Raw genomic sequence first — 57,671 nt, 5'->3', positions numbered from 1 at the left:
TCTTTCTACTTCAAACCCCACTTCTTGCATGGCTCTTCTTACACTGCCTTTAGCTGCATAAGTTACCAACACCCCATTAGCCTTTAAAGCATTGTACATTTTCTGAAAGATAGAAACTTCCCAGAGTTCTGGTTGGACTCTAGCCCCAAAAGCATCAAAATAAATCAGATTAAAAGTGTTTATATTTTCAATCTCATCAAAAAACTGTTTTCTTTTTTTAAGCTGAAAATTTTCAGAAATAAATTGATAAGTCTCCCACTCAGATTCATGCATCTTCAAGAAAATACTTTGCTTATCTAAAACTTTTAACTCTTCTACATAATTTAGCAACTTTACCTCTTCCATAGAAACAGGATAGGCTTCTACACCATCATACTTAACTTTCACCTCCAAATTCTCTGCTTCAATAAAGGTTATAAAAGCATTCAAACCAGTTCCAAATCCAATTTCCAAAATAGAAAGCTCCTCTATTTTATTATTTTTCAGAAAAGGAAAAAAACCACTCTTAAGAAACACATGGTAGGCCTCTTGAATAGCTCCATGTTTAGAATGGTAATGCTCATCTAAATCTTTAATATAAATTGTAGAAGAACCATCTGAAGTTTGTATTATTTCTCTCTTCAAAACTATTTTTTTAGCAATACCCCATTAGCTTCAAAAGAATACGTTTTAGAAGGAGTGGTTATTTTTTCTATTTCACTTTCGGTAGCTCCTCCATCTTCTGCATAGTGTTTTTGATCTTCTACAGACATCATATCTACATATGCCTTACCGCTCAAAACCACTTCTTTTCCAGTAATATCTTTAGGAACAAAAAAACTATAATCCTTAAATTTTACCATTGCTTCTTCTCCATTTTCTAAATCTAGTTTCATCCAACATCCTTTGGCTTTACATACATCAGTAACTTTAGCCTTAAATGTTATTACAGATGTATCTCCTACTTTTAAGTTCTGATATTCGGCTTGAGTTTTCTCAGCAGAAATTATTTTTTCTACGGAAATTGTATCTCCATATATATTATAATTAGCTGCTATTTCTTTTTTCTGATGCTCACTTTTTGCATTACAAGAACACAGTATGAGTCCAATTCCTATGGCTAAAAATTTAATTTTCATATCTTATAGTATTTAATACACTCTCTTGGAGTAAGATTAAATTGTCTCAAAAAAAGAAAAATTATAACATTCCTACTAAGTATAGAAACATTAATTCTAGATTATTGAGCAAAAACTGTCTACAAAATAACTTATTTTTGTATTAAATAATCTGATTTTTGCTAGAATATTTTCTAATTTAGCAAAACGCAATAACCTGTAAGGTTTTTAGAACAATAAAATTAATCTTAAGAAGCAAAAATCTTAAGGGTTTCACCCAAAAAGGGGATTAAAGTTGAGTTATGAGCAAGGAAACTATTACGAATATCAAAATTGAAAAAGCTAGTACTTCAAAAATAAACGAAGTAGATTTTAGCAACTTAGCGTTTGGAAATGTTTTTACAGATCATATGTTTGTCTGTGATTATGAAAATGGAGCATGGCAAGAGCCACAAATTACTCCATATCAAAAAATATCTCTAGATCCTTCTGCACGTGTATTTCATTACGGGCAAGCAGTTTTTGAAGGGATGAAAGCATATAAAGATGAGCAAGATGATATTTGGTTGTTTAGACCAAAAGAAAATTTTGAGCGTATCAATAAATCTGCGGCTAGATTAGCAATGCCAGAGTTTCCTGAAGATTTTTTCTTTGAAGGACTTAATACCTTATTAAAACTTGAAAAAGATTGGATTAAAAAAGGGTTTGGCAATAGCTTATATATCCGCCCTTTTGTAATTGCTACAGAATCTGGAGTTTCAGCATCTCCTGCCAATAAATATAAATTCATGATTATTTGTTCGCCTGCACAATCGTATTATGGTGGAGAAGTTCGTGTTAAAATAGCAGACCATTATAGTAGAGCAGCTAGCGGAGGTTTTGGATTTGCAAAAGCTGCTGGGAATTATGCTGGTCAGTTTTACCCAACAAGTATTGCAAATAAAGAAGGTTTTCAGCAAATTATATGGACCGATGCTAATACACATGAGTATTTAGAGGAAGCTGGAACCATGAACATCTTTTTTAGAATTGGAGACAAATTAATTACTTGCCCAATTAGCGACCGAATTTTGGATGGAGTGACTAGAAAAAGTGTGATAGCAATGGCTAAAGACTTGGATATAGATGTAGATATAAGACCTATAAAAGTTACCGAAGTAATTGAAGCAGCAAACAATGGTTCTTTAAAAGAAATTTTTGGAAGTGGAACTGCTGCTGTTATAAACCCTATTGCTGGTTTTGGATTTAAAGGAGACACTTGGGAACTTCCAAAAATAGAAAATTCCTTTGCTTCTAAAATCAAACAAGCTATCATGGATATTCAATATAATATTTCTGAAGATAAGTTTGGTTGGCGAGTAAAAGTATAAGCATAAAATTATCATACTTAGTTGGAGGCTGTTTAAAAATTAATTTTTAAACAGCCTCCTTTTTTATAGTACATCAGCCCAAAACAAGCTCTCGAAAGAAATAAAAAAGAAATTTATTTTACAAAACCTGCTATAAACTTAGAACAGCCAATAGAATAATCAAATCTCGATTATGAAGTAGCCCTTATTTATTTATTATTTTTTTAATATCTGGTTTAAAATAATTAGGGCCTTTTAATACCTTTCCATCTTCTCTATAAATTGGTTTTCCATCTGCTCCTAATTTACTCATATTACTCAACTGTATTTCATTAAAAACATCTTCAATAATGTGTTGCATCCCATGTTCCAGAATAGTTCCACATAGTATATAAAGCATATCTCCTAGTGCATCTGCAACCTCCACTATATCATTATTTGTTGCGGCTTCTAAGTATTCATCATTTTCCTCAGCCATTAAATTGTGTCTTAAAACAATTTTAGAGGCTTCTAATTTTGCTATTGGAAAGTTAGCCACTCCCAATCCAAATGCGTTATGAAATTCTTCAACGGATTTTAATTTATTTTTCATCTAAAATATTTTGTTTTTTATATTATGAAAGTAATTTATAGATAGCTTTTGATATAGAACCCATCTTAACTTTTTTTATCTGCTACGAAATAGTCTTTTTATCCTCTAATTTTATAATTTTTGTTCAAACACAAAAAGTCATGATGAGTTAATAGCTAATTTGACTAATTTTGCTAAAAATAAAAAATAATATGTTCAGTAACGGTCAATTAGTTTTTGCAGGCTTATTTGCAATTGCTTTTATAATAATAATGATTATTAGCTATAAAAAAGATAATAAAACTCATAAAAAACAATATAAAGGTACAATTTGGGTTCTTATTGGCTTTATCATTTTCTTAACTAGCCTAATAATTATTAAGTTTTTAACAAAAAACTAACCTTAAATAGACAATAACCTCATATTTGACTACATTACGTTAATTTTTCAACACAATATGAGAATTTATCTTATATTTTTCTTAAATTTGCTCTAAAGCAATCAACTTAAGCAATGATGATTTTCTTTACAATCTTATTTAGTCTGTTAATAATTAATGTGGTGTTATTATTATTCAGCGTTAACAAACTTCCAAAAGCAACTACAAAAACAACTGCTATTTACAATCAGCAGTATAAAGATGTAACTGCTAAAAAAGAAGTTGCTAACAAAGAATATGACGTAGTTTTGAAAGAAGCCATATAAACCATTTTCTATTATTTACATTCATTGTGTTTAAATATTCTTAATACGAATGTACATTTTTTGTATCTTAGGTTTATTTTACATAAAGCATTCCTATGAGAATTTTAAAATACCTTATATTCTTATTTTTAATTGTAGCAATTGGTTTATCTATCTATGTAGCCATCCAACCCGATGATTACAAAATAGTTAAAACCCGAATAATTAATGCTCCAAAACCAGTAATTTACGAGTATGTAAATAACTTGAAGGAATGGAATAAATGGTCTGTTTGGTTTGACCATGATCCGCAGATGGTAATTGATTATGGCGCTACAACGGAAGGAAAAAATGCTTCTTTTAAATGGAATAGCAATATTTTAGGTAAAGGCACCATTACTACAACCTATATTTCTAAAGATTCCATCCGTCAACGTTTAGATTTTATCAAACCAAAAGAGACTATTGCGCATCGTTTTTGGTCGTTTGTTGAGACCTCTAGTAAAAATGGAGTATTAGTAACTTCTGGAATTGAAGGAAAACTCAGCTTCACTGATAAGTTTATGATTTTGTTTCAGAATAGTATGGAGCACAAATTTGAAACAGACTTTGCCAACGGTCTTATTAAACTAGACAGTGCTATTACAGCCGATATGAAAAAATACACCATTTCTACTATTGGTAAAACCGAATATGGAGGAGGTTATTATTTATATCAAACCACAAGTGCAAGAATAAATGAAACGAATATAGCCTCTGAAAAGATGTTTCAAGAAATTGAAGCCTTTATGGAACAAAACTATTTACACCCTTCTGGAGATGAGTTTACTCTATATCAACAAACGGACACTTTAAACAATTCTGTTATTTTTTCTGCAGGTGTTCCTATTAAAGAAAAAGTAATTACTCCAGTTGGCAGTACAATTCTTTGCGGTTTTATTCCCTCTGGAAGTTATTTTAAAACTGTAATGAAAGGGGATTATATTAATATGAATGAAGCTTGGAGTAAAACAAGAGAAGCTATTAAAAATAATAATTTCGAAGTAGATCCTCAAAGGGATTCTTTTGAGAGTTACGTTGTTACAGAAGACGAAACAGCAAACCCAGCAGCGTTAATTTCTGAAATATACATCCCAATTAAAGAAAAAGTAGAAATTTATCCTGATACTATTGAGAACTAAAAAATAGTTTGAAATGAAACAGTTGATTTTAGTTTTTATTGGTGGTGGCTTAGGGAGTTCCCTCCGCTATTTAATTAGTAAATTTCTAAATTCGTCTGAAACAGGAATTCCGTATGATACCTTTGCAGCAAACATTATAGGTAGCCTATTTATAGGAGTTATTTTAGGATTTGCAGTAAAACATGAATCGCTTAACAACAATCAACTTTTATTTATTACTACTGGATTTTGCGGAGGTCTTACCACTTTCTCCACATTTGCATATGAAAATCATGTGTTCTTAAAATCTGGAGATTTTCTTAATTTTCTTTTATATACTACAATTACATTTGTTACAGGAATAATAGCTGTGTTTATAGGTATTTTCTTAGTCAAATTCATATAAGTTAACTCCTACAGAGATTTTCTTTATAATTTATAGTTCATACACAAAAGTGTAGCACTTTTCTATTACTTAATTCTTCCTTATAAAACATTTTAGGCAGCTTTTGCTTTTAAAAGGATTTCTCAACCTATACACATCAGCTTAAAACTTTAAATAAAAAACTATTCAATTTGAATTAACCTGTCATGATATTCTTATATAAAAAATCTCTTCCTACATTATAATTTTCATCCTTTGATATTTAAAAAATATACATTTTAAATACTTACCCCTAATTTTAAAGGGGTATATTTTAATAATTTAATAAAAATTACCAACTACCCCCCTATTTTTTTTCTGGTAACAATTATTTAACATAGTTTTAAGCAAACAAATCATTTAAATATGAAGAAAATTGAAGCCATTATTCGTAAATCAAAATTTGATGACGTACGAGATGCGTTACATCAAGTAGAAGTAAACTTTTTTAGTTACTGGGATGTTACGGGAGTAGGTAACGAGAAAAAAGGCCATGTGTATCGTGGTGTAAGTTACAGTACTGCCGATATCCAAAGACGGTATTTGTCAATCATTGTTTCAGATGAATTTGCTGAACGTACGATTGAAGCCATCCTTAAATCAGCATATTCAGGAAATGTTGGTGACGGTAAAATAATAGTATCTCCTGTAGAAGAAGCCTACCGAATTAGAACGAGGGAAAAAGGCAAAGAATCATTAAAGTAAACCAACTAAACTAATTTAAAAAAACTTTTTATGGAAACAAACGTTATAGAAGTGAACGCAGTTCTAGATATAATGTGGATAATGATCGCGGGGATTCTCGTGTTTTTTATGCAAGCAGGTTTTACACTTGTAGAATCTGGTTTCACAAGATCTAAAAATGTAATCAATATAGTAATGAAAAACTTTGTGGATCTCGCTGTAGGTTCTTTAGCTTTTTGGTTTATTGGTTACACATTAATGTATGGAGAATCTATCAGTAGTTTTATTGGTACTCCTTCATTATTTTACAATGTGCGAGAAGACATGCACAACTTATTCTTTCAAACAGTATTTTGCGCAACAGCAGCTACCATAGTTTCTGGAGCCGTAGCAGAAAGAACAAAGTTTACTACCTATGTTATTTTTTCGCTAATTATGACAACATTAATCTATCCAATATCTGGCCACTGGGTATGGCAAGGTGACGGATGGTTAACAAAACTTGGATTTATAGACTTTGCAGGTTCTACAGTAGTACACTCCGTTGGAGGATGGGCTGCATTAGTTGGAGCAATTTTAGTAGGTCCAAGAATAGGGAAATACACAGAAGGAAAATCGAATGCTATCCCAGGACACAACATGATGTTTGGAGCATTAGGAGTATTTATCCTTTGGTTAGGATGGTTCGGTTTTAATGCTGGATCTGAGCTAGCAATTAGCGGAGAAAGCTCTTTCAACGCTGCTGGTATTATTATTACTACAAACCTTGCCGCAGCTGCTGGTGCAGTAACTGCTTTAGCGCTTACATGGATACGCTACGGAAAACCAGAAGTATCTATGACTCTTAACGGTGCTTTGGCTGGTTTAGTTGGAATTACTGCTGGATGTGCTGCTGTAAGCCCTGGAGGTGCAGCCATTATAGGAATCCTTTCTGGATTAACAGTGGTATTCTCTATTGAATTTATCGACAAAACTCTAAAAATTGATGATCCTGTTGGAGCAATTTCTGTACATGGAGTTTGTGGAGCTTTAGGAACTTTATTAGTTGGTGTTTTTGCTACTGATGGAGGACTTCTTTACGGAGGAGGATTTAGTCAACTTGGAATTCAAGCTATTGGAGTTGTAGGAATCGGTGTATGGGCATTAGTTACATCGTTCATTGTATTATTTATCCTGAAAAAAACATTGGGATTAAGAGTTACAAAAGAAGAAGAAATAGAAGGATTGGATATGCACGAACATGATGGTGCAGCTTATCCAGACTTCACTATAGATCGTTAGTTAGTTAGTTTTTATTTTAAAGGGTAAAAAAGAACGGAGCGGTATTTGGCGGTACGCTCCGTTCGGTAACCCACTTTTGTAAAAATTAATATTCTAATTATCTGACCAATTCATTAATAAACCAAACAACAAATTAACTTTTAATATTATGAAAGCGATTACACTTACAAATGTCGTAAAAAATATATTTTTCCTAGCGGTTTCATTAGCTAGTTTAAGCACTTTTGCTCAAGAAGATAAAAAATTTAATTTTAGTGGATCTGCAGACGTTTACTGGAAAACAAATTTAACCGGAACTAATGAGGCAGATGGAGACGGAATGTTTAACACCCCTCCTACTTCTTTTGCTAATAGAAGTGGATTTGCACTAGGTATGGCAAACCTTATAGCTTCTTATGAAGGGGAAAAAGTAGGTTTTGTAGCCGATTTAGTTTTCGGACCTCGTGGAGAAGATGCTGTTTTCTTATCTACTGGTTCTGCAAATATTGTAAATCAATTATATGTATACTGGAATGTAAGCGAAAAAGTAAGATTGACAATGGGGAACTTCAACACCTTTTTAGGATATGAAGTTATTTCTCCTGTAGGTAACTTTAATTACTCTACTTCTTATATGTTCTCTTACGGACCATTCTCTCACACTGGAATAAAAGCAGATTTTACACTTTCTGATGATTTTTCTTTAATGTTGGCTGTTATGAACAGTACAGACTTTACAGAAATAAATCTTGACGGAAGCTATACAGCTGGAGCTCAATTAGGATATAAAGGTCAGTATTTAAACTTTATTTACGGGGCTCAAACAGGTTTACCAGGAGAAACTTTTCAAGTAGATTATACAGGTGGATTTGATTTATCTGACGCTTTTTACTTAGGAATAAACACTACTTACAACACTACCGATGGTTCTGGATTCTATGGTTTTGCACTATACCCTCAATATGCAACATCAGAAAAATTCTCTGTCGGACTTCGTGGAGAATATTTTAAAGAATTTGATGGTGGTGTTGGAGTATTTGGCTTAGCACCAGATAGTGATGCTGATGTATTTGAATTTACATTAACAGGAAACTATAAAATTAGTGATTTAACTATAAAACCAGAATTAAGATTTGATAGCGCTTCTGAGGACATCTTTTTAGACGGAGATGACAATCCTACAGGAAGCCTAGCATCCTTTTTAGTAGCGGCGGTATATGCTTTTTAATTAACCAACAAACCATTCTTTGAATTCTATATAAAATGAACCCTAAACAATGTCATTACATACACAGAAAACAAAGAATAATACCTCAAAAATGAGGATAAAAGAAATTTAAAAGTAGCCGTTTACTCGTTCTAAGTTGTAACCCTAGGGTTACGAAGCCTGGTGGTGGCTCCGCCAGGCTTTTTTTTAATTAACTAATCAACTGCCTCGAGGCAAGCCTACGAGGTATTCAAAGGAAAAATATTTTAATCCATTTCGACGCAGAGCGTTGGGGAATTAGACCCTCAATGAGGGATTAAATAACCCCATAAAAATTTAGTTTAGCTCCCGTGCAATAATCTTTTCATACTTACATCTTCATAATTTCTTCTAACAAATTCCAAAGCCACTCTCACAACTTGCCCCATAGAACGACAGCGTTTAAACTTCACATCCAGGGTATAATTATAAAGTTCTTCTTTTAGCTCTTCTAAATTTTCAGGAGTTGTAATATGGTCGTTTATCATACATCTCAATAAGGCTTTTAAGCGCTTTTTTGAAGTTAGAATTCGCTTAGCCAACAGGGAGCGTTCTTCTTTTTTATATTGCTCAATAGACGCTGGCTTTAACCTCTCCTGAACCATTTGCACCATTTTATTATTTTCTTTGAAAAACTGAGGTTTGTAAACCTTAAAATTCCCCTCATAAGATTGTTGGTCAAAATCAATAGCTCGAATTTTAAAAATTACATTGTCAAAATCGTGTACAGGAATAATTACGTAGTTATAAGAACGCATATCTCCTAATAAACGAATCATACAGCGCTCATTAAACTTAACAAACTCTTTTGCAATCTGACTTTTCTGAATATCGGTACAACTAGGCAAAGCACTTTTTATAAACTCATCTCCAGGAATTCCAGAAATATGTTCTTCAATTAAAGTATCGTGATACACCGCAAAATTCATCCGATTAGGAGACAATATATGCTCTAATTCTAAGCCATAAATACGCGAAGCATCTGCTTTTTTAACATAAATGTATGTATAGTTATCATTTAAAACATTCCTCACTTTTATACGAAAAGGCTGCGAATTTCCAAACGTACAAAAATCAATTGCGTCTATATTTAAATACTGAAAAGTATCTTCATTTCCATCAGAAAAAATAAGAGTGTACACTTGCTTTAAATGATAATCTATTTCTGGTCGTTCAAATTCAGAATAATATACACGAATCCATAGGGTGTCGTTATCATCTTCATCATAAACCACTACCGAACCCGAAAAACGTAATAAATCATCATAAGATATTGGAATTTTGGTAGTTCTATTATACCTTTCCAAATACATTAAAAAACGCTCGTTTACGGGATACGACGGTTTTTTTTTCGACATTAATTTCTCGCTCATATACTTTTTCTTATTATTTAATCAAATTTAATCTATATTATTGTAACAATTCTATATAGAATTCGTCAAGTTAATAGAATCAACTCGAAAAAAGAAAAATTTGGAAACTATTCTCACCGTAAAAAATCTCACTAAAAAGTTTAATTTTTTAACTGCAGTAAACGACCTTTCTTTTACTATTGAAAAAGGAAATGTATACGGAATTTTAGGCCCTAATGGGAGCGGAAAGTCTACTACACTTGGGATTGTGCTCAATGTAGTTAACAAAACAAATGGAGATTTCTTTTGGTTTGATGGTAATACCTCAACCCACCAAGCATTGAAAAAAGTAGGCGCCATTATAGAGCGACCAAACTTTTATCCATATATGACGGCTGTCCAAAATTTAAAATTAGTCTGCAAAATAAAAGATGTTCCAGATTCTAAAATTGAAGAAAAGTTGGAATTGGTTGGTCTTTTGGATCGAAAGGACAGTAACTTTAGAACCTATTCTTTAGGGATGAAACAACGTCTTGCTATTGCTTCTGCCTTGTTAAACGATCCTGAAATTTTAATTCTCGACGAACCAACAAACGGACTTGACCCGCAAGGGATTCACCAAATTAGAGAAATTATAAAGAAAATTGCTTCTACAGGAACTACCATCCTTTTAGCTTCGCATTTGTTAGATGAAGTAGAAAAAGTATGTTCCCATGTAATCATTCTTAGAAAAGGGGTTAAACTTTATAGCGGCCGTGTAGATGAAATGATTGCTAGTCACGGATTCTTTGAGTTAAAAGCAGGGAATGAAAAGGCGCTAATAGATTTACTCCATAATAATCCTGCTTTTGGTTCTATAAAAAATGAAAACGGACTTATTACCGCATTTTTAAATGAACCGATGGATGCTACCACTTTTAACGAATTTCTATTTAAAAATGGGATTATTCTTTCTCATTTGGTTAAAAGAAAAGAAAGTTTAGAAGAACAATTTTTAGCGCTTACAAAAAACCAAAGCAACTAAAAAAGCATCTCTGCCTAAGCTCTTCTAAATACTCAGAACAGCTCAGAAGTTTTAAAACATAAACCAAAAACCTACTACTAATTAGGATATAAAAAACTAAAAAATGAAACGACTACTCCAAATAGAATTTATAAAATTGTGGAATAATCGCGCAAGCAGAATTTTAATCATCGCATATTTTATCCTTCTCACCTTTATAGCGCTTTTTGCTACTATAAATTTTGATATAGGAGAAGTTCATTTCCAACTAGCCGATCAAGGAATTTTTAACTTTCCTTACATATGGCATTTCAATACTTACATAGCTGCATTTTTTAAACTGTTTCTAGCCATCGTAATTGTATCGATGATGTCCAACGAATACAGTAATAAAACTATTAAACAAAACCTAATTGACGGTCTTAGTAAAAAAGAATTTATCCTTTCTAAATTTCTTACAGTTGTAGTTTTTTCAGTAATCTCTACGGTTTTTATCTTTGTAGTTTCTTTAGTTTTAGGATTGTTTTATTCTGATTATAATGAATTCAGCATTATTTTTTCTGATTTGGAATACCTAATCGCCTTTTTTGTAAAACTCTTAGGTTTTTTCTCTTTTTGTTTGTTCTTAGGGATCTTTGTAAAAAGATCTGCTTTTGCTCTTGGTTTTTTAATTCTATGGCAAGTATTTGAAGGTATTTTTTACGGACTTGTACGCTGGCAAACCGATGGAAATATTGCCAATAGCATTTCACAATTTTTACCATTAAGCGCTATGAGCAACTTAATAAAAGAACCTTTTAGCAGACTAAATGCTGTACAATCTGTAGCTAATCAAATTGGAGAATCATACATTAAAGACTATGGTGTGCATTGGTATGAAATACTTATTGTGCTATTATGGACTTATCTGTTTATTTATTTATCTTATGCCCTGTTAAAAAAGCGAGATTTATAAACCAACCCTAAATGCTAGCCCCCAAAAAATACCTATTTATACTTTTTCTGTTTTTTCTGATTGACTTTATTAGTGCACAGACAGTAAATAAGCTCCCTAACGATTGTGTTAATGCAATAACAGTTTGCGGAGGAGGTATTTTCACTTCCAATGCTAATGGAAGTGGAATACAAGAAATAAATACTACAAACTCATGTAATAGTGAAGAACACAACAGTGTTTGGTTAAAAATATCTATTATCCAAGCAGGTACATTAGGATTTACTTTAACACCTTCTAGTAGCAAACTTGAAGTTGATTATGATTTTTTTGTATATGGTCCAAGTGCTACTTGCGGAAATATTGGGCAAGCAATTCGTTGTTCTACCACAAATCCATTAGCAGCAGGGCAAACAAGTAATTCAACAGGAATGAATGGCTCAGAGTCCGACGCTTCTGAAGGACCTGGAGAAAGTGGCAATGGATTTGTTAAATGGTTAAATGTAGCTGTTGGAGACTCCTATTTTATTGTTATAGATAGACCCATCGGAGATGGTGGATTCGATCTTCAATGGACTGGAAGTGCTACCACTGGAAAATCTCCCTTCCCTCCGGCTCCTACTGCTAATAAAATTTTAAATAAAAAAGAATGTACCATTGACGGAAAGTTTGATTTTGATTTAAACACCTATAAAAATCAAATTAATTCTGATAGTAATAATACTGTAGATTTTTTTGCTTCATTAAACGATGCTTCTGATAATATAAATCCTATTCCAAATACTCAAAATATTTCAGAAGAAGAAAAAACAATTTACAGTAGAGTTACTAACCCTAATGGATGTTTTGACATTACAGATTTTAAAATTTCAGCTTACAAAGAGCCAATTTTCAACAACAACACATTAGTACAATGCGATCTCGATAACAATTCTACCGATAAAACCACATCCTTTAATTTAACACAAGCTGAAGCTCAAGGGATAAATAACAATCCTGATTATTCAATGTTTTATTACAAATCTATAGCTGACAGAAATTCGGGGGGTTCTATTATAAATCCTGAGAACTTTACAGCAAAAGACGGGGAGACTATCTATGTAAAAGTTATAAATAAAAATGGTTGTGAAGCTGAAGGAGAAATTAAGTTAAAAGTTAATCCAACACTTGCCGGTCTTGATAAAATAGGTCCATTTTACGTATGTGCAAACAATGAGAGTAGCATCACTCCAGAGGGAACTTTCGACTTAAAATATATTAAAGATACCCACTTTAAAAATTTAGATATTGCTTTATATAATTCTTTAAATGATGCTTCTTTAGAGCTCAATAAAATTACTAGCGACCAGATTACAACTGCAAGTAAAACAATTTATGCACGTATTGAAAAAAATAATGAATGCCAAGATGTAAAACAATTTGATTTAGTAGTTAATAAAAAGCCTATCGTTAATCTTCCTAATCCGCTACCGCTAATATGTCTGAATGATCCTGAAGCTTTTATTACAGCAGAATCTGGTTTTGATGAATATAAATGGGTAAAGATTGATGATACTGGAAACGAAACTACCGTTGGTACTAGTCGAAATGTCACCATTACTTCTCCAGGGAATTACAAACTTATTTTGAAGAATATATATAGTGATGCTGCGGGAGTTATTCAAAATGAATGTTCCAACTTTAAAACATTTACAATCAACACCTCTAATATTGCCACTTTTACTCCTGATCCAGAAGTAGAAGATATTTATGAAAATAATAGAGTTACGGTTTTTGTAGAAGGAAAAGGAGACTATTTATATGCTATTGAAGATATTGTAGGCCCATACCAAACAAGTAATGTTTTTGAAAACGTTCCAAAAGGTTTTGCTACTATTTATGTGCGTGATAAAAATGGCTGCGGAACTGTTTCTAAAACGATTTCTATAATTGGTTACGATAAATTTTTCACTCCAAACAACGACAACCATAATGATTACTGGAGAATCAGCGGAATTAATAGTTCAACCCAATCGGGGTCTTATGTTTTTATATTCGACAAATACGGAAAACTAGTAAAGCAACTCAACCCTTTAAGCAGAGGCTGGGATGGAACTTTTAACGGGATTCCACTACCAGCATCCGATTATTGGTTTAGGGTAAAATTAGATGATGGTCGCGATTTTAAAGGACATTTTACCTTAAAAAGGTAAGATTAAAATCTAGCAGTCGCTTAAATTTACTCCAACAGCCAATCCTCCTTCAGAGGTTTCTTTATATTTAGAATTCATATCTTTTGCTGTTTCCCACATGGTATTTACCACTTTATCCAAAGGAACTTTTGTGTTTTTCGGGTCGGTTTCCAAAGCTAATTCTGCCGCATTAATTGCTTTTATAGCCCCCATAGAATTCCGTTCAATACAAGGTATTTGCACAAGCCCCCCAATAGGATCACACGTAAGCCCTAAATGATGCTCCATTGCTATTTCAGCAGCTATTAAAACTTGCTCTGGAGTTCCTCCTAAAAGTTCCGTAAGTGCTCCAGCAGCCATAGCCGAAGAAACTCCAATCTCTGCTTGGCAACCACCCATAGCTGCTGATATAGTAGCTCCTTTTTTGAAAATACTTCCAATCTCTCCAGCCACTAAAAGGAATTTCTTGATTTCATCAAATCCAGCATCATGATTTTCAATTACCATATAATACATTAAAACAGAAGGGATTACACCAGCACTTCCATTAGTAGGTGCTGTAACAACTCTTCCTAAAGCAGCATTCACCTCATTTACAGCAATAGCAAAACAACTCACCCATTTTAGGATTTGCCTAAATTTTACTTCTGTTAGTCTAATAGCTTCCAACCATTCTTGAGGCGAATTATACTTTATCTCTCCTATCAATTTTTTATGGGTATCAAAAGCTCTTCGTCTTACATTTAAGCCTCCAGGTAAATTTCCTTCTGTATGGCAACCCGTATACATACACTCAAGCATGGTATCCCAAATACGGTGCAATTCTCTATCTATTTCTTCCTCAGAACGTAAGGATCGTTCGTTTTCTAAAACAATTTCAGAAATGCTTGCGTTTTCTTGGTGACAATAATCCAACAATTCCGTTCCTTTTTGGGTTGGAAAAGGAAAGGTTTTAAGAGTTTTTAAATTCTCCTTCGCATGAATAAGCTCTTCTTTTACTACAAAACCTCCTCCAATAGAATAATACGTTTCTGAAGATGTAGCGCCAGAATCTAGTCTTGCTTCAAATGTGAGTCCGTTTGCATGAAATGGTAAAAAATCTCTATGAAAAACAATTCCTTCTTTAAAATTAAAATCTAATTGTCTCTCCCCATTAAAATTGATGATATGTTCCGTTTTAATAGTATTTACAATCCCATCAATAGTATCAATAGGAATATATTCTGGATCGGCTCCAGAGAGGCCAAGTAAAATAGCCAAGTCTGTAGCATGACCTTTTCCTGTTAAAGAAAGAGAACCGTAAACATGAACCTTAATAGAAGTTACTTGCTCAAACAAGCCTTCTTCTTTTAATTCAGCTATCCAACGCTCTCCAGCTCTCCACGGGCCTAAGGTATGAGAACTCGATGGTCCCACGCCTATTTTCAACATATCGAAAACACTAATACACTCCATTTACGCAATCGTTAAAGATTGGTGGCAAATATACATTTTGTTAGGAAAGAATAAAGAATTTCTTATAAAGTTATATTTCGGTTGATAGTTGATGGTTATTTGTTAAATGTAAGAAAGTTTGTGAAGCTGGAAGCAAAAAAGGAGACAAGAGACAAGAGACAAGAAATGCAGTGTTCAGTTCAGTAGGCGTACATTTTCAATCAAGAGTCAGGAATCAAGAGACAAGAAAAAATGCAAAAAAAGACAAGAATAGAGAGAAGAGAATATAGATTTTGCATCTAACTCTTTTTCGAATTTGTAGTTAACCATAAACTAAAAAACTGCTGCTTATTGAAAGAAGTCGGAAGACGGAAGTCGGAAGCAAAAAAGGAGACAAGAGACAAGAAAAAAAGCAAAAAAAATGACAAGAATAGAGAGAAGAGAATATAGATTTTGCATTCTAACTCTTTTCGAATTTGTAGTTAACCATAAACTGAAAAACTGCATACTGTAACTGCCAGCTGAACACTCCCGTCTTCGGTCTTCGGTCTTCCGACCTTTTTACTCACATTTCCAAATCTTCAAATTGACACATTTTTCAACTTTGAACCTTTGAACCTCTAAAAATTAACACTCAATAGTTCTAAAAGTAAGATTAATTCTAGGCTTTAAAGTCTGTTTGGTAGGTGGGAGTCGGTGTAACCAATGCGTTTGTGTAAGTCCTTTCATTTCTAAAAGACTCCCATTTTCAAGAATTATATCTATTTTTTCTTTGGTTGATTTATGTTTAAAAGAAAATTTCCTTACCGCTCCAAAACTCAAGGAACCAATCGCTCCATTTGTTTTAAGTGCTGTTTCTCCATCACTATGCCAAGCCATTCCTTCACTCCCATCATGATACAAATTTAGTAAGCAAGAGTTAAAAGTCTCTCCCGTAACTTCTTCTGTTTTTTTCTTTAATTCTAATAATACTTTTGTCCACGGAAGTGCAGATTTAGTTGTTTTAGAATACGTATACTGAAAAGGCTCATCTCCATACCAAGCTACTTTTCGTTTTGTTATTATTCTTTTCCCGAAGATGATAGCTTCATCATTTTTCCAATGGATATTATTGAATAACTCTTCATAAAAAGCTATCGCCTCTTTATTATTAAATATTTTTCCGTAGTAATAAACCTCTCCATCTTTGTTTAAAATATTACGTTGACTTTGAGGTGTTGCATCAAATAAATCCATTTATTTTCATGTAAAAAACTTACTTATATACAAAGATGAATAAATTATCCTAAGCAAGAAAACTACGCTTAAAAAACCAAACATAATCCATCCTTCAGATTATTATTAGAATTAAAAGTATAGAGATCTGTAATAGTTTATAAAGGAAAGTATAATGTTTCCCTATTAAAAATAGAAAGTAGATTTACTGAAATAATTTCATAACTCTTACCATATAATCTTTACCCTATTTTCTTTCAGCAAAGCGGTCTTACACCTCAAGATGTTATAAATAAATTTTCACAAAACATAAACAACATGCTACCATATTGTTTGTTAAATTTGTAAGATGCGATTCACTATAAAATCAGACTACAAACCAACGGGAGATCAACCAAATGCAATCAAACAGTTGGTTGAAGGAATTGATTCCGAAGAAAAATACCAAACCCTTTTAGGAGTTACAGGATCTGGAAAAACTTTTACGGTTGCCAATGTTATTGAAACGGTACAAAAACCAACCTTGGTTTTAGCGCACAATAAAACATTGGCTGCACAATTATATTCAGAATTCAAACAATTCTTCCCCGATAATGCGGTAGAATATTTTGTTTCTTATTATGATTATTATCAGCCCGAAGCCTATATTCCAGTAACTGGAACCTATATTGAAAAAGATTTATCTATAAATGATGAAATTGAAAAACTCCGATTAAGCGCTACTTCTTCCTTACTTTCTGGACGAAGAGATGTATTGGTTGTAGCTTCTGTTTCTTGCTTGTATGGTATTGGAAATCCTGTTGAATTTCAGAAAAATGTAATTTCTATTGAGAGAGATCAAGTAATTTCTCGTACTAAACTTTTACACCGACTAGTACAAAGTTTATACGCACGTACTACTGCAGAATTTACTCATGGAAGTTTTAGAGTAAAAGGAGATGTTGTAGATGTGTATCCTAGTTATGCTGATGATGCTTTTAGAATTCATTTTTTTGGTGATGAAATTGAAGAAATTGAAGCTTTTGATCCGAACACAAACAAGGTTTTAGAAAAATACGACCGACTCAATATCTACCCTGCAAATATGTTTGTTACCTCGCCAGATGTGCTACAAAATGCTATCCATCAAATTCAAGATGATATGGTAAAGCAAGTGGATTATTTTAAAGAAGTAGGGAAACCTTTGGAAGCAAAACGTTTGGAAGAACGTACTAATTTTGACTTAGAAATGATTCGCGAATTAGGGTATTGCAGCGGTATTGAAAACTACTCTCGTTACCTAGATGGAAGACAACCAGGAACTCGCCCTTTCTGTCTATTAGATTATTTTCCAGATGATTACTTAATGGTTGTAGATGAAAGTCATGTTACCATTCCTCAAGTACATGCCATGTATGGCGGCGATAGAAGTAGGAAAGAAAACTTAGTAGAATACGGATTTAGGCTACCCGCAGCAATGGACAATAGACCCTTAAAATTTGAAGAATTTGAGGCATTACAGAACCAAGTTTTATATGTTAGCGCAACGCCAGCAGATTATGAATTGCAACTAAGCGATGGAGTCTATGTAGAGCAAGTAATTAGGCCAACAGGCTTATTAGACCCTGTTATTGAAGTTCGTCCAAGCGAAAATCAGATTGACGATTTAGTAGAAGAAATCCAGCAACGAGTGGAAAAAGATGAACGTATTTTGGTTACGACTCTTACCAAAAGAATGGCCGAAGAGCTTACAAAATATTTAAGTCGGATTCAAATTCGTTGTCGTTATATCCACAGTGATGTAGACACCTTAGAGCGGGTAGAAATTATGCAAGATTTACGAAAGGGAATTTTTGATGTCCTTATTGGTGTAAATCTTTTAAGAGAAGGACTTGATTTACCAGAAGTTTCTCTTGTTGCTATTTTAGATGCTGATAAAGAAGGTTTTTTACGTAGTGCACGTTCATTAACGCAAACAGTAGGGAGAGCTGCTCGAAATTTAAATGGTAAAGCTATTATGTATGCTGATAAAATAACGACGAGTATGCAAAAAACTATAGACGAGACCACCTACCGTAGAGAAAAACAAATAAATTATAACACCAAACACAATCTTGTTCCTACAGCACTTAAGAAAAACCTTGATAGTGCCTTAGGAAAAAACTCAATCTCCACTTATCAACTAGAAAAAGAAGCTGCAAGACAAGCTGCAGAACCTGAATTAGATTACTTACCAAAAGAAAAAATCGAAAAGATTATTCGAGATAAACGTAAATCTATGGAAAAAGCAGCCAAAGAACTCGATTTTATGGAAGCTGCAAAATTACGAGACGAAATAAAAAGCTTGCAAGAACGTATTTAAATTAGAATAATGCCGAAACAATTTATTACAAATAAACTAAAGAAGACTATATCAAGAATTGGAATGTAATTTAGAATACTGAAAAAGGCAAAGAGCAAATAAAAAAATAACATTACTCAATAAATACGGTTATAGTTTATTGCTAGCTTCGGTTTACGACGTAAAATCCTCGCAGATTCTCAAGTAGCAAACCGAAAACAAGTACAATAGATGGCATTAGGAAAAACATGTAAATTTTCGGATATTTAAAACAAATTATGATACTATGGCAACAGTAGATACTATAAGAAACGGATTGATAGATAAAATACTATCCATTAAAGATAAAGATTTTTTAGTTGCTCTTGACAAATTAATCGCTTCCAGTTCTTGCGAATCAGAAATGATAGAATTGACTAAAGAACAAAAAGCAATTTTGGAAATGAGCGAACAAGATATTACAAATGGAGAACTGATTTCTCAGGAAGCAATGGAGAAAAGAAATATAGAATGGCTAAACGCAATATAATTTGGACACGAACTGCTGACATTCAGTTTGTAGGAATTCTAGAATATTGGGTTAAGAGAAATAAATCCAACACTTATTCAAAAAAACTAGTAAAGCTAGTCTCCGATCGAACAAAGCAAATTGCAGATGAACCTCTTATTTATAAAGCAACTGATTTTAAAGACATAAGAGTTACTTCGGTAGGAAATTTCAGTATTTATTATAAAGTTAAATCCAAAGAAATTATAATCACAGCTTTTTGGGATAATAGACAAAACCTGAAAGAACTATTGGAAATATTGAATCATAAAAAATAACGTTGCCAATAACAATAAACTATATAAATGCCGAAACAATTTATTATCAATGGGGACAAAATTCATGATATTCCTTCTTTTTACAAAGAGATAAATCGGTTATTTATGAGCGCTGAAAACTGGAAAATTTCTGAAAGTTTAGATGCTTTAAACGATTTGTTTTATGGTGGTTTTGGCGCATTAAAGTCGGTTGAAAAATTTGATTTGATTTGGAAGAATATCAGTAAAAATAAATCTGATTTAGGAATAGAAGCTACATTAAATTTTTATAAAAAGAAACTCGAAGAACCTGCTGTATTTAATATTGATTTCATTCAAAAAAAGATAACCGCATTAGAGCAAGGGACTGGTCAAACCTACTTTGAAATTATAATGGAAATCATTAAAAATCATCCAAGAATTAATTTAATCGAAGTGTGATTTTTAAAGTTATGGAAAACATCTTAACTATTTAAATCAATAATATTATAAAATACTAATAATCAATATTTTACATGATTTAAATGCTATTTATTAATTCCAAGAATCCTATCTTTGAATTCTTTATTTACCGCTACATAATCTACCACATGGTCTGTATTGAACTCCATTTTTTCATTTTTGCCTCTTTTTGCTTTTTTATTAATGATAGATAAGTAACAATCATTATGTCTAGAAGTGTATAATATGAAAATACTATGGCTTCTTTGGGGATTTATTTGTAATGATATAGTCTCTAAAACTTCAAGATTTGACTCTTCAATTTTAGCTACAGTTTTTTTAACATTTACAATATAATCGAAGGGCTTTAACTTTAGTTCTTTATACCAACAATTCTCTCTTTCACAAAACGGTTTTCTATATTTATTTATTGTCATTAAGCAAACCACTAAAACTATAAGAAACTCAATAAACCATACAATATATAAAAAAGTTCCGTTAACACTATTGCTAGAACTTCCCCCAACAGACCAAGTACCGGTTTTAGTGATTTCGCTAATTATACTAAATAAAATCTCTGGATTGCTCAATAGAAATAATAATTGAGAATAATTAATATTACTTACAGTTATACCTAATCGAGAGGTTCCATAACTTTCTCCAGCATTTACAACAAGATCGACCCAAATAAGCCAGTGAAAATATAACGCAATACATGATCCAATAAAACCAAAAATAATAGACAACCAAAAATTTCTAACTTTACCTATACCAATTACAAACTTATCTATTGAATAACCTATTGCGAATCCAAAAAGAATTGTAATAATAAAATTAATGTAAACAAAAGGTATATACAATAAGCGGAAATATGGTTATCGATACTAATGAAAAATATAAAATAGAGCTATAAGAAAATGCTCCAGATGGAGAGTAATACTTTACCATACTATATAAATGTAGGATTAATAAAAAGCAATTAAATATAGCAAATAATTCTTATACTTAATCTAAAAACAGTGAATCCTCCCATTGTCCCAATTTGTTAAATGTTATGACGAATCAATATCTCGGACTTGCCCACGCAATAATTAAACGAAACTAATTTAACTCATCTAAACAGAGACCTTCAATATAGTCACAAAAGAAGTTTTAGGGACTTAAACTCACTATAAATTGAATAAAATTCAATAAAAAACGAAAATGGTTAAAATATTTTCCTTTCTCATCCGACTATATAGTATAACGCATCCCAACTAAATGAATCAAAAGGAAAAAAATAGTTTTATAAAGCGAGTATCTGCTTCCGAAGAAGGGAAACTAATTTACTTTCTAAAACAATGGATTCCTAATAGAGAGGATGCAAAAGATATTGTACAAGATGTGTTTTACAATTTGATACTTGGTTTTGAAGAAATAAAAGATCTGGACAAAATTACATCGTGGCTATACAGCACCGCTAGATTTAAAGCTATTGATTTTATTAGGAAAAAGAAACCAACTAACGCCTCAGATTTGACTAGAAAAGAAGATGATGATAATGAAATCTTTGAATGGATACAAGAACACACCCTTCCCGACCAAGAAACAGAATTATGGAAAGAAGAAGTTTCCAAAGTTCTTGAAAATACCTTAGAGAAACTCCCCCAAGAACAACGAGATGCTTTTGTGCTCTATGAACTAGAAGGGTTTCCAATTGCACAAATAGCTGAATTAAAACAAACATCGGTCAATACCATTTTATCGAGAAAACGCTACGCCGTTTCCCGTTTAAAAATAGCATTACAAGAATTATACAACGAATTAAACGATTAAGGATATGAAAGGATTAAAAATTATTGGATTTATATTTTTTAAAGTAGCCATTATTGCGCTCTATGTTTTTATAGTAATGCATTTATGGAATTGGCTTATGCCAGATATTTTTGGAATAACAACCCTCACTTTTTGGCAAACCCTAGGTGTATTATTGCTTTGCAAACTTCTGTTTTTAGGAAGTGGCTGGGGCGGTTACAGAGGCAAATTTAAAGGAAGACGAGGTCGACCATCTAGAAAACCTTGGGAAAACGGAATTAAACAACGATTAAGAGAAAGATGTAAAAACCATAAAACCAACAATGATGAACAATAGAAGCACATTAGAAATATTAGTCTTTGCCACTAATATACATTCTACCGAGCAAATAAACCGTGTACTAGAAAAGCTATTAATCCACCCTGGAATTAAACAGGCAAATTTTGATCTTGAAGATATTGACAAGATTTTAAGAGTTGTTTCTTGTGGTATTACCGAAAAGGAAGTTGAAGAAATATTACAAACTCTAAACATACAATGCTTAGCACTTGTATAGACAGACTTACATATAAAACCCTAACTAAAACACAAAAATGCCCCGAATTTATCGGGGCATTCCTTAATTAACTAACTAACTTAAACATTATGAAAAACTAATCTTTACGCAATCTCTATAAGCCTTTTTGGTTTTGGCAAGGCCTCATCTTTTTTAGGCAATGTTAATGTTAACACTCCCGCTTCGTAAGTAGCATTTATTTCATCACTATTTACTGTTTTTGGCAATGTAAAGAGTCTTTTAAATGAAGAAAAACTAAACTCTTTTCTACTATACATTTCAGTTTTATCTTCAGATTCTTTTTCTGTTTTTACTTCAGCAGAAACAGTTAATACCTCTTTATCTACCTCTATTTTAAAATCTTCTTTTTTAAATCCAGGAACAGCAAGCGCTAACGAAAACCCTTTATCGTTTTCTAAAATATTTACTGCTGGAACAAAAGATTTTTTGTTCTCCATTCCCCCAAACCAATCTGGATTTAATACCTCATCAAAAAAAGTTGGGAACATTACGTTGTTTCTTTTTACTAAACTCATAATTCTATATTTTTTAATTAAACTGTAATTTTTAATAATCGTTTGATAGCCTTAAAACAAATTCAATTCCAAGTTTAATTAAATGTCAAAATGTCTTGTTTGCGTAGTTTAACAATGACAAAATGTCCTTTTTGAATTTTTTTAATGTGCTATTTCAATAAAAATAACTGTCATCTGCCTTTAAAACCATATTTTTAAATGAAGAAAAACATGATTAATGAAGCAACTATTTAGAAAATTAAGAACCTTTCTTAATACCATTGAAAGTCAGATTGCCTTTTATCCTACAATTATTGCCATTTGCGGTTGCTTATTCGCTTTTATATTAATTTATTTAGAGAGTCTAGGAATTTCAAGGTATTTAAGAGAAAACCTACCAATGCTAGTATTGGACAATGAAGAAACCGCCCGCTCTTTATTAAGTGTTTTTATTGGCGGATTAATTTCTCTTATGGTTTTTAGTTTTTCTATGGTAATGGTATTACTCAATCAAGCATCTAGCAATTTTTCTCCTAGAATATTACCAGGACTTATTTCCAACCGTAAACATCAACTAGTTTTAGGCGTTTTTTTGGCTACTCTCCTCTATTGTATTTTTATTTTAGTATCTATAGCTCCAACAGCAGACAAAGATAAAATACCCGGTTTTTCAGTATTGATAAGCATTATATTAACTGTTTTCTGTCTCGCAGCTTTTGTATATTTTATCCATTCTATCTCCCAATCAATTCAAATAAACAATATTTTGGAAGGGATTTTTAATACTTCAAAAGTCAGACTTATGGATATTATTAAAAATCAGGAATTAAATAAAAATAAGTTTCCAGACACCTCAAACTGGCATTCCTACAACTCCAATAGATCTGGATACTTCCAAAATACTTCTATTGATGCGCTCCTTAAAATTTCTCAAAAAAAGGAGTCTAAACTTAAAATTTTAGTTGCCAAAGGAAATTTTGTATTGCATGGAGTTCCTTTATTTTCTTCTGAAAAAGAATTAGATGAAGAAACTATAAACGACATTCTAAGCACTTTTATTTTTGGCAAAGGGGAACTTATTGAGAACAACTATGTTTTAGCATTTAAACAAATTACAGAAATTACCGTCAAAGCTATGTCTCCAGGTATTAATGACCCTGGAACTGCCTTGAATGCTATAGATTATTTAACAGAACTCCTTGCCATTAGAATGAAAAAGGAGGACGTAAGCATTCATTTTATTGAAGACGAAGCACTTATTTATCAAACCTCCATAAGTTTTGAAGAATTACTTTACAATATAATGGCTTCTATTAGATTGTATTGCAAACACGACATTATTATTATTCAGAAACTAATGGTTATGTTTAGATTTTTACATTTCCAAGAATGCATTGATAACACCTATAAAAAAGTAATTTTAGAGGAAGTTAAAACTTTAATTAATGATGCTGAAAACAACCTAACTAGCAATAGAGACAAAGAAGCATTGAGCAAACAATTAAATTTTTTCAACATAAAAATGAAAAATACCTAATTGTAATAAGTCTTAAAAATATCCACCAGAACCTTAGGAGGAACTACCCGATTTGGATAATTATCCATAACTCCTAAAACCCTGTCTATTGCAAAAGGACTAAGTCCCATTCGGATTCCAAACTCTTTTAAACGCTGTATCTCATTAGGATGGTTTTCCTTATCTATATTCATTAACAAAACCAACCTATGGAATTGTAAAATCCGTTCAGATTCTGGTGATGGCGGAATGTAGCGAGTGTTTTTTGTTTTAAAAAGCGCATCCAAATCGTCTTTCTCTACTTCCATATGTTTGGCAATAGTGTAAATAAAATTATACTCCTGTTCATTTACCGTATGATCCGCTTGAATTAAGGCTATCATTTCTGAAAGCAAGCTAAGTTTTTGTTCTTTTTCACTCATAAAAATGGGGCAATTTTGAGTTTATAATGACAACTAAAATATGGAATTTTTAATATAAATCTTAAAATCTCCTTAATTTTCATCAAGAAATCCCCTCCTTTTTCAAAAGAAAAAATTAAAAAGACTATCTTGCGCCATTAAACTAATAGTCTATCGAATAAATAGATTTTTATGATTCAAACTGAAAAGAGATTATATACTGACGAAGAAATTCAGCAGTTAAACAAAAAATACAAGCCGCTAACTATTCACGAAAGAGTTGCGGAACTATATAACGATTTTGATGAAGCCGAAATCATGCTTACCAGTTCTTTTGCTTCTACTTCCGCTTTTTTACTACATCTTTTTTCTGAAGTAAATAAAAAACAAAAAGTTTATTTTATCGATACTGGATATCATTTTCCAGAAACTTTAGACTACAAAACTAAACTAACACAGCTTTACGGATTAAACGTAGCTTCTATTAGTGCATTAAAAGACGAGTATGAATTTACTGTTCAAGACGAAACTTACAGAAAGAATCCTGAATTTTGCTGTAGCATCAATAAAGTAAAACCTTTAGATTTAATCAAAAAGAAATATAATGTCTGGGTTTCTGGCCTGATGGAGTGGCAAAGCGACCACAGAGCTACTTTAGATATTTTTGAAATGCGAGGGGAGATTTTAAAGTTTTATCCTTTGTTAGATATTTCAAAAGAAGAAAGAGATTTATACATTAAAGAGCACACCCTACCATTCCATCCATTAGTTGCAAAAGGATATAATTCCATTGGTTGCAAGCATTGTACTGTGCCTGGCGAAGACCGAAGCGGCAGATGGAATAATAGTCCGAAAACAGAGTGTGGACTTCATCTCTAAAACCTTATAATACATCTTCATTTTAAGACACCTTAACTTTTCTTTCTAAAAAATAACATTTATTATGATAAGCTTAGGAAGGATTTGTAACATTTTCAATGATTAAAACAAGATCTTTAGTAAACTCCCTTAAGGCATGTTTGCAGAGGGATTAAAGAAAACTATTAATCATTAAAAAAATTATTATGAATACTGAAGAATTAAAAGGAAAGTGGAATCAAGTTAAAGGAAAAGTAAAACAAAAATACGGGGATTTAACTGACGACGATTTAACGGTTGCTGAAGGTAAATTTGATGAAATGCTAGGACGAGTTCAAGAAAAAACAGGAAAAACCAAAGAAGAACTTAGAGAAGAATTCGAAAATTTATAGAATTTTAAAAAGTGGCTGCCTAAAATGCAACTTAGATGCATTTTAGGCAGCCACTTTTTATTTATCTTTTCAATAAAAAAACTTTTTTACAGAATATACAGCATTATCCATCAGACTTACCTCACCAACATCTCATTTGCTACAAATTCAAATCTCACCAAACCATCATCATCAATTTTATCAAGCTTTACCGTTTGTAATGTATTTACTAATGCTGGATCCCAAGGAGCTTTCACTTTTACATAATTCTCTGTAAATCCATGGATATATCCTTCTTTATTTTCTCCTTCAAATAATACGGTTCTTTGCGTATTTAACTGACTCTCATAAAAAGCCCGTCTTTTCTTTGCAGACAACCCTCTAAGCATTTTACTGCGTTTAGCACGAACTTTACCAGGAACCACCCCTTCCATTTCTGCCGCCACTGTATTATCTCTTTCAGAATAAGTAAATACATGCAGATAAGAAATATCTAATTCATTTAAAAAATTATAAGTTTCAAGAAAATGTTCATCTGTTTCTCCAGGAAAACCAACAATTACATCCACCCCAATACAAGCGTGAGGCATTGTTTTTTTTATCTGACTCACCCTATCAACATAAAGCTCACGCTGATACCTTCTACGCATTAACCCTAAAATATGATTACTTCCGCTTTGTAATGGAATATGAAAATGAGGAACAAAAGTTCTACTTTGAGAAACAAAATTGATGGTTTCATTTTTCAAAAGGTTAGGCTCTATAGAAGAAATACGGAGACGTTCAATCCCTTCTACTTTATCTAAAGCTGTAACGAGCTCATAAAAAGTATGTTCGTGTTTTTTATTTCCAAACTCCCCTTTTCCATAATCGCCAATATTTACTCCTGTAAGGACAATTTCTTTTATCCCTTGATCAGAAATTTCTTTAGCATTTGTCAAGACATTCTCTAAGGTATCACTTCTTGAAATCCCACGAGCTAAAGGAATAGTACAATACGTACATTTATAATCACAACCATCTTGGACTTTTAAAAAGGCACGCGTTCGATCGCCAATAGAATAACTCCCTACATAAAAATCGGCTTCTTCTATTTCACAACTATGCACTTCTCCAAAATCATTTTTAGAAAGGTCGTTTAAATAATCGGTTATTTTGAATTTTTCGGTAGCCCCTAAAACCAGATCAACACCATTTACATCAGCAAGCTCTTCTGGCTTTAATTGTGCATAACAACCTATAGCCACAACAAAAGCATCAGGATTAACTTTCTGAGATTGTTTTACAATAGATTTAAAGCGTTTATCTGCATTTTCGGTTACAGAACATGTATTGATAACATAAATATCTGCTTCTTCAGAAAAATCGACTCTATCAAACCCTTCTTCCGTAAAATTACGAGCAATAGTAGAGGTTTCTGAAAAATTCAGTTTACAACCAAGTGTATAAAATGCAACTTTCTTTCTTTCCATTAAGATAAATTTTTCACCTATTCTTCAGCTTAAAAGCGGCTACTGAAAAAAGCGTACAAATATACCAACTTATTTGGAAGTATTAAAGGATTAGCCGCTCAGTCGAATATTTTTCTCTAAAAAGAAACAATATAAATAACTGAATATTATAGTTTTGTATTAAAAATTTTAACCAAACAACTATGGACTTAAAGTCTGTTTTGCCACGAATACACAAATGATTGTAAAACCAATATATATTAGTGTATTCGTGGCATATAATAAGTTTTTAAAAGCTGAAGCGGATGTAATGAATGCATAGTTTCGACTAAATTTGAAACCAATGAATAATTACTCTTTACGCCACCTTTTTGTTATTTCAAAAACATGATTTAAAATAGCTTCCTCTTCAGCATTAAACTCATAACCCCGACGCTCCATCATTGCTTTTGCGGTAGCATATGCCTTTTTGGGCTGGTAAGTTGTAAAACCACCTGTTCCACCCCATTGAAAACTTGGAATAAAATTTCGTTGGTAACCACTTCCAAAAATATTTGTGCTTACCCCTACCACTGTTCCTGTATTAAACATTGTATTGATTCCACACTTGCTATGATCTCCCATCATAAGTCCACAAAACTGCAAACCTGTTTTTGCAAAATTTTCGGTTTCATAATTCCATAAACGCACTGGTGAATAATCATTCTTAAGATTAGAGCTATTAGTATCTGCACCAATATTACACCATTCGCCTAAAACAGAATTTCCAAGAAAACCTTCGTGCCCTTTATTAGAGTTAGCAAAAAGTACCGAATTATTTACCTCTCCTCCTATTTTACAACCAGGACCAATAGTAGTTGGTCCGTATATTTTGGCGCCCATTTTTACAATAGCATTTTCCCCAAGTGAAAATCCACCACGGATAATACTGCCTTCCATTACTAAAGAGTTTTTCCCTAAATAAATAGGCCCATTAGCAGCATTAAGCGTACAGAATTCGACAGAAACCCCTTCTTCTAAAAATATATTTTCAGCAGCAATAACATTGTTACTACTAGGAATTGGCTGACTAGCTCTATCTGAAGTTATTAAATTAAAATCGGCTTCTATAGCTTCTCCATTTTTTGAAAAAATATCCCATGTATTTTGAACTTGAATACATTCTCCCTCATATTCAATAGCCTCGTATTTAGACAAATCTACCTCTTCTTGAGCTTCTGTTGTGTAAAAAGCAATAACCTCTTCTCCTAAAAATATAGCTTGATTATTCTCTAAGTTTTTAACTAACTCGATTAAATCTTCATTTGGTAAAAAAGACGAATTAATAAGAATATTTTGTTCCATTTCTACCATTGGAAATTTTTCAGCTAAATAATCTTCTGTAATTGTAGTGGTAGTGTAACCCAAAAATCTCTCCCATTTTTCACGAATAGTAAGTATTCCTATTCTAATATCAGCAACAGGACGAGTATATGTAAAAGGCAACAAGGCGTTGCGCGAAGGACCATCAAAAAGAATATAGTTCATGGTAAATAATTTTAAAATATATTTATTTCAATTCAATTAATACAACTCCATTACTCCCATTATATCCATATATAGCAGTCGAATTGTTGTTTGGCTTTAGAATTTCAAATTTAGCAATTTGCTTGTTCGTGTATTTATTTAAATCTGAAATCTTAGCTGTTTTTTTATCTACAAGTATTAATGGAAAATTCCAATGATCGGTTTTGTCAGTAATATTTAACTCCCTTCTCATCCTCTTCCCGGCTCTATAGTAAAAATCTGTTTTGGATACGTCTTTATCTAAAAATCTATCAATCCGAATACTCGTCATTCCCCACCGATAACTCCCAGAAGATAAAGAGTTTAAAAACTCACTCTTTAAATTTCCTGTGTCAACAGTTTTATCAAGCATGCCAAGAATTTGAACAACCGTTTTACAGTTGTCACTTCTTTCTGAACTTGGCGACCAAAAACTAACTATCTTATAACTATTTTTTGTTGAAATTTCAATGAATACAAAACCCCCATCAACCCCTCTATAATCCTCATTTTCAAGATTCATTACTCTTGAAACTAACAAGGAATCCATTATATTCTTAGAAATTTGCTCTGATATTTTAAACGTCTTAAATACTAATTTTTCATTAGTAGTGTAGATTTTGTAATTAGAAAAAGTAGCGTTATTATAATTTATAGTAAAGACTTCGTGAGTTTGCCAAATCCTAATATTCAAAGAATCTGTTGATGTCCTTAAATCTTTCAAATCGAGTTCCCTTATTTTTTTTGGTAAAGTTTTAATAAAACTTTCCACTACTCGAGTTTTTGGTATATCCAACCGTTTCTGTCCAAATGTTGGATGCAAAATAAAAATCAGACCAAACAGTATCAATATCTGTTTCATATTAACAGTATGTTAGCATTCCACACAATAAAGGAATAAAGATAGTTTAATGAATGTTATTTAAAAAAGAGATTACAGTTAAAAAAAACTGTATTAAAAACAAAAAAACCTCTGAAAAAATCAGAGGTTTCTGTATACGTATAAAAGTTCTTTATTTTTTGAACTTTGAATATTTGTTTTTGAACTTATCAATACGTCCTGCCGTATCAATTAGTTTAGACTTACCAGTATAGTAAGGGTGCGATGATCTAGAAATCTCCAATTTAATCACAGGATATTCAACACCATCAACCTCTATAGTCTCTTTTGTTTCTGCTGTAGATTTAGTAATAAAAACGTCATCGTTAGACATGTCTTTAAATGCAACTAATCTATAATTTTCTGGATGTATACCTTTTCTCATCGCTATATATTTTAAACTTCACAATTTTTTCGAGGTGCAAATTTATCAATTTATTTTAGATAACCAATACTTTTTACTCAAAAATTGTAAGTATTTTTTTTATTTCTATTTTATGTAACAAATATACAAGAATATCTACTAATTTTATATAAAACTATTCAACTATAAAAAAATGGAAAACACACAACCAACAACAGGGAAATTTGCAATAAGGTTTGGTCTTATTCTTGGTGGTATTGGAATTATTTTTAGCCTAATGCTTTACTTTATGGATATGCAATATGACCAAGGAATGGGGAAACAAATAGTTTCTACTGTTTTCTTAGTCGCTATTATTGCTCTAGCAATTTTTCAATTTAAAAAAGCAAACGGAGGTTATTTAACCCTTGGTGAAGCTTTGAAAACTGGTATCGGAACTGCTCTTATAGGTGCAGTTATTACAGTTATATATCTATTATTATATGTAAATGTTATCGACCCCGATTTTAGCACGAAAATAGCAGATATAGCTAGAGCAGGAATGATTGAAAACAATCCTGAATTAACTCAAGAACAAATCGATACTGCGGTAGAAATGCAACAGAAGTTTTTCTGGGTAACCTATCCTATTATTTTCATCTTTAATATTTTTATTGGATTTATTGTTTCTTTAATAACAGGACTTATCTTGAAAAAATCTGAAAATGAAATGTAATTCATATCTTTGATTTTTATTTTAGATATAAAACATTCATGGATATATCAGTAGTTATACCACTACTCAACGAACAAGAGTCTTTAATAGAATTACACGATTGGATTGTAAAAGTTATGCAATCCAATCGTTTTTCTTATGAACTCATTTTTATAGATGATGGGAGTACAGACAATTCTTGGGAAACCATTCAAACCCTTTCTGCAAATAACAGTTCTGTAAAAGGGATTCGCTTTTTAAAGAATTTTGGGAAATCACAGGCACTACATGCTGGTTTTGAAATGGCGCAAGGCGATGTAGTTATTACAATGGACGCAGACCTTCAAGACAATCCTGAAGAAATTCCCGAACTATTCAACCTCATAAAAGATAACAATATCGACTTAGTTTCTGGATGGAAAAAAGTGCGTTATGACTCGGTTATTTCTAAGAATTTACCTTCAAAACTTTTTAATTGGGCTGCAAGAAAAACCTCCGGGGTTAAGCTTCACGATTTCAACTGCGGACTAAAAGCATACCGTAAAGCGGTAGTAAAAACAATAGATGTACACGGAGAAATGCATCGGTACATTCCTGTATTAGCAAAAAATGCAGGTTTTACTAAAATTGAAGAGAAAGTAGTAAAACACCAAGCTAGAAAATATGGAACCACAAAATTTGGAATGGAACGCTTTATAAACGGTTTCCTAGATTTAATTACCATTTGGTTTATTTCAAAATTTGGAAGACAACCCATGCATCTTTTTGGCGCATTAGGGGTTTTAATGTTTATAATTGGCTTTTGTTTTGCCATCTATTTAGGCATTGATAAGCTGTTTTTTAGTCCTTATGGAAGACTCATAACACAGCGTCCTCAATTCTATATTTCGCTTACCGCAATGATTATTGGTACGCAACTTTTTATTGCTGGTTTCTTAGGAGAGCTTATTCTTAGAACCAAAAAACAAGAGAAAAGATACAAAATACAACAGACTATTAATTTAGACAGTTTTAAGGTTGAAATAACATCATAATTTCATACCTTAAAATATATTTGAAAAAATTAGCCAAAAATGATATCAGAAGAAAATTTAAACAACGCAAAAACTTGGTTAACCAACTTCTTTGATGCGGACACAAGAAAAGAGGTTCAAAAACTTATAGATTTAAATTCTGAAGAATTAAACGAAAGTTTCTACAAAAACTTGGAGTTTGGTACTGGAGGAATGCGAGGGACTATGGGGGTTGGAACAAATCGTATTAATAAATATACTCTCGGAAAGAATACGCAAGGACTTAGTAATTATTTAAAAAAGTCGTTTCCAAATGAAGAACTAAAAGTTGTTATAGCTTATGATTGTCGCCATAACAGTGATACATTAGCCAAAGTAGTTGCCGATGTTTTTTCTGCTAACGGAATAAAAGTTTATCTTTTTTCTGAACTCCGTACCACTCCAGAATTATCATTTTCGGTAAGACACTTAGGTTGCCAATGCGGAATTGTTTTAACTGCCTCTCATAATCCCCCAGAATATAATGGTTACAAAGTATACTGGAAGGATGGCGGACAAATAGTTCCACCTGAAGACCATGAAATTATTAAAGAAATTGAAAGCCTATCTTTTGAGACTATTAATTTTAATGCTGACGAAAATAAAATTGAATACATAGACAAAGAAGTAGACGAAGCTTTTATAAACGCCTCTGTTGAAAACGGAAGTTTTGGAGCCAAAGGGAAAGATGATTTCTCTATTGTTTTTACATCACTACACGGAACTTCTATTACTGTGCTTCCTGAGGTTTTAAAACGCGCGGGATACAATAATGTGCATATTGTTGAAGAACAAAGGAAACCCGATGGTAATTTCCCTACCGTAAAATCTCCTAATCCAGAAGAGCCAGAAGCCCTTGCTATGGCCATGAAAAAGGCAGATGAATTAAATGCCGATATGGTTATTGGAACAGATCCAGACAGTGACCGATTAGGAATTGCTGTTAGAGATAACGATGGAAAAATGGTGCTTCTAAACGGAAACCAAACGATGGTTTTAATGACTCGCTTCCTTCTTGATAAATGGAAAAAAACCAATCGTATCAACGGTAACCAATACATTGCTTCTACAATTGTTTCTACTCCAATGATGAGTGCTTTAGCAAAAGGCTATCAAGTAGATTACAAAGAAGCATTAACAGGTTTTAAATGGATTGCCAAAATGATAAAAGACTTCCCTATGCAAGAATTTATTGGCGGTGGTGAAGAAAGTTTTGGATTTATGGTAGGAGATTTTGTGAGAGATAAAGATGCTGTTACCTCTTCCCTACTTGCGTGCGAAATTGCGGCAGATGCAAAAGCAAAAGGGAGTTCGTTCTATAAAGATTTATTAAAGTGTTATGAAGAGTTTGGTCTTTATAGAGAAAAATTGATTTCTCTAACCAAAAAAGGAATCTCAGGAGCGGATGAAATCAAACAAATGATGATTGATTTAAGAGAAAATCCTATAAAAGTTATTGATGGATCAAAAGTACTATACGTAGAAGACTATTTAAGTTCTATCCGTCTAAATTTATTAACTGGAGACAAAGAGGAAATAGAAATTCCTTCTTCCAATGTGTTAATCTATTATACGGAAGACGGCACTAAAATTGCTGCTAGACCGAGTGGGACTGAACCAAAAATAAAATTCTATTTCAGCACAAAAGGAACGCTCAAAAATGCTACTGACTATACTGCTGAAGTAAAAAAACTAGATAAAAAAATGGATCGTATTATCAAGGAATTAAAACTGAATTAGGCTTTAGTTAAAAACAGTGTTGATGGCTAGCGCAGCTAAAACCTTTATCCTCAGAATAGCAACCGAAAGCTCTGAGATTAGGAGTGCAGCGACACAGCGTTTCGGTTACGATTTTTAGACCCCGTTGTCGAAAAAATTTATTGGATAAGGCGTCTTTTTCTTTGTTTCGTTTCTTTTGGGCGAGCAAAAGAAATGAAAAGCATGAAGTCACTAGCATTTAGATTGGTATTAGAGCTAACAAATAATCAACGCAATTCTAAACTAGAACCTCGAATTAATCGCTCTAATTTTATCTTAATAATTATAACATCTCATAAGCCTGCCTCTAAAAAAGGCAGGCTTAATTTCATAATTAAGTGTACCTTTGTACCCTGTTATATTACCATATAAAGTTTGAAAATACCTTATAGGTTTCTCTTAAAAATATTAAATGAATTACTTCAAAAAAATAATCCGTTTTGCTAAGCCCTACAAAAAATTTGCTTATCTAAACATCTTTTTTAATATCCTCTACGCCCTTTTTAGCACCTTATCCTTTGTGGCGTTAATTCCTGTGCTTCAAGTTATTTTTGGAGATAATAAACTAATCACAAAAAAGCCAGTATTTAAAGGAATTACACATATAAAAGATTTTGCACAAGATTCTCTTAACTATTTTTTGTCAGATTTAATTAATGAAAAAGGAAGCTTTTATGCGCTTATGGTTATGGTTTCTGTAATTATAACCTTGTTTTTACTAAAAAACCTCTCCAATTATATGGCGATGTTTTACATTACTTTTTTAAGAAATGGCGTTTTAAAAGATATTAGAACCAATATGTACAACAAAATAGTCTCTTTACCACTTTCTTTTTATTCTGAAAAGAAAAAAGGTGATACTATTTCTAGAGTAAGTGGAGATGTTGAAGAGGTTAGGAACTCTATACTTTCCGTTTTAGAAATGGTAGTAAGAGAACCATTAACAATATTATTTTCTCTAATTTTCATGTTTTTCTTCAGCATGAAATTAACCCTTTTTGTATTTATTTTTATCCCTATTGCTGGTTTTGTAATTTCTAAAATTGGAAAATCCTTAAAAAGGAAATCTATAAAAGTTCAGCAAGAACAAGGTTTTTTTCTGTCAATTTTAGAAGAAACCATGTCGGGACTTCGGGTTATTAAAGCTTTTACTGCAGAAGACACTTTCAACAAACGCTTTTCAGAATCCAACAATCGTTATTATAAATATTCTAACACGGTATTAAACAGACAAAATCTAGCTTCCCCAATGAGCGAATTACTTGGAATTATTGTAATTGCTATTTTATTGGTTTACGGTGGATATTTAGTTTTTATAGACCAAAGTATGCAAGCAAGCTTTTTCTTAGGATACATTATGCTTGCCTATAATATTTTAACTCCAGCAAAAGCAATCTCAAAAGCTAGTTATAGTCTAAAAAGAGGTAATGGAGCTGCGGAGCGTATTTTAGAGCTTTTGGAAACCGATAACATTATAAAAGATGCTCCAAATGCTATTAATAAAACGAGCTTTGATAAAGAAATAAACATTAAAAATATCTCTTTTAAATATGAAGATGAACTCGTTTTAAAAGAGTTTAATCTAACCATTCCAAAAGGAAATACCGTTGCTTTAGTTGGACAATCTGGTAGCGGAAAAAGTACGATTGCTAATTTAGTAACTCGTTTTTACGATGTTAACAATGGAAGTATTGAAATAGATAATGTTGACATAAAAGATGTTTCTATAAAGAGTTTGCGTAGCTTGATGGGGATTGTTACTCAAGATTCTATTTTGTTTAATGACACAGTAGCAAACAACATCCGTATTGGAAAACCAGATGCTACTAAAGAAGAAATTGAAGCAGCAGCCAAAATTGCTAATGCCTTTGAGTTTATAAAAGAACTCCCAGAAGGTTTTGACACCAATATTGGAGACGCTGGAGGAAAATTAAGTGGCGGACAAAAACAGCGACTTTCTATTGCTCGTGCGGTACTTAAAAATCCGCCAATCATGATTCTCGACGAGGCCACTTCGGCACTGGATACAGAAAGTGAAAAGCTTGTACAAACAGCCTTGGAAAACATGATGAAAAACAGAACTTCTATTGTTATTGCTCACCGTCTTTCCACTATACAGAATGCAGACACTATAGCCGTAATGCAAAAAGGAGTTATTGTAGAACAAGGAACTCATCAAGAATTATTAAACCACAAAGGAGTTTATCAGAAATTAGTAGAAATGCAGTCGTTTGAGTAAAGAAAAAAAAGAAACAAGACCGCTTCGCTGTAAGAGAATAGAACAAAGATTAAAGAAACAAAACCGCTTCGTTTTAAGAGAATAGAACAAAGATTAAAGAAGCAAGACCGCTCGTTTTAAGGGAATGGAACAAAGATTAAATTGTAATTATTACAAGGTTTTTAGTTTATAAAGAAACCTCTTTTAAATTCTACTTTATTCTTGTATTGATAAATAACAATGAGAGGGTCCTTGATATTAATATACTTCAGTATTTATACTCATTTTTTATCGGAGAATAAGTGATGCAGAATCCAAAAAATCAAAAACTTATAAAATCAACTACCTAGAGGCAAGCCTACGAGGGATTCAAAGAAAAATAATTTAATCCATTTCGACATAGAACCCTTCAAGATATTCAGTACAGGCTCTAGGGAATAAAACCCTCAATGAGGGATTTAAGTTTTAAACAAATCCACCTTCAAATTAAACCTTTTTCATAACTTAGAGTCTAAGAGTTAAATAAACGCTATTGCAAGAAGATATTTTAATTAAAAACTTAAAGAATGTTGCCACACAAGAAACAGCATTCAGTGAGCTTGTATCCAATTACAAGGAGCGTTTGTATTGGCATATTCGTAGAATTGTTTTAGACCACGATGACACTGATGATGTATTGCAAAACACTTTTATTAAGGTTTTTCAAAACATTAATTCTTTCAAAGAAGAAAGCGCTGTCTACACTTGGTTATATAGAATTGCAACGAATGAAGCGCTCAGTTTTTTAAAGAAAAAAGCTACTATTTTTAATACTTCAAGTGAAGAATTACAAAGCTTTTTGGTTGAAAATCTAAAAGCTGATGTTTATTTTGATGGAGATGAAATTCAGTTAAAACTACAGCAAGCAATTGCTAGTTTACCAGAAAAACAGCGTTTAGTATTTAACATGAAATATTATGAGGAGATGAAATATGAAGATATCTCTAAAATATTAGACACCTCTGTTGGTGGATTAAAAGCCTCCTACCATCATGCCGTAAAAAAGATTGAAGCATTTTTAAAAGATTAATGGAAAAAGATAAACTACATATGAAAAAGAGTGGATTTAAAGTTCCTGAAAACTATTTTTCAGAGTTCGAAAACCATTTGTCTGATAGCATAACCTCAAAAACTATGCTTCCTAAAGAAAGTGGTTTTAAAGTTCCTGAAAGTTATTTTGACACCTTAGAAACTAGCATTGTATCTAAAGTACTTCCGAAGAAGAAAACGAAAGTTATAAAAATGTCTTGGTTCTATAATGCCGCTGGTATTGCCGCTATTTTTGTTATTGGATTTTTTATTAACAATACCCTTTCAAAACAGAATAATACTGAGATAAACAGAATAGCAGTATCAGAAATTGACGCATATATTGACGAGGGTTATTTTTCCTTAAATACATTCGAAATTACGGAAGCTTTTAATGATGTCTCGCTTTCTGAAATTGATATGTCAAGTGCCCTTAATGAGGATGATATTTTTGATTATTTAGAAGAAAATATGAATACCTATGGAGGAACTATTACAGAAAATAAATAATTTTTTTTACACAAAAAAGCAATGAAAAAATACATCCTTCTTATACTACTATGCCTTTTTGCATTTAAATCTAATGCACAAAAAGGCAGTAAAAAAGACCATATAAAATCGCTTAAAATAGCATTCTTAACCGATAATTTAGAACTTTCTTCTCAGGAAGCCGAAAAGTTTTGGCCTATCTACAATGCTTATTTTGAAGAAATGCATAAAGTTAAATACTTAGAATATAAAAAGATTAAGCATCAATTAAAAGAAGAAGGTTTTGAAAATCTTTCCGAAGAGGAAGCTAAAGTTCTATTGAAAAAATTAGAAGAAATCGAGAAAAACGAGTTCGAACTTAATAAAAAGTTTGTTGCTAATTTAGAAACTGTACTTTCAGCAAAAAAAATCATCCTCCTAAAAAAATTAGAAGACGACTTTAACAGAAAACTTTTAGATCGTTTAAGAAAAGAATACCATCGTAATAAAGAGTAAAAATAAAACGCTACTTATTTAAACCTCAACTTTGCTATTCTATTTTTACCTGCGGCATACGCAGTACTGTCGTCTATAAAACGGATGGTATAAAAAGCTTCATCAGAGAGTTGCTGCCAAGTTTGTCCAGCATCATTAGAGAAAGAAACTCCATTAAACCCTACTGTTACAAGCTCTTTTGCTTCTCTCCCTGGAAGATACTGTACGCAAGAACGGTAATCTGGATTTTGCCCTTCTGCAACTAAATTCCATGTCTTACCTCCATCTGTAGTAACCGCTTTATTTGCTTTATTTTCATCTGGCTTGGTATAATCTCCTCCAATAATAAAACCTTTCATTTCATCATAAAAATCGACTGAATATATTCCTTGAGTAGCTTCTCCTTGCACTATTGGCGTATCAAAAACTTGCCATGTTTTTGCTTTGTCTGGAGAATAAAAAATTCGTGCTTTTTTACCTCCAGTAGCTATCCAAGTATGATTATCAACAATAGAAATATTAGTATTACTAGCCGCAAAAGCTGCTTCTCCTTCTACACCTTCTGGCAAAACATTACAGTTTAATTTATTCCATGTTTTTCCACCATCTCGAGTTACAATAACCGACAAACACCCGTCGGTTGGGTCGCCCATAGCAATGCCTTCATCATCATTCCAAAACTGCATTGAATCATAAAAAGCAGCTTTATGATTCTCTCTATAAACAACCTCCATTTTACCTGTGTCGCCCGTTTTAAAAAGTAAAGCTGGACTACCAACACTCATCATATAAAAATCCGTATTAGTTGTCGCTACTGCTCTAAACTCAAGTTTTAATGAATCTAATTTCATTTTTTGAGTTACCATACTCCCTTCCGAAGCATTATAAATTCCAAAAGTATTATTAGAACCCGCAAATCCTAAATTTCCTTGCATAAGAGTAATTGCACGGATACTTACCGAATCCGAATAAATCTCTTCCACTTCCACTTTAGTATAGTTATGAGGTGTAAACTGTTCCTTTCCGCAGGAAACTATCAGCAATAAACAAACAATAAATATTTTCTTCAAAACAATATATTTTGCTCTAAAAATAAGTTTTATCCCTTACAAAGCAATACCTTTGCAAATAATTATTTTTAGACTCAAATTTTGTAACTATTTTTATTTGTAAACACCTTGAGTTTTTTAAATAACTATTTCGAGAGTTGTCCATACTAAGCTATATGTACAACCCCTCGAGTTATACAAACAAAAAATATTATATTTCGATGCAAAGCCTTTAGTACAACTCAAGGTCAACTTCGAAGAATTACTCTTTATAGAGATTAAAAAAAGTACTAGAATCATTGCTAAGAAATACCTTAAATGATTCTTTTTTATAAAATAGAATTTTATGCGTCTTCACAGAAATCTTGTATTTGCCGTAATCGATGGGCTTCATCTTATCTTTAATGAAAATAAATATGCCGATAAAGTTGTTGAACAACTTCTTAAACGCGATAAAAGATGGGGATCTCGAGATAGAGGTTTTGTTGCTGAAACAACTTATGATATTGTTCGTTGGAAAAGATTATACGCTGAAATTGCTGAAGTAAAAGAACCCTTTACTAGAGAGAATTTATGGCGAATTTTTGCTGTTTGGGCTACACTTAAAGGTATTAAACTTCCAGATTGGAAACAATTAGAGGGAACTCCTTCTAGAAAAATAAAAGGTCGATTTGATGAATTTTCTAAAACTCGAAAATACCGTGAATCCATTCCAGATTGGTTAGATAATGTAGGGGAAAAAGAGTTAGGAAATGATGTTTGGACAAAAGAATTACATGCCTTAAATGAGCAAGCAGATGTAATTATTAGAGTAAATACCTTAAAAACTACCAAAATTGCTTTACAAGATTTGTTAATGGATGAAGGGATAGAAACTTTACCCCTTAAGGACTACCCTGATGCATTGCAATTAAAAGAGCGCGGAAACATTTTTAGAACTGAAGCTTTTAAAAATGGATTCTTTGAAGTACAAGATGCCTCTTCTCAATTGGTTGCCGATTTTCTAGATGTTCAACCAGGAATGCGAGTTGCAGATACTTGTGCTGGAGCTGGAGGAAAATCGTTACACTTGGCTTCAAAAATGGATAATAAAGGTCAGGTTATAGCTTTAGACATCTATGGAAATAAATTAAAAGAGTTAAAAAGAAGAGCTAAAAGAAATGGAGCTCATAATATAGAAACTCGCGAAATAGACTCTACTAAAGTTATTAAAAAACTCCATGATAAAATGGATCGTGTGCTTATAGATGCTCCTTGTAGCGGTCTTGGAGTTTTACGTAGAAATCCAGATGCTAAATGGAAGTTACAGCCTGAGTTTATTGAAAATATAAAAAGTACACAGCAACAGATTTTAAACGATTACTCTAAAATGGTAAAATCAGGAGGAAAATTAGTCTATGCTACCTGTTCAATTCTTCCATCAGAAAATCAAAACCAAGTAGCTAGCTTTTTAAAGTCTGAAAATGGAAAAGATTTCAAGCTTGTAAAAGATAAAAAAGTATTAGCCTCTGAAAGTGGATTTGACGGTTTCTATATGGCACTTTTAGAGAAAAAATAGACTAATTGTTGACAGTGTTCAGTGTTCAGTGTTCAGTGTTCAGTGTTCAGTGTTCAGTGTTCAGTAAAGTAATTTTTCCTTAAACCCTGTAACAACATAACTCTTTAACTTTAAAAACTTTTAACATTCTTCTTTTTATGCTCAAAAAGTTTTCAATTCTATTCCTTATAATTTCAGCATTTGGTTGCAAGCAAAATTCGCTTAAAACAGCAGAAGTAGTTTTGGTTAATCCAAACCAAGATTCTACTTTGCTTTCTATTCCGAAGGAATTAAAAAACTATTATAAAGACATAGATTTTAGCTTAAGAAGTATTGAGTTGTATGAAGCTTTAGCTACCACAACAATTGCAAAGCACACCAATATATTAACCTATAGAGAACGCCATAATTTTTTGTACGACATTGACGCCAGCCCTACAAACAATAAAAATGTAGTTTTAATATATTCTGGAGAAGAACGGTATTGGAAAGAATATGTTTCAGGAAAAAATCCATATAAAAAACAGACTTTTAATACCGAACATGTATATCCACAATCGCTAATTGAAAATACCGCTAAAGGCGATTTACATCATTTAAGAGTTTGCGACCAAACCGTGAATACTCGTAGAAGTAACAATAAATTTATTGACGGTAGCGGGAGCTACAAACTAGAATATAAAAGTTGGTTTCCTGGAGATGAATGGAAAGGAGATGTGGCAAGAATGATTTTGTATTTAAACCTCCGCTATAACGAATCTATAAAAGACGTTGGAAGTATTGAACTCTTTCTAAAATGGAATGCAGAAGACCCTGTTTCAACTTTTGAAATCGATAGAAATAATAAAATTGAAAAAATTCAAGGTAACAGGAATCCTTTTATAGACAATCCTTTTCTAGCTACTTTAGTGTGGGGCGGACCTCAGGCAGCTAATAATTGGTAATCTATTTAATAGGAATCCAAATTTCTTCTTCTGAAGACGGATCATCATTCTTATATTTTTCTCCCATTACTGCAAAGTGAGGTCTATTATCCAAAGAGTTTCCCGATAAAGAAAGCCATTCTCCATAAATATATTGATAGAGTTTAAATGCTTCGGAAGATTTTCCTTTATAATTAAACACCGCATATTTCCCTTCAGGAACACGTAATTGTTTAATATCTGCTGGAAGTTCATCAAAACTCCCTACCGCTACGGCTGCCCATTTTTCAAAAGATTTTTGAGGCACAAATTCATTAAAATAATCTGTTGGATAAACTTCTACTGAAAATAAATCTTCAGAAATTATATTTTTAATTTTCTTAAGTTCAGGCATAAAACCCTTCCACAACAGTGCTGTTTTATTTTCAAGGATTGACATTGACAGTGATTTTCCTACCAAAAAATATTCTTCTAAAACTTCAACTCTATATTCCATAATAAAAATGTATCTCTCAAAGATAAATAGGTTCCTTATATTTGAAAAAGACATTAACCAAAATTTATAAAAATGAAAAATATTCTCCTTTTAGTTTGCATCCTTTCAGGAATTAATAGCTATGCTCAACAAACGGCAGTTGAATTTGCCAATTTCGAAAAATATGCTGCTGAAAACAAAGCATTACTAGCCCCGGACGCTACCGAAAATCTGGTTGTTTTTATGGGAAATTCTATTACAGAAGGATGGAAAAATATGCATCCCGATTTTTTTGAAAACAATCCGTATATCGACAGAGGGATTAGCGGACAAACAACTTCTCAGATGTTGTTAAGATTCCGTCGAGATGTTATAGACCTCAAACCAAAAGCTGTTACATTTTTAGCAGGAATCAATGATATTGCCGAAAACACAGGCCCAATTGAGCTTGAAGATGTTTATGGTAATATAATTTCGATGGTAGAACTTGCACAGGCAAACAATATTATTCCTATAATTTGCTCAACACTTCCTGCCAATCATTTTCCGTGGAGAGAACATATCAATCCAACTGAAAAAGTTATTGAACTTAACAAAATGCTAAAAGCCTACGCCAACCAGAATTCTATTATTTATGTTGATTATTACACTGCTATGGTCGACGATAAAAAAGGACTCAGTGAGGAATTAGCTTCGGATGGGGTTCACCCAACATCTAAAGGCTATGATATTATGGAACCAATGGTGCAAGAAGGTATTAAAAAAGCTTTAAAATAACCACTTTACACATAAAGTTGAAGAAACCTTTAGCAAATTATAAAGTATGTTTACCACAGATTCACAAATATATCTTTTCCCATAGAAGGGATGCTAAATATCTGTGAATTTGTGGACAATATTTATAGCGCATAAAGAACATTTTGATGTAAACTCTTAACAAACTCAAAAGAATACTTATATAAATTAAGCACACAAAAAGAGAATATAAAATTGCTTTTTATATTTTGTCTCCCTCCCAATAATAAATGCTTCATTATTACGATAAAAAATAAGAAGTAATTTCTTAAATTTGCGCTTTAATTCAAACAGACGTCTGTAATCATTAAGACACAAACACAACAAAGTATGATCCTTTTCTTCGGAAACCCAGAAATCAAGGTATTTGCCGTTCAAACAAACAGCAAAATTTCACAAGAAAATATAACTAAATTATCATGGTTATTTGGCGATCAGCCACAAATCGAAGCGGCGTCTGTAGACGCTTTTTTTATTGGTCCGCGTGCAGCAATGATTACTCCATGGAGTACAAATGCTGTTGAGATTACACAGAATATGTGCATTGAGGGGATTATACGAATTGAAGAATTTCATGCCTGTTCGAGTGATACGGTAGATTTTGACCCGATGCTCTCACAAAAATACAATAGCCTAGATCAACATATTTTCGATATCAATATTGAGCCGGAAGCTATTAAGGAAATTAATGACGTTGCTTTGTTTAACCAACAAGAAGGTTTGGCTTTAAATGATGAAGAAATAGATTATTTAAATGAACTTTCTGAAAAACTAGGAAGAAAATTAACCGATTCTGAAGTTTTTGGATTCTCTCAAGTAAATTCAGAACATTGTCGTCATAAAATTTTCAATGGAACTTTTGTGATTGATGGAGAAGAAAAGCCGACTTCATTATTTAAAATGATTAGAAAAACTTCCGAAGAAAATCCTAACGGAATTGTTTCTGCCTATAAAGATAATGTTGCTTTTGTAAAAGGCCCAAAAGCAGTTCAATTTGCTCCTAAGACTGCCGATCAACCTGATTTTTATCAAGAAAAAGAATTCAATGCTGTTTTATCTCTTAAAGCAGAAACACATAACTTCCCTACTACAGTAGAGCCATTTAATGGTGCTGCTACAGGGGCTGGAGGAGAAATTCGCGACCGTCTAGCTGGTGGGAGAGGCTCTTTACCTTTAGCAGGAACTGCGGTTTATATGACTTCTTATTCCCGCTTAGAAGAAAATAGACCATGGGAAAAAGCTATGGAAGAACGTAATTGGCTTTACCAAACCCCTATCGATATATTGATTAAGGCTTCTAATGGAGCTTCCGATTTTGGAAATAAATTTGGACAACCGCTAATTGCTGGTTCGGTACTTACTTTTGAACATGAAGAAGAAGCTCGTAAACTTGGGTTTGATAAAGTAATAATGCTTGCTGGAGGTATTGGTTACGGCAAAGAAGAGCAAGCTTTAAAAGCAACTCCAAAAGCAAGCGATAAAATTGTTGTTCTTGGAGGAGAAAATTATAGAATTGGGATGGGAGGAGCTGCGGTTTCTTCTGCCGATACTGGTGAGTTTAGCAGCGGTATTGAATTAAATGCAGTACAACGTTCCAATCCAGAGATGCAAAAGCGTGTTGCAAATGCAGTTCGTGGAATGGTTGAAAGTGATGAAAACGAAATTGTTTCCATCCACGATCATGGCGCTGGTGGGCACCTAAATTGTCTTTCTGAGCTTGTTGAAGATACTGGAGGAAAAATTGACCTTGATAAATTACCTGTTGGAGATCCTACACTTTCTGCAAAAGAGATTATCGGTAATGAAAGTCAGGAAAGAATGGGGCTTGTTATTGCTAAAGAACATACCGAAAAACTTAGAAGAATTGCAGAGCGAGAGCGTTCTCCAATGTATGAAGTGGGAGAGGTAACTGGCGATGATGTTTTCTGTTTTGAATCGGCTACCAAAGGAGATAAACCAATGGATTTGGCTTTAGAAGATATGTTTGGAAGTTCTCCAAAAACTATCATGACCGATAAAACCATAAAAAGAAATTATAAAGATGCTTCTTATAGCATTGAAAATATACAATCCTATTTAGAGCAGGTGCTCCAACTGGAAGCTGTGGCTTGTAAAGATTGGCTTACAAATAAAGTCGACCGTTGTGTAGGTGGACGTGTTGCAAAACAACAATGTGCTGGTCCTTTACAATTACCTCTTAACAATTGTGGGGTTATGGCACTCGATTTTAAAGGAAAAGAAGGCTTGGCAACTTCTATTGGGCACTCCCCTATTTCTGCGCTTATCGACCCTGTTGCTGGAAGTAAAAATTCTATTGCAGAATCGCTTACTAACATTGTATGGGCTCCTTTAGAAGAAGGTTTAAAATCGGTTTCTTTGTCTGCTAACTGGATGTGGCCTTGTAAAAATGAAGGGGAAGATGCTCGTTTGTATGAAGCTGTACAAGGATGCTCGGAATTTGCTATTGAATTAGGAATTAATATCCCTACAGGAAAAGATTCGCTTTCAATGAAGCAAAAATACCCTAATGAAGAAGTTATTTCTCCAGGAACTGTAATTATTTCTGCTGGAGCACATTGTAGTGATATTACAAAAGTAGTTGAGCCTGTTTTACAGAAAAATGGAGGAAGTATTTATTACATCAACCTTTCTAATGACAACTTAAAATTAGGAGGTTCTTCTTTCGGACAAATACTAAACAGCGTTGGAAATGATGTTCCAACTATTAAAAGTGCTGAAAATTTAAAAACAGCTTTCAATACAATTCAGGCATTAATAAAAGAAAATCAAATTCTTGCAGGACATGATGTTGCTAGTGGTGGATTTATAACTACCCTATTAGAAATGTGTTTTGCTGATATTAATTTGGGAGCACAACTAGATTTGTCTGCTATTGGGGAAAAAGATTCTATAAAATTATTGTTTAATGAAAATGCTGGTATTGTTTTCCAAGCGAAAGAAAATACTGTTGTTGAAGAAACCCTTGCTAAAGCTGGAATTGCTTTCCATAAAATAGGAGCTCCACTAGAAGGCGATCGTTTACAAATAATAAATAACAATGATAGTTTTTCTTTTAGCGTGAGTCAGTTAAGAGATGTTTGGTATAAAACTTCTTTCTTATTAGATCAAAAACAAACACAAAATAACGTTGCAGAGGCACGTTATAACAACTATAAAAATCAGCCATTAATCTATAAATTTCCTAAACAGTTTACAGGGAAACTACCTGAGGTTAGTGGAAAACGACCAAAAGCTGCTATTATTAGAGAGAAAGGAAGTAACTCTGAGCGAGAAATGGCAAATGCTATGTATTTAGCAGGTTTTGATGTTAAAGACGTGCATATGACCGATTTAATATCGGGGCGTGAAACGCTAGAAGATATTCAGTTTATTGGCGCCGTTGGAGGTTTCTCTAATTCAGATGTTTTAGGTTCTGGCAAAGGTTGGGCTGGAGCATTTTTATACAACGACAAAGCAAAACAAACGCTAGAGAATTTCTTTAAAAGAGAAGATACACTTTCTATCGGAATCTGTAATGGTTGTCAGCTTTTTGTTGAATTAGGATTAATTAATCCTAACCATACTCAAAAACCGAAAATGCTTCATAACGAAAGTGGTAAACACGAGAGCATTTTTACTTCCGTAGAAATTCAGAAAAATAATTCAATCATGCTTTCTACTTTAGAAGGAAGTAAATTAGGAATTTGGGTTTCTCATGGTGAAGGTAAATTTAGCTTCCCTCTAGAAGAAAACAATTACAATATAGTTGCTAAATACGGTTATGAAGGCTATCCATCAAATCCAAATGGATCGGATTTCAACACGGCTATGTTAGTTTCAGATGATGGTAGACATTTGGTTACCATGCCACATTTTGAACGTTCTATTTTTCAATGGAACTGGGCACATTACCCTGAAGGAAGAAAAGATGAAGTTTCTCCATGGTTAGAAGCTTTTATAAATGCTAAAAAATGGCTAGAAAATAAATAATTCTGTTTTAAATCATATATAATTAAGGAGTTGCCAACAATCAACTCCTTTTTTTATGAGTTCTTTTGAAAATAGTCCGCAAATTTCATAATTTGCAATTCAGTAACCAATCTCAGAAAAGTCATATTTTCGACTTTTAAGTGAACAAAAAAAGTGTCCCGATGTATTTCTGTACACTCTATCTCAATAATTTGGGACTCACTTTGTGAGTAATAACATATATAAAGCTATGATGAAAGTAACTCGTTTGTTTGATTTTCCATACTATCAATTGGAAAAATATAATTTAGATATTGCCTTTTCAACAAAATATGGAGACGAATGGGTACATACTTCTTCTCAAGAATATGTTGACAAAGCAAATCAATTCAGCAGAGGTTTATTGCGTTTAGGTATTCAGCCTAATGAAAAAATTGCAGTTATTACACACACAAATAGAACTGAGTGGCATATTGCAGACATTGGAATCTTACAAATAGGAGCCCAAAATGTACCAATTTACCCTACTATTTCAGAAGAAGATTATGAGTATATTTTAAATCATTCTGGAGCTTCTTATTGTTTTGTTTCTGATAATGAGATCTTGGAGAAGCTAAATGCTATCAAGCAGAATGTTCCTACATTAAAAGAGGTATATGCTTTTGGAGACATTCCAAATACTAAGAATTGGGAAGAAATTTTAACCTTAGGAGACGATAAAAGCAATCAAGATGAAGTAGAAGCTCGAAAAAAGGCAGTAACTACAGAAGATTTAGCTACAATTATATATACCTCTGGAACTACAGGGCGACCAAAAGGTGTAATGCTTTCTCACAAAAATATAGTTTCAGATGTTTTAGCAAGTGAAGAACGGGTTCCGTTAGACCCTAGAGATGTTGCTTTGAGCTTCTTACCTATTTGCCATATTTTTGAACGCATGGTTGTGTACCTCTACCAACATTGCGGAATTAAAATATACTTTGCTGAATCTATTGATAAAATGAGTGACAACCTTAAAGAGGTTAAGCCTCATGTTATGACAGTAGTTCCACGACTCCTAGAAAAGGTATATGATAAGATTTACGCAAAAGGAGCAGATTTAACAGGAATTAAGAAGAAATTATTCTTTTGGGCGATAGAATTAGGACATAAATTTGAGCCCTACGGAGCCAATGGTGCATGGTATGAGTTCCAATTAAGTATAGCCAGAAAGCTAATCTTTAGTAAATGGCAAGAAGGTTTAGGTGGGAATTTAAAAGTAATGGTTTCTGGGAGTGCCGCATTACAACCTCGTCTATCTAGAGTGTTTGGAGCAGCTGGAATTCCTGTTATGGAAGGTTACGGATTAACAGAAACCTCTCCTGTTATTTCTGTAAATGACCAGAAAAATAGAGGATGGAAAATAGGGACTGTAGGAAAGATGCTTCCAGGGGTAGAAGTTAAAATTGCAGAAGACGGAGAAATTATTTGTAAAGGGCCTAATGTTATGATGGGGTATTACAATGACGAAGAAAAAACAAATGAAGCCATGGAAGGTGGCTATTTCCATACTGGAGATATTGGAGAAATTGATGAGGACGGTTTCTTAAAAATTACCGACCGTAAAAAGGAAATGTTTAAAACTTCTGGAGGTAAATATGTTGCGCCTCAATTAATTGAAAACCTAATGAAACAATCACGATTTATAGAACAGATTATGGTGATTGGAGAGGGAGAAAAAATGCCAGCAGCTTTTATCCAACCAAATTTTGAATTTGTTGAAGAATGGGCAAAACGACATAACATAGAAGTAAATGGTGACTATAAAAAAATGATAGCCAACCCTGAGGTTATTAAAAGAATACAAGAAGAAGTAGACCACTACAATGAAAAGTTTGGACGTTGGGAACGCATTAAATTGTTTGAACTTACTCCAGATGAATGGAGTGTTGAAGATGGACACCTTACTCCTACACTAAAATTAAAGCGAAGAATTATAAAAGAAAAATATAGCGATTTATACAATAAGATATATGATCATAAATAGATCCCTTCTATACTCAGCAATTGAGTAACAGAATCTTAACATAAATTTTTATTAAACTCTCCTTTTTTGGGGAGTTTTTTTATTACCTTAATATTTTAAACGCCTTCACTTTGTGATTTAACAAATTTTACCTTATTTTACTATGCATGCATAATAAAATATTTGTATATTTGATTTCACCACTACAAGAAAATGAAGGATATAACTATAGATTACGCATTAAGAGCAACTTGGCAAGCTGTTGCTAAAATGTATAATGAAGAAGCTGGAAAAGAAGATAGCACAATGGCTACTGGTTTTACACTTCTAAGCATCGACCCAGAAAAGGGATCTCCCTCTACAGCATTAGGCCCAAAAATGGGAATGGAAGGAACTAGCTTATCTAGAACCCTAAAAAGCATGGAAGAAAAAGGTCTTATCATTAGAAAACCTAATCCAAAAGACGGACGTGGAGTTCTTATATGTCTTACCGATTTTGGAAAAGAAAAAAGAGACTACTCTAAAGAAGTTGTTTTGAAGTTTAACGAAACCATTAGAGACCATGTTACCGATTCGGATTTACAAGGTTTTTATAATGTTATCGATGTAATCAATGAATTTATTTCAGAAAAGAAAATATATAAAGAAAACGTTTCAAAAAAGTAATTTCAATACAGAGAATAAAACATTTATGATTAATTCTATGCACACAGCAGAATGATTAAATAAATGTTCTATCTGATCTTTAAAAGATAATAAATATAAACAGATGAAAAGAATAATCAAAAAAGTTGCAGTTATTGGTTCTGGTATTATGGGAAGTGGGATTGCATGCCACTTTGCAAATATTGGCGCTGAAGTTTTACTGCTTGATATTGTACCAAGAGAATTAAACGACAAAGAAAAAGCAAAAGGTCTTACCCTTCAAGATAAAGCGGTAAGAAACAGAATGGTAAACGATAATCTTACTTCAGCTTTAAAATCGAAGCCCTCTCCTATCTACAACCAGAAATTTGCTAGTAGAATTTCTACAGGTAATTTGGAAGATGATATTTCTAAAATTAAAGATGTAGATTGGATTATTGAGGTTGTTGTGGAAAGATTAGATATTAAAAAAAGTGTTTTTGAGAATATAGAAAAACATAGAACCCCAGGAACACTTATTACTTCTAATACTTCGGGGATTCCAATTCATTTTATGAATGAAGGAAGAAGTAAAGATTTTCAGGAACATTTTGCGGTGACTCACTTTTTTAATCCGCCACGCTATTTAAAACTTTTTGAGGTAGTTCCTGGTCCAGATTGTAAAAAAGAAGTAGTAGACTTTTTAATGATGTATGGCGAGAAATTCCTAGGAAAAACTTCGGTTCTTGCTAAAGATACTCCTGCCTTTATTGGTAATCGTATTGGAATATTCGGAATTCAAAGTTTATTCCATCAAGTAAAAGAACTTGGAATGACGGTAGAAGAAGTGGATAAACTTACAGGGCCTGTTATTGGTCGCCAAAAATCGGCAACTTTTAGAACCGTAGATGTTGTTGGTTTAGATACGCTTGTGCATGTGGCAAATGGAATTTATGAGAATTGCCCAGAAGACGAGGCACACGATCTATTTAAACTTCCAGAATTTATCCAAACTATGATGGATAATAAATGGCTTGGAAGTAAAACTGGTCAAGGTTTTTATAAAAAGGTAAAAGGAGACGATGGTAAAAGTGAAATCCTATCCTTGGATCTCGATACCATGGAATATACCGAAAGTAAAAAAGCAAAATTTGCTACGCTAGAAGAAACTAAGACCGTTGATAAAGTTGCAGATAGATTTCCTATTCTTGTTAACGGAAAAGACAAAGCTGGAGAGTTCTACAGAAAAAACTTCGCTTCGCTGTTTGCTTACGTTCAACATAGAATTCCTGAAATTTCTGATGAACTATACCGAATTGACGATGCCATGAAAGCTGGTTTTGGCTGGCAACACGGGCCATTTGAAATATGGGATGCTATTGGAGTTGAAAAAGGAATTGAATTAATAAAAGCTGAAGGAAAAGAACCTGCAAAATGGGTTACAGAAATGGTAGCTAGCGGAAGTAATTCTTTCTATTCTGTAAAAGACGGAGCTACTTATTATTATGACATTCCTTCTAAAAAACAAGTAAAAAAACCTGGTCAAGATGCCTTTATCATTTTAGATAACATCAGAAAATCTAACGAAGTTTGGAAAAATAGCGGAGTTGTTGTTGAAGATCTAGGAGATGGAATTCTAAATGTAGAATTTCAATCTAAAATGAATACCATTGGAGGCGATGTTCTTGCAGGAATTAATAAAGCAATAGATTTAGCTGAAAAAGATTTCCAAGGCTTAGTTGTTGGAAACCAAGCCGCAAATTTCTCTGTAGGAGCCAATATCGGGATGATTTTTATGATGGCTGTGGAACAAGAATATGATGAGTTAAATATGGCTATTAAAATGTTCCAAGATACCATGATGCGTATGAGATACTCTGGTATTCCAACTATTTCTGCGCCACATGGTATGGCTTTAGGAGGCGGCTGTGAACTTTCGTTACATGCCGATAAAGTGGTAGCGGCAGCAGAAACTTATATGGGACTTGTGGAGTTTGGTGTAGGTGTAATTCCTGGTGGTGGAGGTTCTAAAGAAATGACGCTTAGAGCTTCAGACCTCTTTAGAAAAGATGATGTTGAAACTAATGTGCTTCGTGAGCATTTCTTAACCATAGGAACTGCAAAAGTTTCTACTTCAGCATACGAAGCCTTTGATTTGAATTTACTTCAGAAAGGAAAAGATATTGTGGTTGTAAATAAAGACCGACAAATAGCAGAAGCAAAAAAACACGCCGTTTTAATGGCTGAAGCTGGCTATACACAACCTCCAAAACGCAACGATATTAAAGTGCTAGGAAAACAAGCATTAGGAATGTTCTTAGTTGGAACAGACTCCATGAATGCTGGACATTATATCTCAGAACACGATAAAAAAATAGCAAATAAGCTAGCCTATGTAATGGCAGGTGGCGATTTATCTGAAGCTACCAAAGTATCAGAACAGTACTTACTAGATTTAGAAAGAGAAGCTTTCTTATCGTTATGTACCGAACGTAAAACATTAGAACGTATTCAGCACATGTTAAAAACAGGAAAACCTCTTAGAAATTAATTATGAATTTTGAATTATAAATTTTAAATGACCGCTAAAAAGGAAAATATCATTGCTGAAAAGTCTTTCAAATTTGCTCTAAGCATTATTTCCCTTTTTAATCAACTTACAAAAGAAGAAAATGAGTTTGTTCTTTCAAAACAATTAATAAGATCTGGAACTAGCATTGGAGCTAATATTCAAGAAGCCACAGCGGCACAGTCAAAAAAAGACTTTATTCATAAAATGTCTATAGCATCAAAAGAAGCTAGAGAAACTAAATATTGGTTACGACTTATAAACGAAAGTAATGTCACTAAAATAGATGTTAGCAGTTATTTAATTGAGATAGAGCATATAATTAATATCATTACAAAAATTATTATAACCTCAAATAAAAGCAGTTAACACATTCAAAATTCAACATTTAAAATTCAAAACAAATGAAAACAGCATATATAGTAAAAGCATACAGAACAGCGGTTGGGAAAGCTCCTCGTGGGGTGTTTAGATTTAAAAGACCAGATGAGTTGGCTGCAGAAACCATTCAATTTATGTTGGATGAAATTCCACAACTCGATAAAACCCGTATTGATGATGTTATGGTAGGAAATGCCATGCCAGAAGCAGAACAAGGATTAAATGTAGGGCGACTCATCTCATTAATGGGACTAAAGATTGATGATGTTCCTGGTGTAACCGTTAATAGATATTGTGCATCTGGGATAGAAACTATCGGAATGGCATCGGCTAAAATTCAAGCAGGAATGGCAGATTGTATTATTGCAGGAGGCGCAGAAAGCATGAGTTATATTCCAATGGGAGGTTATAAGCCTGTTCCCGACTATCAAGTTGCTAAAAATGGTAATGAGGATTATTATTGGGGAATGGGATTAACAGCAGAAGCTGTTGCTAATGAATATAATGTCTCTCGAGAAGACCAAGATGAATTTGCATTTAATTCGCACCAAAAAGCATTAAATGCCATTAAAGAAGGGAAATTTAAAGATCAGATTGTTCCCATTACTATAGACGAAACCTATGTAGATGCTAACGGAAAAAAAGCAACTAAATCGTACACCGTAAATACAGATGAGGGACCACGCGCAGATACATCAAAAGAAGTTTTAGGTAAATTAAGACCTGTTTTTGCTGAAGGAGGAAGTGTTACTGCTGGTAATTCCTCACAAATGAGTGATGGAGCTGCTTTTACACTCGTAATGAGTGAAGAAATGGTAAAAGAATTAAACCTTGAGCCTATTGCAAGATTAGTTTCCTACACTGCTGCTGGTGTACCCCCAAGAATTATGGGAATTGGGCCTATTAAAGCTATTCCAAAAGCATTAGATCAAGCAGGTCTAAAACTAGATCAAATAGATTTAATAGAACTAAATGAAGCATTCGCATCACAATCGTTAGCAGTAATCAGAAAACTAGGACTAAATCCAGATATTGTAAACGTAAATGGTGGCGCTATTGCTCTAGGGCATCCACTTGGGTGTACAGGGGCTAAACTTTCTGTTCAGTTATTTGATGAAATGAGACGAAGAAAAAGCAAATATGGTATTGTTACCATGTGTATTGGAACCGGACAAGGAGCCGCTGGGGTTTATGAGTTTTTAAATTAGATTAAAGATATTATGAGACCCTAGAAACAAGACGCTATATGCATAACTTTAAAAAGTTAAGAATTTGGATAGACGCTATGGATTTAGTTAAAGAAAATTATATTCTAACTAAGTCCTTTCCTAACTCAGAAAAATATTCATTAAGTTCACAAATGAATAGAGCTGTTGTCTCTATCCCATCAAATATAGCTGAAGGTACAAGCAAAAATTCAAATAAACATTTTAAAAAATATCTAGAAGACAGCTTAGGCTCTGCTTTTGAATGGGAAACACAATTAATAATAGCGTTTAACCAAGGATATTTGACAAAAGAAAAGCTTGAAATATTAGAAGATAAAATAACACAAATTCAAAAAATGATATCAAAATTTAAATCCAACTTAGATTTTTAAGTCATGGCTCTTTAATCTTGATTCTTAAATCAACACTATGGAAACAAAACACAACATAACAAGAGGCGGTCAGTTTTTAGTAAAAGAAACAAAAGCTGAAGATATTTTTACGCCAGAAGATTTTACTGAAGAACAAAAAATGATGCGCGATTCTGTAATTGAGTTTGTAGATCGTGAGATTTGGCCTAATAAAGAACGTTTTGAAAAGAAAGATTATGCACTTACGGAAGAAGTGATGCGTAAAGCGGGAGAGCTTGGACTTCTAGGAGTTGCAGTACCAGAAGCGTATGATGGACTTGGAATGGGCTTTGTTACTACCATGCTAGTTTGCGATTATATCTCTGGTGCTACAGGATCTGTTGCTACTGCTTTTGGAGCACATACAGGTATTGGAACCATGCCAATTACACTTTATGGAACGGAAGAACAAAAGAAAAAATATGTTCCTAAACTAGCTACTGGAGAATGGTTTGGTGCCTATTGTTTAACAGAACCTGGCGCTGGTTCTGATGCAAATAGCGGAAAAACAAAAGCGGTTCTTTCTGAGGATGGGAAGCATTATTTAATAAGCGGACAAAAAATGTGGATTTCTAATGCCGGTTTTGCCAGTGTTTTTATAGTGTTTGCTCGTATTGAAGACGATAAAAATATTACTGGTTTTATTGTTGAAAATGATCCAAAAAATGGAATTTCTCTTGGAGAAGAAGAGCATAAATTAGGAATCCACTCCTCCTCTACTCGTCAAGTTTTCTTTAATGAAACTAAAGTCCCTGTAGAGAATATGCTTTCTGAAAGGGGCAACGGATTTAAAATAGCAATGAATGCGTTAAATGTAGGGCGTATTAAACTTTCTGCCGCTTGTTTAGACGCACAAAGACGTATTATTACCGAAGCTGTAAAATATGCAAATGAGCGAGTTCAGTTTAAAACTCCAATTTCAAAATTTGGAGCTATAAAATCTAAAGTTGCCGAAATGGCTACTGCTTGCTATGTGGATGAATCGGCTGCCTATCGTGCCGCAAAAGATATTGAAGATAGAATTGCCATCCGTCAAGAAGAAGGAAACTCTCATCAAGAGGCAGAATTAAAAGGAGTAGAAGAATATGCTATTGAATGTTCTATTTTAAAAGTAGCTGTTTCTGAACATTGCCAAAACACTACTGATGAAGGGATTCAAATTTTTGGAGGAATGGGATTCTCTGCTGACACTCCAATGGAAGCGGCTTGGCGAGATGCCCGTATCTCAAGAATCTATGAGGGAACAAACGAAATTAATAGGATGCTTTCTGTAGGAATGCTTATTAAAAAGGCAATGAAAGGGCAAGTAGACCTTTTAGGGCCTGCAACAGCTGTAAAAGATGAGTTAATGGGAATTCCATCATTCGATACGCCAGATTATTCTGTATTATTTTCTGAAGAAAAAGAAATGATTGAAAAGCTTAAAAAAGCCTTTTTAATGGTTGCTGGTTCTGGAGTACAAAAATATGGCCCTGAGTTAGAAGAGCACCAACAACTACTAATGGCAGCTTCTGATATTCTTATCCAAATTTATATGGCAGAATCTGCTATTCTAAGAACCGAGAAAAATGCTAAGCGTTTTGGAGAAGATACTCAGAAAGAGCAAATAGCTATGGCTAAATTAAATCTTTTCCACGCTGTTGAAAAAATACAAACTAAAGGAAAAGAAGCTATTTCTTCTTTTGCTGAAGGAGATGAGCAACGTATGATGCTTATGGGATTAAAACGCTTTACAAAATACGCTAACCTTCCTAATGTTATTGCATTAAGAAATACAATTGCTGACAAAGTTACAGCAGAAAACAAATATTGTTTCTAAAGAGGATACTAAAATCAACAGGTTTTAGGATTTAGTTGTTTATCCAAAAACGCTCCGAAGGCATCGGAGCGTTTTTTTATAATAGATACTTTATTAAAAAACTAACTCATCTTTACTATTCTATTGATTTTACGTTCAAAATAGATCCTTTTACGTAGCATAACGTAATCGTTTAGGTTTTAAACGTATTCTTTTACGTTGGTTACGTATGCGTTTAAACTAGAGACGTATTTTTTTACGTTGCACAACGTAAACGTTTGGGGCTTATACATATTTTTATACGTTAGTTACGTATACGCATGGATTAAGGTTAAAAACGGATGATTATTTAAAATAACGCAGTTGAAAGTTATTATCTTGTCTGGTTTAGCATTTCACTCACGATAAACATTTGAGCAGCTTCTTCACATTTACTTTGAATTTCAGTTCCAATTTTTACACATTGAATCTCAATTAGATCGTCAAAACCTTTGCTATTTTTATACTTTTCCATATTACTTGTATTGAATATTGAATTGCTGCTGTTAGTTTATTTAAATATCCTTTCATCAAATAAAAAATCTTTAATATCTGATATTGTTATTTTCTTAAAATTATTGTGATATGGATTTATCAAATAATTATAATCCCCTTGAACAACAGCTGAAGGCACTTTTAAGACACAAAAATCTAAAGCATCGATAAATTCATCTCCAATTTTCTGAGTACTAATAGCAGGTGGGTGACTATTCCAATATTGGGGAATATCTTTTTGTTCCAATAATTTTATTTGAATATCATCTGGGATATTAATTTCAATCATTACATAGTCGCTTGGTAAGGTAGCTAACGTCAAATGTACCGCAACTTCAGCCATTGCTAATGCTCTACTCTCTGCAAAATAAATAATCTCTGTGCCTTTAGAGTTCCATCTATTTCCATACTTAGCAGCCCCTTTCCCATTTAATTCTGTTCCGTATTTTTTCTTTGATAACCTATAAGCTCTCATTAAACAAAAATTCCATGGTCAATTCTATTCAATTCGGCCATAACTAATTCTTTTCCATAAGAATCTTTTAATAATTCAGCTGGTTTTAAATTCCCTAATGCAAATGAAGGCGTGTTTAACCATAAATAAAATTGTTCAGAAGAATCAAATACCTCCTTACCAAAGTTTGTAACTTCTGCTAATTCTATTATTTTTTCTGTATGTATTGGTTTAAATAGATAATCGGCGTCATTTCGGTGTCTTTGTAAAGTTTTTTTAGACAAATTCAAATATTCAGCCCAATCATCTTCTGAAAAAGGTGTAATATCTTTTATTTTACTGAATAACTCATATGGCATCCCTTTTCTTATAGCCTTAATAATGAGCATTTTATTGTCAAAAAAATCTGAATAAGTTATGTTATCCGTTCTGACTTGAACATCATTAGACTTCTCAATTTTTCTGACATAAACTTTAATAGCTTTATTTACAGCCGTTAACTCTATATTACTTTTTTTTTGTTCTTCAGTAATCATCCTTTAGACATTTGTACTCAAAAATAAGACTTTTGTCTAAGCATTCAAAGTTTATAGACGTATTTCTCTGATTACAGCGAGCGACTAATACTATGGGGAGCTAATTAGTTTAACCCGTTGTGCATTTAGGCAATATTGATTTTTAGGTTATTGATATTTCTGTTGAATTCAAATATGTTTATATATTGAATGACCGTCATAGCCGTAATCTTAGATAATATTCTGTTTTTGAATCCCTCAAAAGATTTA

General features: G+C 32.8%; 56 protein-coding genes and 1 pseudogene (1 of these 57 running past the window's edge). 38 read left to right on the top strand and 19 right to left on the bottom strand.

From position 1 onward, the window contains the following. On the bottom strand, positions 1 to 624 hold the 5' portion of the coding sequence (mnmC2, locus tag AC13CQ_RS03370) for a tRNA (5-methylaminomethyl-2-thiouridine)(34)-methyltransferase MnmC2 (protein WP_008616023.1). It extends 54 nt beyond the left edge of the window; the window shows 624 of its 678 coding nt (coding positions 1–624); it begins with the start codon at positions 622 to 624; its stop codon lies off the left edge, out of view. 2 nt (positions 625 to 626) lie between these two features. After that, positions 627 to 1,118 carry a DUF4920 domain-containing protein gene (locus tag AC13CQ_RS03365; RefSeq protein WP_008616022.1) on the bottom strand — a complete coding sequence of 164 codons (492 nt, stop codon included), beginning with the start codon at positions 1,116 to 1,118 and terminating at the stop codon, positions 627 to 629. A gap of 281 nt (positions 1,119 to 1,399) precedes the next feature. On the opposite strand from AC13CQ_RS03365, the gene AC13CQ_RS03360 reads away from it, so the two are divergent. Beyond that, complete coding sequence (locus AC13CQ_RS03360) at positions 1,400 to 2,467, top strand: branched-chain amino acid aminotransferase (protein WP_008616021.1); 1,068 nt, start codon at positions 1,400 to 1,402, stop codon at positions 2,465 to 2,467. A 184-nt stretch (positions 2,468 to 2,651) separates the two neighbouring features. On the opposite strand, the gene AC13CQ_RS03355 is transcribed toward AC13CQ_RS03360, so the two are convergent. Further along, a complete protein-coding gene (locus AC13CQ_RS03355) occupies positions 2,652 to 3,038 on the bottom strand; it encodes a pyrophosphohydrolase domain-containing protein (protein ID WP_008616020.1) in 387 nt (128 codons plus the stop codon). A gap of 496 nt (positions 3,039 to 3,534) precedes the next feature. Here AC13CQ_RS03355 and AC13CQ_RS03350 point away from each other — a divergent pair, with 496 nt between their 5' ends. The 6 genes from AC13CQ_RS03350 to AC13CQ_RS03325 all read left to right on the top strand — a co-directional run bounded on the left by AC13CQ_RS03350 (position 3,535) and on the right by AC13CQ_RS03325 (position 8,458). Continuing rightward, on the top strand, positions 3,535 to 3,723 hold the full coding sequence (locus AC13CQ_RS03350) for a hypothetical protein (RefSeq protein WP_482882702.1): 189 nt from the start codon (positions 3,535 to 3,537) through the stop codon (positions 3,721 to 3,723). Between the two features lie 95 nt (positions 3,724 to 3,818). Beyond that, positions 3,819 to 4,883 carry an SRPBCC family protein gene (locus AC13CQ_RS03345; RefSeq protein ID WP_008616009.1) on the top strand — a complete coding sequence of 355 codons (1,065 nt, stop codon included), beginning with the start codon at positions 3,819 to 3,821 and terminating at the stop codon, positions 4,881 to 4,883. 13 nt (positions 4,884 to 4,896) lie between these two features. After that, positions 4,897 to 5,268: a fluoride efflux transporter CrcB gene (gene crcB / locus AC13CQ_RS03340; RefSeq protein WP_008616008.1), complete on the top strand. Its 372-nt coding sequence runs from the start codon at positions 4,897 to 4,899 to the stop codon at positions 5,266 to 5,268. Between the two features lie 384 nt (positions 5,269 to 5,652). Then, positions 5,653 to 5,991, top strand: a complete 339-nt coding sequence (locus AC13CQ_RS03335) for a P-II family nitrogen regulator (RefSeq protein ID WP_008616007.1) — start codon at positions 5,653 to 5,655, stop codon at positions 5,989 to 5,991. Positions 5,992 to 6,021: 30 nt separating this feature from the next. Beyond that, positions 6,022 to 7,251, top strand: coding sequence for an ammonium transporter (locus AC13CQ_RS03330; protein ID WP_008616006.1), 1,230 nt, complete (start codon positions 6,022 to 6,024; stop codon positions 7,249 to 7,251). Positions 7,252 to 7,399: 148 nt separating this feature from the next. Further along, a complete protein-coding gene (locus AC13CQ_RS03325) occupies positions 7,400 to 8,458 on the top strand; it encodes a porin (protein WP_008616005.1) in 1,059 nt (352 codons plus the stop codon). 320 nt (positions 8,459 to 8,778) lie between these two features. Here the strand turns inward: AC13CQ_RS03325 and AC13CQ_RS03320 are convergent, their stop codons facing one another. Beyond that, positions 8,779 to 9,849: a hypothetical protein gene (locus tag AC13CQ_RS03320; RefSeq protein ID WP_008616004.1), complete on the bottom strand. Its 1,071-nt coding sequence runs from the start codon at positions 9,847 to 9,849 to the stop codon at positions 8,779 to 8,781. A 100-nt stretch (positions 9,850 to 9,949) separates the two neighbouring features. Between AC13CQ_RS03320 and AC13CQ_RS03315 the strand changes: the two genes are divergently transcribed. From AC13CQ_RS03315 to AC13CQ_RS03305, 3 genes are all read left to right on the top strand, one after another. Then, on the top strand, positions 9,950 to 10,852 hold the full coding sequence (locus AC13CQ_RS03315; protein ID WP_008616003.1) for an ABC transporter ATP-binding protein: 903 nt from the start codon (positions 9,950 to 9,952) through the stop codon (positions 10,850 to 10,852). A gap of 103 nt (positions 10,853 to 10,955) precedes the next feature. Beyond that, positions 10,956 to 11,786, top strand: coding sequence for an ABC transporter permease (locus AC13CQ_RS03310; RefSeq protein ID WP_008616002.1), 831 nt, complete (start codon positions 10,956 to 10,958; stop codon positions 11,784 to 11,786). Between the two features lie 11 nt (positions 11,787 to 11,797). Continuing rightward, a complete protein-coding gene (locus tag AC13CQ_RS03305) occupies positions 11,798 to 13,957 on the top strand; it encodes a T9SS type B sorting domain-containing protein (RefSeq protein ID WP_008616001.1) in 2,160 nt (719 codons plus the stop codon). Between the two features lie 9 nt (positions 13,958 to 13,966). On the opposite strand, the gene AC13CQ_RS03300 is transcribed toward AC13CQ_RS03305, so the two are convergent. After that, positions 13,967 to 15,391: an L-serine ammonia-lyase gene (locus AC13CQ_RS03300; protein ID WP_008616000.1), complete on the bottom strand. Its 1,425-nt coding sequence runs from the start codon at positions 15,389 to 15,391 to the stop codon at positions 13,967 to 13,969. A 606-nt stretch (positions 15,392 to 15,997) separates the two neighbouring features. Next, positions 15,998 to 16,606 carry an alpha-ketoglutarate-dependent dioxygenase AlkB family protein gene (locus tag AC13CQ_RS03295; protein ID WP_008615999.1) on the bottom strand — a complete coding sequence of 203 codons (609 nt, stop codon included), beginning with the start codon at positions 16,604 to 16,606 and terminating at the stop codon, positions 15,998 to 16,000. Positions 16,607 to 16,934: 328 nt separating this feature from the next. On the opposite strand from AC13CQ_RS03295, the gene uvrB reads away from it, so the two are divergent. The 4 genes from uvrB (at position 16,935) to AC13CQ_RS03275 (ending at position 20,150) form a co-directional block, all read left to right on the top strand. Beyond that, positions 16,935 to 18,926: an excinuclease ABC subunit UvrB gene (uvrB, locus tag AC13CQ_RS03290; protein WP_008615998.1), complete on the top strand. Its 1,992-nt coding sequence runs from the start codon at positions 16,935 to 16,937 to the stop codon at positions 18,924 to 18,926. Positions 18,927 to 19,191: 265 nt separating this feature from the next. Then, positions 19,192 to 19,434 carry a hypothetical protein gene (locus tag AC13CQ_RS03285; RefSeq protein ID WP_008615997.1) on the top strand — a complete coding sequence of 81 codons (243 nt, stop codon included), beginning with the start codon at positions 19,192 to 19,194 and terminating at the stop codon, positions 19,432 to 19,434. After that, positions 19,416 to 19,730: a type II toxin-antitoxin system RelE/ParE family toxin gene (locus tag AC13CQ_RS03280; RefSeq protein ID WP_008615996.1), complete on the top strand. Its 315-nt coding sequence runs from the start codon at positions 19,416 to 19,418 to the stop codon at positions 19,728 to 19,730. The genes AC13CQ_RS03285 and AC13CQ_RS03280 overlap by 19 nt, the downstream gene beginning before the upstream one ends. 27 nt (positions 19,731 to 19,757) lie before the next feature. Next, positions 19,758 to 20,150, top strand: a complete 393-nt coding sequence (locus AC13CQ_RS03275; RefSeq protein ID WP_474506899.1) for a barstar family protein — start codon at positions 19,758 to 19,760, stop codon at positions 20,148 to 20,150. An 86-nt stretch (positions 20,151 to 20,236) separates the two neighbouring features. On the opposite strand, the gene AC13CQ_RS03270 is transcribed toward AC13CQ_RS03275, so the two are convergent. Next, on the bottom strand, positions 20,237 to 21,010 hold the full coding sequence (locus tag AC13CQ_RS03270; RefSeq protein WP_474507706.1) for a hypothetical protein: 774 nt from the start codon (positions 21,008 to 21,010) through the stop codon (positions 20,237 to 20,239). A 400-nt stretch (positions 21,011 to 21,410) separates the two neighbouring features. Between AC13CQ_RS03270 and AC13CQ_RS03265 the strand changes: the two genes are divergently transcribed. From AC13CQ_RS03265 to AC13CQ_RS03255, 3 genes are read left to right on the top strand one after another with little or no spacing between them, the layout of a single operon-like run. Then, entirely contained in the window at positions 21,411 to 21,965 is a 555-nt protein-coding gene (locus AC13CQ_RS03265) for an RNA polymerase sigma factor (protein ID WP_335589063.1), read from the top strand. Positions 21,966 to 21,969: 4 nt separating this feature from the next. Further along, positions 21,970 to 22,281 carry a hypothetical protein gene (locus tag AC13CQ_RS03260; RefSeq protein WP_008615992.1) on the top strand — a complete coding sequence of 104 codons (312 nt, stop codon included), beginning with the start codon at positions 21,970 to 21,972 and terminating at the stop codon, positions 22,279 to 22,281. Then, positions 22,271 to 22,501, top strand: a complete 231-nt coding sequence (locus AC13CQ_RS03255; RefSeq protein ID WP_040880279.1) for a hypothetical protein — start codon at positions 22,271 to 22,273, stop codon at positions 22,499 to 22,501. Before AC13CQ_RS03260 ends, AC13CQ_RS03255 begins: the two co-directional genes overlap by 11 nt. 104 nt (positions 22,502 to 22,605) lie before the next feature. Here AC13CQ_RS03255 and AC13CQ_RS03250 read toward each other — a convergent pair whose 3' ends face one another. After that, on the bottom strand, positions 22,606 to 23,037 hold the full coding sequence (locus tag AC13CQ_RS03250) for an Hsp20/alpha crystallin family protein (protein WP_335589064.1): 432 nt from the start codon (positions 23,035 to 23,037) through the stop codon (positions 22,606 to 22,608). A gap of 217 nt (positions 23,038 to 23,254) precedes the next feature. Here AC13CQ_RS03250 and AC13CQ_RS03245 point away from each other — a divergent pair, with 217 nt between their 5' ends. Further along, positions 23,255 to 24,553, top strand: coding sequence for a DUF2254 domain-containing protein (locus tag AC13CQ_RS03245; protein WP_337900286.1), 1,299 nt, complete (start codon positions 23,255 to 23,257; stop codon positions 24,551 to 24,553). Here the strand turns inward: AC13CQ_RS03245 and AC13CQ_RS03240 are convergent. After that, on the bottom strand, positions 24,550 to 24,954 hold the full coding sequence (locus AC13CQ_RS03240) for a hypothetical protein (protein WP_008615988.1): 405 nt from the start codon (positions 24,952 to 24,954) through the stop codon (positions 24,550 to 24,552). The genes AC13CQ_RS03245 and AC13CQ_RS03240 overlap by 4 nt on opposite strands. A gap of 171 nt (positions 24,955 to 25,125) precedes the next feature. Between AC13CQ_RS03240 and AC13CQ_RS03235 the strand changes: the two genes are divergently transcribed. Beyond that, positions 25,126 to 25,812, top strand: a complete 687-nt coding sequence (locus AC13CQ_RS03235) for a phosphoadenylyl-sulfate reductase (RefSeq protein ID WP_008615987.1) — start codon at positions 25,126 to 25,128, stop codon at positions 25,810 to 25,812. A gap of 185 nt (positions 25,813 to 25,997) precedes the next feature. After that, positions 25,998 to 26,183, top strand: coding sequence for a CsbD family protein (locus tag AC13CQ_RS03230; RefSeq protein ID WP_008615985.1), 186 nt, complete (start codon positions 25,998 to 26,000; stop codon positions 26,181 to 26,183). Positions 26,184 to 26,299: 116 nt separating this feature from the next. On the opposite strand, the gene mtaB is transcribed toward AC13CQ_RS03230, so the two are convergent. The 4 genes from mtaB to AC13CQ_RS03210 all read right to left on the bottom strand — a co-directional run bounded on the left by mtaB (position 26,300) and on the right by AC13CQ_RS03210 (position 30,423). Then, complete coding sequence (mtaB, locus tag AC13CQ_RS03225; protein ID WP_008615983.1) at positions 26,300 to 27,634, bottom strand: tRNA (N(6)-L-threonylcarbamoyladenosine(37)-C(2))-methylthiotransferase MtaB; 1,335 nt, start codon at positions 27,632 to 27,634, stop codon at positions 26,300 to 26,302. A 330-nt stretch (positions 27,635 to 27,964) separates the two neighbouring features. Continuing rightward, positions 27,965 to 29,140, bottom strand: a complete 1,176-nt coding sequence (locus tag AC13CQ_RS03220; protein ID WP_008615981.1) for a GlmU family protein — start codon at positions 29,138 to 29,140, stop codon at positions 27,965 to 27,967. Positions 29,141 to 29,162: 22 nt separating this feature from the next. Then, a complete protein-coding gene (locus tag AC13CQ_RS03215) occupies positions 29,163 to 30,020 on the bottom strand; it encodes a hypothetical protein (protein WP_008615980.1) in 858 nt (285 codons plus the stop codon). A gap of 151 nt (positions 30,021 to 30,171) precedes the next feature. Further along, entirely contained in the window at positions 30,172 to 30,423 is a 252-nt protein-coding gene (locus tag AC13CQ_RS03210) for a type B 50S ribosomal protein L31 (RefSeq protein ID WP_008615979.1), read from the bottom strand. 172 nt (positions 30,424 to 30,595) lie between these two features. Here AC13CQ_RS03210 and AC13CQ_RS03205 point away from each other — a divergent pair, with 172 nt between their 5' ends. The 7 genes from AC13CQ_RS03205 (at position 30,596) to AC13CQ_RS03175 (ending at position 38,176) form a co-directional block, all read left to right on the top strand. Continuing rightward, entirely contained in the window at positions 30,596 to 31,117 is a 522-nt protein-coding gene (locus AC13CQ_RS03205) for a DUF4199 domain-containing protein (RefSeq protein ID WP_008615978.1), read from the top strand. Between the two features lie 38 nt (positions 31,118 to 31,155). Then, positions 31,156 to 32,130, top strand: coding sequence for a glycosyltransferase family 2 protein (locus tag AC13CQ_RS03200; protein ID WP_008615977.1), 975 nt, complete (start codon positions 31,156 to 31,158; stop codon positions 32,128 to 32,130). A 39-nt stretch (positions 32,131 to 32,169) separates the two neighbouring features. Further along, positions 32,170 to 33,888 (top strand): phospho-sugar mutase, encoded by a 1,719-nt coding sequence (locus AC13CQ_RS03195; protein WP_008615976.1) that lies wholly within the window; start codon positions 32,170 to 32,172, stop codon positions 33,886 to 33,888. A gap of 430 nt (positions 33,889 to 34,318) precedes the next feature. After that, positions 34,319 to 36,145, top strand: a complete 1,827-nt coding sequence (locus tag AC13CQ_RS03190; RefSeq protein ID WP_008615975.1) for an ABC transporter ATP-binding protein — start codon at positions 34,319 to 34,321, stop codon at positions 36,143 to 36,145. Positions 36,146 to 36,656: 511 nt separating this feature from the next. Continuing rightward, entirely contained in the window at positions 36,657 to 37,193 is a 537-nt protein-coding gene (locus AC13CQ_RS03185; protein WP_008615974.1) for an RNA polymerase sigma factor, read from the top strand. After that, the gene (locus AC13CQ_RS03180) at positions 37,193 to 37,702 is read left to right on the top strand and encodes a hypothetical protein (protein WP_008615973.1); all 510 of its coding nucleotides are present in this window, start codon (positions 37,193 to 37,195) and stop codon (positions 37,700 to 37,702) included. Before AC13CQ_RS03185 ends, AC13CQ_RS03180 begins: the two co-directional genes overlap by 1 nt. Positions 37,703 to 37,723: 21 nt before the next feature. Next, entirely contained in the window at positions 37,724 to 38,176 is a 453-nt protein-coding gene (locus AC13CQ_RS03175) for a hypothetical protein (RefSeq protein WP_008615970.1), read from the top strand. A gap of 14 nt (positions 38,177 to 38,190) precedes the next feature. On the opposite strand, the gene AC13CQ_RS03170 is transcribed toward AC13CQ_RS03175, so the two are convergent. Next, positions 38,191 to 39,225 carry a WD40/YVTN/BNR-like repeat-containing protein gene (locus tag AC13CQ_RS03170; RefSeq protein ID WP_008615968.1) on the bottom strand — a complete coding sequence of 345 codons (1,035 nt, stop codon included), beginning with the start codon at positions 39,223 to 39,225 and terminating at the stop codon, positions 38,191 to 38,193. 325 nt (positions 39,226 to 39,550) lie between these two features. Here AC13CQ_RS03170 and AC13CQ_RS03165 point away from each other — a divergent pair, with 325 nt between their 5' ends. Together AC13CQ_RS03165 and AC13CQ_RS03160 are read left to right on the top strand one after the other, a co-directional pair. Then, positions 39,551 to 40,762: an RsmB/NOP family class I SAM-dependent RNA methyltransferase gene (locus tag AC13CQ_RS03165; protein ID WP_008615966.1), complete on the top strand. Its 1,212-nt coding sequence runs from the start codon at positions 39,551 to 39,553 to the stop codon at positions 40,760 to 40,762. Between the two features lie 137 nt (positions 40,763 to 40,899). Continuing rightward, a complete protein-coding gene (locus AC13CQ_RS03160; protein WP_008615965.1) occupies positions 40,900 to 41,685 on the top strand; it encodes an endonuclease I family protein in 786 nt (261 codons plus the stop codon). 1 nt (position 41,686) lies between these two features. Here AC13CQ_RS03160 and AC13CQ_RS03155 read toward each other — a convergent pair whose 3' ends face one another. After that, positions 41,687 to 42,160 carry a GyrI-like domain-containing protein gene (locus AC13CQ_RS03155; RefSeq protein ID WP_040880275.1) on the bottom strand — a complete coding sequence of 158 codons (474 nt, stop codon included), beginning with the start codon at positions 42,158 to 42,160 and terminating at the stop codon, positions 41,687 to 41,689. Positions 42,161 to 42,232: 72 nt separating this feature from the next. Here AC13CQ_RS03155 and AC13CQ_RS03150 point away from each other — a divergent pair, with 72 nt between their 5' ends. The 9 genes from AC13CQ_RS03150 to AC13CQ_RS03110 all read left to right on the top strand — a co-directional run bounded on the left by AC13CQ_RS03150 (position 42,233) and on the right by AC13CQ_RS03110 (position 55,919). After that, a complete protein-coding gene (locus AC13CQ_RS03150) occupies positions 42,233 to 42,916 on the top strand; it encodes an SGNH/GDSL hydrolase family protein (protein WP_008615960.1) in 684 nt (227 codons plus the stop codon). A gap of 348 nt (positions 42,917 to 43,264) precedes the next feature. Then, the gene (gene purL / locus AC13CQ_RS03145; protein WP_008615958.1) at positions 43,265 to 46,924 is read left to right on the top strand and encodes a phosphoribosylformylglycinamidine synthase; all 3,660 of its coding nucleotides are present in this window, start codon (positions 43,265 to 43,267) and stop codon (positions 46,922 to 46,924) included. A 229-nt stretch (positions 46,925 to 47,153) separates the two neighbouring features. Then, positions 47,154 to 48,929: an AMP-dependent synthetase/ligase gene (locus tag AC13CQ_RS03140; protein WP_040880271.1), complete on the top strand. Its 1,776-nt coding sequence runs from the start codon at positions 47,154 to 47,156 to the stop codon at positions 48,927 to 48,929. 192 nt (positions 48,930 to 49,121) lie between these two features. Then, a complete protein-coding gene (locus AC13CQ_RS03135) occupies positions 49,122 to 49,574 on the top strand; it encodes a MarR family winged helix-turn-helix transcriptional regulator (RefSeq protein ID WP_008615938.1) in 453 nt (150 codons plus the stop codon). Positions 49,575 to 49,677: 103 nt separating this feature from the next. Then, entirely contained in the window at positions 49,678 to 52,083 is a 2,406-nt protein-coding gene (locus AC13CQ_RS03130) for a 3-hydroxyacyl-CoA dehydrogenase/enoyl-CoA hydratase family protein (RefSeq protein WP_008615930.1), read from the top strand. Positions 52,084 to 52,110: 27 nt separating this feature from the next. Further along, the gene (locus AC13CQ_RS03125) at positions 52,111 to 52,470 is read left to right on the top strand and encodes a four helix bundle protein (RefSeq protein WP_008615929.1); all 360 of its coding nucleotides are present in this window, start codon (positions 52,111 to 52,113) and stop codon (positions 52,468 to 52,470) included. A 35-nt stretch (positions 52,471 to 52,505) separates the two neighbouring features. After that, positions 52,506 to 53,690: an acetyl-CoA C-acyltransferase gene (locus tag AC13CQ_RS03120; RefSeq protein ID WP_008615927.1), complete on the top strand. Its 1,185-nt coding sequence runs from the start codon at positions 52,506 to 52,508 to the stop codon at positions 53,688 to 53,690. 38 nt (positions 53,691 to 53,728) lie between these two features. Beyond that, the gene (locus AC13CQ_RS03115; RefSeq protein ID WP_008615919.1) at positions 53,729 to 54,082 is read left to right on the top strand and encodes a four helix bundle protein; all 354 of its coding nucleotides are present in this window, start codon (positions 53,729 to 53,731) and stop codon (positions 54,080 to 54,082) included. 37 nt (positions 54,083 to 54,119) lie between these two features. Next, positions 54,120 to 55,919, top strand: coding sequence for an acyl-CoA dehydrogenase family protein (locus tag AC13CQ_RS03110; protein ID WP_008615918.1), 1,800 nt, complete (start codon positions 54,120 to 54,122; stop codon positions 55,917 to 55,919). Between the two features lie 352 nt (positions 55,920 to 56,271). Here AC13CQ_RS03110 and AC13CQ_RS03105 read toward each other — a convergent pair whose 3' ends face one another. From AC13CQ_RS03105 to AC13CQ_RS03090, 4 genes and pseudogenes are all read right to left on the bottom strand, one after another. Next, positions 56,272 to 56,412 carry a hypothetical protein gene (locus AC13CQ_RS03105; RefSeq protein ID WP_157136794.1) on the bottom strand — a complete coding sequence of 47 codons (141 nt, stop codon included), beginning with the start codon at positions 56,410 to 56,412 and terminating at the stop codon, positions 56,272 to 56,274. Positions 56,413 to 56,448: 36 nt separating this feature from the next. After that, on the bottom strand, positions 56,449 to 56,907 hold the full coding sequence (locus AC13CQ_RS03100) for an RES family NAD+ phosphorylase (protein WP_008615917.1): 459 nt from the start codon (positions 56,905 to 56,907) through the stop codon (positions 56,449 to 56,451). Continuing rightward, entirely contained in the window at positions 56,907 to 57,422 is a 516-nt protein-coding gene (parS, locus tag AC13CQ_RS03095) for a type II RES/Xre toxin-antitoxin system antitoxin (protein ID WP_008615916.1), read from the bottom strand. The genes AC13CQ_RS03100 and parS overlap by 1 nt, the downstream gene beginning before the upstream one ends. Before the next feature lie 125 nt (positions 57,423 to 57,547). Continuing rightward, positions 57,548 to 57,671, bottom strand: a pseudogene (locus AC13CQ_RS03090) (IS982 family transposase); the annotation flags it as partial.

It is taken from the genome of Galbibacter sp. L-19 (assembly GCF_056857615.1).
This window is presented reverse-complemented; position numbering and strand designations above follow the sequence as displayed.

Excerpts from the sequence above, each read along its gene's own strand:
- AC13CQ_RS03305 (WP_008616001.1), top strand. The coding sequence starts at position 11,798 with ATGCTAGCCCCCAAAAAATACCTATTTATACTTTTTCTGTTTTTTCTG.
- AC13CQ_RS03265 (WP_335589063.1), top strand. The coding sequence starts at position 21,411 with ATGAATCAAAAGGAAAAAAATAGTTTTATAAAGCGAGTATCTGCTTCC.
- AC13CQ_RS03280 (WP_008615996.1), top strand. The coding sequence starts at position 19,416 with ATGGCTAAACGCAATATAATTTGGACACGAACTGCTGACATTCAGTTT.
- AC13CQ_RS03160 (WP_008615965.1), top strand. The coding sequence starts at position 40,900 with ATGCTCAAAAAGTTTTCAATTCTATTCCTTATAATTTCAGCATTTGGT.
- AC13CQ_RS03135 (WP_008615938.1), top strand. The coding sequence starts at position 49,122 with ATGAAGGATATAACTATAGATTACGCATTAAGAGCAACTTGGCAAGCT.
- AC13CQ_RS03215 (WP_008615980.1), bottom strand. The coding sequence starts at position 30,020 with ATGAAACAGATATTGATACTGTTTGGTCTGATTTTTATTTTGCATCCA.
- AC13CQ_RS03235 (WP_008615987.1), top strand. The coding sequence starts at position 25,126 with ATGATTCAAACTGAAAAGAGATTATATACTGACGAAGAAATTCAGCAG.
- mtaB (WP_008615983.1), bottom strand. The coding sequence starts at position 27,634 with ATGGAAAGAAAGAAAGTTGCATTTTATACACTTGGTTGTAAACTGAAT.
- AC13CQ_RS03205 (WP_008615978.1), top strand. The coding sequence starts at position 30,596 with ATGGAAAACACACAACCAACAACAGGGAAATTTGCAATAAGGTTTGGT.
- AC13CQ_RS03180 (WP_008615973.1), top strand. The coding sequence starts at position 37,193 with ATGGAAAAAGATAAACTACATATGAAAAAGAGTGGATTTAAAGTTCCT.
- uvrB (WP_008615998.1), top strand. The coding sequence starts at position 16,935 with ATGCGATTCACTATAAAATCAGACTACAAACCAACGGGAGATCAACCA.
- AC13CQ_RS03260 (WP_008615992.1), top strand. The coding sequence starts at position 21,970 with ATGAAAGGATTAAAAATTATTGGATTTATATTTTTTAAAGTAGCCATT.
- purL (WP_008615958.1), top strand. The coding sequence starts at position 43,265 with ATGATCCTTTTCTTCGGAAACCCAGAAATCAAGGTATTTGCCGTTCAA.
- AC13CQ_RS03360 (WP_008616021.1), top strand. The coding sequence starts at position 1,400 with ATGAGCAAGGAAACTATTACGAATATCAAAATTGAAAAAGCTAGTACT.
- AC13CQ_RS03220 (WP_008615981.1), bottom strand. The coding sequence starts at position 29,140 with ATGAACTATATTCTTTTTGATGGTCCTTCGCGCAACGCCTTGTTGCCT.
- AC13CQ_RS03365 (WP_008616022.1), bottom strand. The coding sequence starts at position 1,118 with ATGAAAATTAAATTTTTAGCCATAGGAATTGGACTCATACTGTGTTCT.
- AC13CQ_RS03335 (WP_008616007.1), top strand. The coding sequence starts at position 5,653 with ATGAAGAAAATTGAAGCCATTATTCGTAAATCAAAATTTGATGACGTA.
- AC13CQ_RS03140 (WP_040880271.1), top strand. The coding sequence starts at position 47,154 with ATGATGAAAGTAACTCGTTTGTTTGATTTTCCATACTATCAATTGGAA.
- AC13CQ_RS03190 (WP_008615975.1), top strand. The coding sequence starts at position 34,319 with ATGAATTACTTCAAAAAAATAATCCGTTTTGCTAAGCCCTACAAAAAA.
- AC13CQ_RS03300 (WP_008616000.1), bottom strand. The coding sequence starts at position 15,391 with ATGGAGTGTATTAGTGTTTTCGATATGTTGAAAATAGGCGTGGGACCA.
- AC13CQ_RS03350 (WP_482882702.1), top strand. The coding sequence starts at position 3,535 with ATGATTTTCTTTACAATCTTATTTAGTCTGTTAATAATTAATGTGGTG.
- crcB (WP_008616008.1), top strand. The coding sequence starts at position 4,897 with ATGAAACAGTTGATTTTAGTTTTTATTGGTGGTGGCTTAGGGAGTTCC.
- AC13CQ_RS03275 (WP_474506899.1), top strand. The coding sequence starts at position 19,758 with ATGCCGAAACAATTTATTATCAATGGGGACAAAATTCATGATATTCCT.
- AC13CQ_RS03240 (WP_008615988.1), bottom strand. The coding sequence starts at position 24,954 with ATGAGTGAAAAAGAACAAAAACTTAGCTTGCTTTCAGAAATGATAGCC.
- AC13CQ_RS03150 (WP_008615960.1), top strand. The coding sequence starts at position 42,233 with ATGAAAAATATTCTCCTTTTAGTTTGCATCCTTTCAGGAATTAATAGC.
- AC13CQ_RS03245 (WP_337900286.1), top strand. The coding sequence starts at position 23,255 with ATGAAGCAACTATTTAGAAAATTAAGAACCTTTCTTAATACCATTGAA.
- AC13CQ_RS03355 (WP_008616020.1), bottom strand. The coding sequence starts at position 3,038 with ATGAAAAATAAATTAAAATCCGTTGAAGAATTTCATAACGCATTTGGA.
- AC13CQ_RS03195 (WP_008615976.1), top strand. The coding sequence starts at position 32,170 with ATGATATCAGAAGAAAATTTAAACAACGCAAAAACTTGGTTAACCAAC.
- AC13CQ_RS03250 (WP_335589064.1), bottom strand. The coding sequence starts at position 23,037 with ATGAGTTTAGTAAAAAGAAACAACGTAATGTTCCCAACTTTTTTTGAT.
- AC13CQ_RS03105 (WP_157136794.1), bottom strand. The coding sequence starts at position 56,412 with ATGGAAAAGTATAAAAATAGCAAAGGTTTTGACGATCTAATTGAGATT.
- AC13CQ_RS03115 (WP_008615919.1), top strand. The coding sequence starts at position 53,729 with ATGCATAACTTTAAAAAGTTAAGAATTTGGATAGACGCTATGGATTTA.
- AC13CQ_RS03130 (WP_008615930.1), top strand. The coding sequence starts at position 49,678 with ATGAAAAGAATAATCAAAAAAGTTGCAGTTATTGGTTCTGGTATTATG.
- AC13CQ_RS03200 (WP_008615977.1), top strand. The coding sequence starts at position 31,156 with ATGGATATATCAGTAGTTATACCACTACTCAACGAACAAGAGTCTTTA.
- AC13CQ_RS03175 (WP_008615970.1), top strand. The coding sequence starts at position 37,724 with ATGAAAAAATACATCCTTCTTATACTACTATGCCTTTTTGCATTTAAA.
- AC13CQ_RS03210 (WP_008615979.1), bottom strand. The coding sequence starts at position 30,423 with ATGAGAAAAGGTATACATCCAGAAAATTATAGATTAGTTGCATTTAAA.
- AC13CQ_RS03120 (WP_008615927.1), top strand. The coding sequence starts at position 52,506 with ATGAAAACAGCATATATAGTAAAAGCATACAGAACAGCGGTTGGGAAA.
- AC13CQ_RS03165 (WP_008615966.1), top strand. The coding sequence starts at position 39,551 with ATGCGTCTTCACAGAAATCTTGTATTTGCCGTAATCGATGGGCTTCAT.
- AC13CQ_RS03330 (WP_008616006.1), top strand. The coding sequence starts at position 6,022 with ATGGAAACAAACGTTATAGAAGTGAACGCAGTTCTAGATATAATGTGG.
- AC13CQ_RS03325 (WP_008616005.1), top strand. The coding sequence starts at position 7,400 with ATGAAAGCGATTACACTTACAAATGTCGTAAAAAATATATTTTTCCTA.
- AC13CQ_RS03230 (WP_008615985.1), top strand. The coding sequence starts at position 25,998 with ATGAATACTGAAGAATTAAAAGGAAAGTGGAATCAAGTTAAAGGAAAA.
- AC13CQ_RS03110 (WP_008615918.1), top strand. The coding sequence starts at position 54,120 with ATGGAAACAAAACACAACATAACAAGAGGCGGTCAGTTTTTAGTAAAA.
- AC13CQ_RS03125 (WP_008615929.1), top strand. The coding sequence starts at position 52,111 with ATGACCGCTAAAAAGGAAAATATCATTGCTGAAAAGTCTTTCAAATTT.
- AC13CQ_RS03155 (WP_040880275.1), bottom strand. The coding sequence starts at position 42,160 with ATGGAATATAGAGTTGAAGTTTTAGAAGAATATTTTTTGGTAGGAAAA.
- AC13CQ_RS03310 (WP_008616002.1), top strand. The coding sequence starts at position 10,956 with ATGAAACGACTACTCCAAATAGAATTTATAAAATTGTGGAATAATCGC.
- parS (WP_008615916.1), bottom strand. The coding sequence starts at position 57,422 with ATGATTACTGAAGAACAAAAAAAAAGTAATATAGAGTTAACGGCTGTA.
- AC13CQ_RS03285 (WP_008615997.1), top strand. The coding sequence starts at position 19,192 with ATGGCAACAGTAGATACTATAAGAAACGGATTGATAGATAAAATACTA.
- AC13CQ_RS03295 (WP_008615999.1), bottom strand. The coding sequence starts at position 16,606 with ATGGATTTATTTGATGCAACACCTCAAAGTCAACGTAATATTTTAAAC.
- AC13CQ_RS03100 (WP_008615917.1), bottom strand. The coding sequence starts at position 56,907 with ATGAGAGCTTATAGGTTATCAAAGAAAAAATACGGAACAGAATTAAAT.
- AC13CQ_RS03320 (WP_008616004.1), bottom strand. The coding sequence starts at position 9,849 with ATGAGCGAGAAATTAATGTCGAAAAAAAAACCGTCGTATCCCGTAAAC.
- AC13CQ_RS03255 (WP_040880279.1), top strand. The coding sequence starts at position 22,271 with ATGAACAATAGAAGCACATTAGAAATATTAGTCTTTGCCACTAATATA.
- AC13CQ_RS03345 (WP_008616009.1), top strand. The coding sequence starts at position 3,819 with ATGAGAATTTTAAAATACCTTATATTCTTATTTTTAATTGTAGCAATT.